This window comes from Streptomyces sp. NPDC002125 (genome assembly GCF_053593715.1).
Map to the genome: position 1 here is coordinate 337616 of NZ_JBSFDD010000003.1, position 56410 is coordinate 394025.

Here is a 56410-nt window from a genome sequence, read left to right on the forward strand (position 1 = left end):
AAGGACACCGGGGCCCGGCACACGCGATGTGTGCCGGGCCCCGTGGTGTGACTGCGGTGGACGTCCCAGGTCGGTTCGGGCCTGCAGCCTGCACATCAGTGCGGGTCGACTCTGGCCTGCAGACAGGTGAAGGTCAGCTCGGGCCTACAGATACGGGCCGGAACGCGCCGGTCCGTGCGGATCGACGACGCCTTCCTCGTCCTCATGGGCGACGCCCGGAGGGAGGGCGCGGCGCATCTGCTCCAGCTGCGCGCGAGCCGCCATCTGCTGGGCGAAGAGCGCCGTCTGAATACCGTGGAACAGTCCTTCGAGCCAGCCGACCAGCTGGGCCTGCGCGATGCGCAACTCGGCCTCGGAGGGGACGGACTCCTCGGTGAACGGGAGCGAGAGCCGCTCCAGCTCCTCCACGAGCTCCGGTGCCAGGCCGTCCTCCAGCTCCTTCACCGAGCTCGCGTGGATCTCCTTCAGCCTGACCCGGCTCGCCTCGTCGAGAGGAGCCGCCCTGACCTCCTCCAGAAGCTGCTTGATCATGCTGCCGATCCGCATGACCTTCGCGGGCTGCTCGACCATTTCCGTCACCGGGACCTCGCGCGACTCGTCGTCACCGCCACCGCCGCCGATGGCCATTCCGTCCTGCCCCACTACGAGGACTTGGGGGTGCTCCTGCGACCGTTCATTCCTCGGCATCTCCATGACGCCATTGTCTCGCACACCGGCCTCACACCATGGTGTGCCCCCGGAAAGGGTTGATCACCCGTTTCCGGGGGCACCGAGGCGCCGGACGGCTCCATGGACCGGTGGGTGGCGGGCATCCGTCACCCGGCGCGCCGCCTCAGGGCCGGGCGGGCATCCGTCACCCGGCGCGGCGCGTCAGCGCCGACCGCGACCCGGTGAACACGGCGGCCAGCAGCCCGGCCATGACCGGTACGACCAGCGCCAGCAGCCCGATCGTTCCCCACGGCAGCACGATCGGCGTGTACGCGGAGTCCATGGGCTGCTCCCGCATGGCGGCCATGGCCTCACGCAGGTCGACCAGGCGCAGCGCCACCGCGGGCACGATCCCGGTTGCCGTGCCGAGCAGCACGCCGGTGAGCGCGACGACCAGGCACTGGAATCCGGAGAGCGAGCGCCGTACCCCCGGCGGTGCACCCACCGCGCTGAGCGTGGTGAGGTCGGCCTCCGCGTCGGCCTTGGCGAGACCGGTGGTGATGGCCGCGGCGCCCAGGGTGACGACACCCGCGAACAGGGCGAGGACCAGCAGGATCACTTCCTCGTCGCGTCTCTCGTCCCGGCTCTCCGCCTGGAGGTAGACCCCGTTCCCCGCCTGGGTGAACGCGGCCGACACCGCCTGCTGCTCGGCGTCCGTCGGCGTGTGCGCGACGGTGTAGACCGTCCCGTACGGCGCGGTGTGGAGTTTGAGCCGGTCCGCCGTGCGCTGCGGCAGGATCATGCGGATCCCGGGGGTGGCGGCGTACTTCGCGGGCGCGACGTACACCTTCAGCCGGTCGGTGGTGGCCTCGGCCTTGCCCGGATGGAGCGCGCGGTTCTCCTTGTCGCGCTCGTTGTACGTGTGCACGGCCTTGAGCGTGACCTCGCCGCCCCGTGCGTACGCGGAGTTGAGCAGGACGGGAGTTCCGGCCGCCAGAGCCTCGGCCGCCGCCGGGTCGTCGAGCTTCACGTACGACCTGAGCAGTGCGGCGTCCCCCACGGCGATGTTGCTGTCGCCGGTGGTGAGTGCCTGTGCGGTCACGTACTCGTCGACGCAGGCGGGGGAGTGCATCAGCTTCTTGTGTGCCTCGGCGGAGAGGCTCTCGGCGAGCTTTCCGGCACCCGCCCCCTGGAGCGGGCAGCTGTGGCCCTTGCCGGTGGGCTTGACCAGTTCGAGGGTGCCGCAGCTGTTCTCCTCCTCGTAGTAGACCGTGCAGTCGGATCCCGCCCAGACCCGCCGGATGTCGGCCCGGCCGCCCGTGACCGCGAGATTCCGTTCTGCGGCGACCCTGGCGAGGGGAAGCTGGTCGGCGGCGGCCGGCTCGGAGGTCACCAGAGCCACCGTGCCCGGAGTGAGCGGCTGCAGATGGTCGTAGTCGTGCTCGGCCTGGACGCTGGCCGTGTACGTGGCGATGGCGATGGTGCCCGCCACGGCCGCCATGACGGCGGCGACCGCGGGCGCCGTACGCCCTCGGTTCCGTGCGGCGTCGCGCAGTGCCATGCGCGGGGAGAGCGGCAGCCGGGTGCCGAGCCGTCCGAGGAAACCGATGATCACGGGGATGCAGGCGAGCACCCCGAGTTCGGCGACGATCGAGCCACCGGCGATCAGCGTCGTATCGCCCCTGGTGCCGCCGAGAACGGCGACCGCCACGCCGCCCGTGAGCGCCACGCAGCCCACGACGGGCAGGACGCGGGAGCTCCGGCGGGTGCCGCGGCGGCCCGTGAGGGATTCGAGCACCGACTGCCGGCCGGCCACGATCGCCGGGGCCAGCGCGGCCAGTACACCGGTGACGAGGCCGATGACGGCGATCCCCAGCAGTTCCCGGGGGCGGATGTCGAGCGCGCCGAAGCGGCTGCCCGTCCACCCCTCGATCATCGGACGGAACAGGACTGTGAGGCCGAGGCCCGCGACGACGCCGGCAACGGCTCCGACAGCGCCGAGCACCAGGCCCCCGGACAGCACCACGGCCCGCACCTGGCCCCTGTCGCCGCCGCAGGTGCCGATGAGGCCGAGCTGCCTGCGTGAGCGGCGCGCGCCGACCGCGAACGCGGGGCCGGCCAGCAGCACGATCTCCAGGACGGCCATGGCGACTACGGTCACCACCGCCGCGCTCAGCTCCGCCGAGTCCTCACGCAGGGACATGTCCTGGTGCGCGAGCAGCGGGACCTCGGAGTCCGGCGGCGGATCGAGGGCGACTTGGCGGGACAGCACCAGGACACCCTTCTCGTTGGCCCGGAGCACGTCCGGCCAGGAGACGCCGGCACCGTCGGGGCTCCGGACGAGCCAGGTCATGTCGCCGGGGTAGGGAGGGACGACCTTCTCGTCACGGTCGGCCGCGGCCTTCCACGGGGCGAGTACCGCGCCCGGATCGGCGTACAGCGCACTCTTGTCCAGGTCCCCGGGCAGCTCGACGCTGCCGGTGATCGTGTACGTCTGCTCGGGGCCGCGCAGTGTCGTGCGGGAGCCCACACCGAGTCCGGCGGACTTCAGGAAGTGCTCGGTCGCGACGATCTCCCCCTCACCGTGCGGGTACACCCCGTCGACCAGTTCGATCCGGCCCCGGAGCGCCGAATCGGAGGTGCGCAGCTCGACGATCTCGGTGTTGGCGACCCCGTGCCGCGTGGTGACCAGCGCGGGAACGGACTGCTCGGTGAGGTGGCGCGAACCCTTCGGGAACGTGCCCCGTACGTCCACGGGGGTGCGCTCGTCCTCGGCCGGGAGCGCCGCCCCGCCGGGCACGTCCCAGGTGCTGGCGTCGGGCATCTGCTCCAGGGGGACGTTCCCGATGCCCGCCGAACTGAACACGGCGTCCGCCGAACCCATCCGGGCCGTCAGGTTCTCCGCGACGGTGGGTGTGGAACTGCGGTACGTCACATCGGCGGCCGTCACACCGAGGACCGGCAGAGCGATCATCGAGACGACGAGCGCGCTGCGGCCCTTGGCCCGCAGGGCGTCGCGCCGGGCGATCCGGAGCGCGGCGCGCCATCCGGTGAGCACGCTCACTCGGCACCTTCAGTGGCGAGCAGCGATTCGGCGGCGGTGGACATCGTCTGGTCCACGACCGCTCCGTCCCGGAGGAAGACCACCCGGTCCGCCCAGGCCGCGTACCGGGGCTCGTGCGTCACCATCACCCCGGCGGCGCCCTGGTCGCAGCGGGTGCGGAGCAGGGCGAGCACGAGCTCGCCGGTCTCCGAGTCGAGCGCTCCCGTCGGCTCGTCGGCGAGCACGAGGCGCCGGTCGCCCACCAGGGCGCGGGCGATGGCGACGCGCTGCTGCTGGCCGCCGGACATCTCGTCGGGGAAGCGGTCGGCGACGTCCGCGAGGTGTATCTCCTCCAGCGACTCCATGGCCTCCTTGCGCGCCTTGCGTACGGAGACGCCGTCGAGTTCGCGCGGCAGGGCGATGTTCTCCGCGGCGGTGAGGGCGGGGACCAGGTTGTAGTCCTGGAAGACATAGCCGACGCTGCGCCGCCGCAGGCGTGCCATGCCCTTGGGACCGAGCGTGGAGAGGTCCTGGCCCTCGATGACGACCTGGCCGCTGGTCGCGGTGTCGAGGCCGCCCGCCAGGGTCAGCAGCGTGGACTTGCCGGAGCCCGAGGGGCCCATCACGGCGACGAGCTCACCGGTGTTGACGGACAGGTCGATGCCGCGCAGGGCGTGCACCTCGGCGATGCCGGAGCCGTGCGTGCGGGTGAGGGCCCTCAGCCGCAGGACGGGAGCGTCCACGGAGAGACCGGTGGACGACGGTGCGGGGACGGACGGTGACATGGTGAGCTGTTCCCCCCTGAGAACGGTGTACGGGAAGAGGCCGCGGGCACGGAGCGGCCCGCGTCGCCGGTGGTCAGCGGCGGCCGGAAGGGCGCGAGGCGGTGGACCGCGTGGCACCACGGCCCGTGGCCGTGGCGGGCCGGGCGGCGGGTTCGGTCGCCGCGGCCTCCGCGAGGCGGACCAGTCGTGACTCGCAGTGGTCCAGCCAGCGGGCCTCCGCCTCGGCCTGGAAGATCAGCTGCTCCACCACGAGCAGCCAGGCGACCTCGTCACGGTCGGCGGGTACGGCGGCGAGGGCCCGGGCCTTCAGCCGGGTGTAGTCCTGCATCGCCTTGAGGGTGTGGCTCCGCTGGGACTGGATGACGGCGCGGATGTCCACCCCGGGCGCCCCCACCGCCATCGCGAGCTTGATCGCCAGCTCGTCCCGGGGCGGGCTGGCGCGGTCGACCGGGGTCTCGAACCAGCTCCGCAGCTCGGTGCGGCCGTCGTCGGTGATCGCGTAGAGCGCGTGGCCCGCGTCGTCCTCGCCGTCCTGGGTGACCATCCCGTCGCGTTCCAGGCGGCTGAGCGTCGTGTAGACCTGGCCGACGTTCAGCGGCCAGGTGGAACCGGTGCGGGACTCGAATTCGGTACGGAGCTGGGAGCCGTACCGAGGCCCCCGCTCCAGGAGGGCAAGCAGCCCGTGACGGATCGACATACTGAGTATGTATACCCAGTATGCTGCTCGATGCAAGCGCGCACGTGCCCCAGGAGGGGGTCAGGAGCGGCGGCGGGAGGCCCGGTCAGTGGGTGCGGCGCATGCGGAACGCCAGGAAGGCCAGGCCCAGCCCGACCAGGGTGATTCCGCTGCCCAGCGACACGTCCCGGACCTGTCGTACGACGGGCTCGTCCAGCGCCCGTCGCTGCCGCTCGGTCTCGCCCGGCTCGGGGAAGGCGCCCGGCGGGGGCGTGAACGCGGGCACCTCGTGGGGATCGGACTCGGGGGGTACTTCGTCGGCCGCGGCCTCGGACTGTGCGAGCTCCAGCGGTGACAGCGACCGCCCCGGCCGCGCCCGGCCCGCGCCCGCCTGCCGGCCGGCCAGAGGGGACTCGGAAGCGTCGGCGGATGCGCTCGCGCCGGGCGAGGGCGGTCCGGGGTGCGTCACGGACGCCATGTGCGCCGGGCGGGCGGAGGGGGCGGCGTCGCCCCCGTGGGCCCAGGTGGCGGGCCCGAGTGCCAGCCCGGCCGCCACCACCAGGCAGGCCACACACCGTGACGACCGCGAGGCGGGGAGTCCTGGAGGCATGAGATCAGGGTCACATGCCCCGATTTGTCCAGCATCCCGGACGCGGCCGACCGCCGGACGTCACCGACAGCCGGGCCTCACCAGCCGCCGGGTCTCACCAGCCCCCGGGCCTCAGCGGCCCCCGGGCCTCAGCGGCCCCCGCAGGCGGCGGAACCGGTCCCGCCGCCCGGTGCGGTGCCGGTCAGGCAGGGTCGCCGGTCGCGATCCGCAGTTCGAAGTGGGCGCCCTGCTCGGCCACGGCCGTCCCCGCGGTCGGGAACTGGTCGATCACCTGGTCCTCGGCGTAGGTGTTGCCCTCCACCTTGATTTCTTTGATCGTCCAGCCTGCGGCCATCGCGCACGCCTTCGCGGAGAGGATGTCCTTGTAGACGAAGTTCGGGGCCTGGACCTTCGCCGGGTCGTCCGTGTCCTCGGTGGCGTCGGTGCACTTCTCCGTGTCCATCGTGCGGTTCCGCTCCGGGGGCTTGTGCTCGCCGGCGACGGCGGACTCGCTGGTGCCCGGGTCGTTCTTGCCGTTCTCCGAGTCGTCGCCCATGTTCAGGAAGGCGACCAGGCCGCCGATCGCCACCAGGGCGACGACGATCGCACCCACCAGGACCGGCATGTTCCGCTTCGAGCCGCCGCCGCCCGGTCCGCCCGAGGTCTGCGGGGACATCGTGTACGGAGGCGGGGTCTGGTGGGCCAGGGGTGCCTGGGCCCCGTACGGCTGGGCCTGCGGGTAGCCGTAGCCCGGGGTGGGCGCCGGGGTCGGGACGCCGTAGGGGCCGGGCTGCTGGTGAGGGTGCGGCTGGTACGGCGTCTGCACGCTGTGCGGGGCGGGAGTGCCCTGGTCGACCGGCGGGAAGACCGCCGAGCCGACGCCCGAACCGCTGTTGGCCGGGGCGCCGCCGCCGACGATCACCGGGGCGCCCGCGGGACCGCTCGCGTGCAGCACGCGGGCGATCTCGTCCTGCATGGCCGCGGCGCTGGGAAAGCGCTCGTTCGGGTTCTTCTTGAGCGCGCGGGCGACGAGGGCGTCCATCGCGGGAGTGATCGAACGGTTGATGCTGGACGGGGCGACCGGCTCCTCCTGCACATGCGCGTACGCGATGGCGAGGGGCGAGTCCGCGTCGAACGGGATGCGTCCGGTGAGCAGCTGGAAGAGCATGATGCCGACCGAGTACAGGTCGGAGCGCGCGTCGACACCGCGGCCGAGCGCCTGCTCGGGGGAGAGGTACTGCGGGGTGCCGACGACCATGCCGGTCTGCGTCATCGAGGTGACGCCGGACTGCATGGCGCGGGCGATACCGAAGTCCATGACCTTGACGACGCCGCGCCTGGTCATCATCACGTTGCCGGGCTTGATGTCGCGGTGGACGAGGCCCATCTCGTGGCTGGTCTCCAGGGCGGCCAGCACATCGGCCGTCACCTTGAGCGCCTTGTCGGCCGGCATCGCGCCGTACTGCTGGATGTCCGACTGGAGCACGGAGCCCAGGGGCTGCCCCTCGACGTACTCCATGACGATGTACGGCATCAGCGCGCCGCCGAGCTCGTCCTCGCCCGTGTCGAACACCGAGACGATGTTGGTGTGCTGCAGCTTGGCGACGGCCTGCGCCTCGCGCCGGAAGCGCTCCCGGAAGGACTGCTCGCGCCCCAGCTCGGTGTGCAGCGTCTTGATGGCGACCTGCCGGTCCAGGGCCGTGTCGTACGCGAGGTAGACGGACGCCATCCCGCCCTCGCCGAGCAGGTCGCGCAGCTGGTAGCGGCCGCCGGCCACGGAACCGCCCGCGTAGCGCCCCTGTGCGCCGTCGTGGCTCATGACTTGCATCCCCCTCGGCGCCCGCCGGACGCGATCATCCCTGTTACGGGCCAAGTCTGCCCGAGGGGTACGACACGTCAAGCCGGGTGCCCGTTCCGTGACCCTACGCACAAGAAGCGTCTCGGAAGCGTTACAGGAAGCGCATGGAATTTGCGCGAGCGGCGCGCGAGCCGGTTGGATGGCCCGTCACTCTCAAATCCGGTGTGTCGCACTGAGGCTGTAGCGTGACGTGGCAATGCAGCAAGGCACCGTGAGAACCCGCGGACGCGCGGACAGATACGACGGCGAGGACTGATGGCACCCGATTCCGAAGCAAACGGCGGCGGAGTTTCGGATGGCACCGACTCCTGGGGCGTCGGGGGTGTGGTCGGAGACGGCCGGTACCGCATGACGCACCGGCTGGGCCGCGGCGGCATGGCCGAGGTCTACGCGGCGGAGGACGTCCGTCTGGGGCGCACGGTGGCGGTGAAGCTTCTCCGTTCCGACCTCGCGGAGGACCCGGTCTCCAAGGCCCGGTTCACGCGCGAGGCACAGTCGGTCGCGGGGCTCAACCACCATGCGATCGTCGCCGTGTACGACTCCGGTGAGGACGTCGTGGGCGGGGCGACCGTGCCCTACATCGTGATGGAGCTCGTCGAGGGCAACACCATCCGCGACCTGCTGCTCGAAGCGGAGGCACCGCCGCCCGAGCAGGCCCTGATCATCGTCTCGGGCGTCCTGGAAGCCCTGGCGTACTCCCACCAGCACGGCATCGTGCACCGTGACATCAAGCCGGCGAACGTGATCATCACGCACTCCGGTGCGGTCAAGGTCATGGACTTCGGCATCGCCCGTGCACTGCACGGCGCCCAGTCGACGATGACCCAGACCGGCATGGTCATGGGCACGCCCCAGTACCTCTCCCCCGAACAGGCGCTCGGCAAGGCGGTCGACCACCGGTCCGACCTGTACGCCACCGGCTGCCTGCTCTACGAACTCCTGGCCCTGCGGCCCCCGTTCACCGGTGAGACCCCGCTCTCCGTCGTGTACCAGCACGTCCAGGACATCCCCGTCCCGCCCTCCGAGGTGGCCGGGGACGTTCCGCCGGAGCTGGACGGCCTGGTCATGCGCTCCCTCGCGAAGGACCCGGACGACCGGTTCCAGAGCGCCGAGGAGATGCGCGGCCTCGTCCAGTACAGCCTGCAGATGCTTCAGGTCCAGGGCGGGCACACCGGCACGTGGAACACCGGCCCGGTCGACGCGCACGGCGCCGACCGCACCACGGCGATGAACATCGGCGGCGGTACGGCGGCCATGGGGCGCCCGATGCACGGGGACACCTCGCAGGGCCCGATCCTGCCGCCCATGAACCCCGACGACGGGGCGTACGCCGGCGGTCACCACAACGGCGGCGGGCGCGGCAAGATGTGGCTGTTCGTCCTGCTCGCGCTGATCGCGATCGGCGCGGGTGTGGCGTTCGCCGTGCAGGCGGCGAACGACGGCAACGGCGGCAAGAAGTCCCCGACCGCGCCCACCACATCGGTCTCCCCCTCGCCGACGCCTTCCTCGGCGGAGCCGACGGACGAGGAGACGGAGGAGACGGAGGAGCCGGACGATTCCTCGGGCGGTCAGACATGGCAGACCGAGCAGCCGACCCGCACCCCGACGGAAGACCCGACGCAGCCGACGACGGAGCCGTCGGAGGAGCCCTCGACGTCCGCTCCGGACACGGGCGGCACGTCCGACGGCGGTGCGAGCGAGGGGGACGACGGGTCCTCCACCGGGGAGCCGACCGACGAGCCGACCGATCCCGAGACGTCCGACGGCGGCACCGCGGGCGAAGCGGCAGGCGCGGCTGCGGGCGCCGCGGGCACCGCGGGCACCACCGCCGGGTGACCCGGGGCCTCACCTCGTGAAGGCGCGGGCCCCCACCCCGGGAAGTCCCGGGGCAGGGGCGCGGGCCCTCACCCGGTGAAGGCCTCGCCGACCGCCTCGTACTCGCGCGTCCACCACACCGCCAGGGCCGACACCGCAGGGAACTGCGGGTCGGCCCTGCGGTCGTGGAAGCGGTAGCGCCAGCGCAGTATCCAGAAGTCGTTGAGGCGCTCCCACCAGACCCGGTGCACGGCTGCCGCCATCTCGGCCGCGCCCGCGCCGGCCGAGCGCCGGTAGGCGCGGGCGTACGCCCGGACCTTCTCCAGTGCCAGTTCCCCGTCCGGCCGGACGAAGAAGATGGCCGCGGCGCGCACCGCCTCCTCCGCGCGCGGCTGCACGTCGAGCCGGTCCCAGTCCACGATCGCGACGGGGTCGGTGCCCCGGTAGAGCAGGTTCAGCGGATGGAAGTCGCCGTGCACCCATCCCCTCGCCGAACCGCCGGGGGTGGGCGGGCGGCGGTGCGCGTGCTGCTCCAGCAGGGCACGGCGCTCGACGAGCCGGTGCACCGCGAGCTCGTCGAAGGCGTCCCGGGGGCCCATCCCGCGCGCCGCGGCCAGCAGATCATCGATCAGCGCGAAGGTGTCGGCGGGGTCCGGGCTGGGGCTCTCCCCCCGTGCCGGAGGCGGCGGGTCCGCCTCCATGACCTGCTCCAGACCCATGTGTACGGCGCCGAGGAGCGATCCGAGCCGTCGTGACTGGGCGGTCGTCAGCTGGGTGCCGTCCCGGTGGAGGCCGTCCACCCACCGGTGCAGGGCATAACGCTGCCCGTCGATCACCGTGACCGTGTGACCGTGCGTGTCCGTGAGGGGAGGGGCGACGGGCACACCGAGGGAGTGCAGCTGCTGGGTGGCCCGGTGCTGCCTGACGATCGTGGCGTGGTCGCCGCTGGAGTCGTCGAGGTGGTGCTTGTCCAGGTGGTGCTTGAGGAAGTACGAACCACGGGTGGTGGACACGCGGTAACCATGGTTGAGCAGCCCTTTGGTGAGGGGCTCGCAGGCCAGCGGCTCGCCGGTGTCGGGGTAGCGGCGCAGGACCTCGCCGACCGGAGGAACAGGTGGGAGGGTCACAGATGAGCGCAGCACTCGCCACATGTTAGGTGACACTGAGTGGCCGGTTTTACGGACTTGCGTCGAAGTCCAGAGTGTGTATATGGGTGACGTGAGGGTCGAGCCGGAGATACACCGGATCGAAGCACTCCCCGTTCACGTCGGCGGGGCCGGTTCCGAAGCGTTCGCGCTGGTCATAGGCCAGATGGACAATCTCGGCGGGCCCGGTGAACTGCACCGACCAGAGGTCCTTCGCGCCGCCGGGCGCCGGGGAGTTGAAGTTGTCCGCCCCGTAGGCGATGACGCTTCCGTCGCAGGACTCGTGGAAGCCGAGCCCTCTGTGCATCCGCAGGACGACACGTTCCTCGATCACCAGGTGCCGGGCCACCGCCAGGAACGGCAGGGCGCGCATGCTCATGGCCAGCCGGCCGTAGCGGACGCTGCCGAGCAGCTCCATGGCGAGCAGCTTGTCCGAGCCGGAGCTGGCGGAGGCGCCGGAGACGGGTCCGGTGGCGGGGAGGCCGTCGGAGAGGTCGAGGGCGGTTCCGGTTCCGGTGCCGGAGGAGCGGGAGAAGAGCATGCCCTCCACTCTCCGGGACGTGTAGGAGCGGGGTAAGAGTCCGCCGCCCCCGACGGCCAGGGACCAAAGTCCCGGCCGGCAGCTCAGCGCTTCTCGGCCTGGAGCCTGGCCACGTACGCCGCCGCCTGCGAGCGCCGTTCCATGCCCAGCTTGGAGAGCAGGCTGGACACGTAGTTCTTGATGGTCTTCTCGGCGAGATGCAGCCGCTCGCCGATCACCCGGTTCGTCAGCCCCTCGCCGATCAGGTCGAGGATCTTTCGCTCCTGGTCGGTCAGATTGGCGAGCCGGTCGTCGCCCTTGCCGTCCTTGCCTTCGCGCAGCCGCTCCAGCACCCGGGCGGTGGCCGCGGGGTCCAGCAGGGACTTTCCGGCCGCCACGTCCCGTACGGCGCTGAGCAGCTCGTTGCCGCGGATGGCCTTCAGCACGTATCCCGAGGCCCCGGCCATGATCGCGTCGAAGAGCGCCTCGTCATCGGCGTACGAGGTGAGCATCAGGCACTTGATGTTCTCGTCCCTGGAGCGGACCTCGCGGCAGACCTCCACACCGCTGCCGTCAGGCAGGCGTACGTCGAGGACGGCCACGTCGGGCCGGGTCGCGGGGATGCGCGCGAGCGCGTCCGCCGCCGTGCCGGCCTCGCCCACGACCTCGATGTCCTCCTCCACGGAGAGCAGCTCATGAACGCCGCGCCGGACGACTTCGTGATCATCGAGCAGGAATACCGTGATTTTTCCTTCTTCGTGCACCTTCGCAGTCTCACACAATCCTTTGTCCTCCGCCCTTCCCTGGGGCTGTCGGCCGGGATAACGTGCCGTTGTTCCGGCCGCCTGCCAGGCTGTTTCCAGTGCTGTGACCAGCGGGACTTCGCGCATTTTGCGATTTACTTGGAAATCCAAGCAAAATCGCAGGTCACAAGGTGTTTCGCAGTTGTGCGATGCACTGGGTAACGTGCTTGTGGCAGGACGCTCGCCGGGGCACCTGTCACGCCTGTTCCCGGCCGAGTGGCACCCACCCCGTGCACGGGTCCGGACACAGGCGAGCCGCACTGGTTCCCGGCCATCCCGGGGGCCGGACCGACGGAGGAGCACGCACGTGACCGTGGAGAGCACTGCCTCGCGCAAACCGCGACGCAGCAGCAAGCGGACCAGCGCCGCGAAGACGCCCGCGAGGGCGGAGAATTCCGGCCCCGAGCTGGTGCAGCTGCTGACGCCGGAGGGTGACCGCGTCGAGCACCCGGACTACGAGATCGACCTGAGCACGGACGAGCTCCGCGGTCTCTACCGCGACATGGTCCTGACCCGCCGGTTCGACGCCGAGGCCACCGCGCTGCAACGCCAGGGCGAGCTCGGCCTCTGGGCCTCGCTGCTGGGCCAGGAGGCCGCGCAGATCGGCTCCGGCCGGGCGCTGCGCGACGACGACTACGTCTTCCCGACGTACCGTGAGCACGGCGTCGCCTGGTGCCGCGGAGTCGACCCGACCAATCTGCTCGGGATGTTCCGCGGTGTGAACCACGGCGGCTGGGACCCGAGCACCAACAACTTCCACCTCTACACGATCGTCATCGGCTCGCAGACCCTGCACGCCACCGGCTACGCCATGGGCGTCGCCAAGGACGGCGCGGACTCGGCCGTGATCGCGTACTTCGGTGACGGCGCCTCCAGCCAGGGAGACGTCGCGGAGTCCTTCACCTTCTCCGCCGTCTACAACGCCCCCGTGGTGTTCTTCTGCCAGAACAACCAGTGGGCGATCTCGGAGCCGACCGAGAAGCAGACCCGCGTGCCGCTCTACCAGCGCGCGCAGGGCTTCGGCTTCCCCGGTGTCCGGGTCGACGGCAACGACGTACTGGCGTGCCTCGCCGTCACCAGGTCCGCGCTGGAGCGTGCCCGCCGGGGCGAGGGGCCGACCCTCGTCGAGGCGTTCACCTACCGGATGGGCGCCCACACCACCTCCGACGACCCGACCAAGTACCGGGCGGACGAGGAGCGGGCGGCCTGGGAGGCCAAGGACCCGATCCTCAGGCTGCGTACGTATCTGGAGAAGCAGGACCTCGCCGACGAGGCCTTCTTCGCCGCGCTGGAGGAGGAGAGCGAGGCGCTGGGCAAGCGGGTCCGCGAAGCGGTGCGGGCCATGCCCGACCCGGACCGGCTGGCGATCTTCGAGCACGCCTACGCCGACGGCAACCCGCTCGTCGACGAGGAGCGCGCCCAGTTCGCCGCCTACCAGGCATCGTTCGCCGAGGAGGGCAACTAGCCATGGCCGCTGAGAAGATGTCCATCGCGAAGGCGCTCAACGAGTCGCTCCGCAAGGCTCTCGAGACCGACCCCAAGGTCCTCATCATGGGTGAGGACGTCGGCAAGCTCGGCGGGGTCTTCCGCATCACGGACGGGCTCCAGAAGGACTTCGGCGAGGACCGGGTCATCGACACCCCGCTCGCCGAGTCCGGCATCGTCGGTACGGCGATCGGCCTGGCCCTGCGCGGCTACCGCCCGATCGTCGAGATCCAGTTCGACGGCTTCGTCTTCCCCGCGTACGACCAGATCGTCACGCAGCTCGCGAAGATGCACGCCCGCGCGCTCGGCAAGATCAAGATGCCGGTCGTCATCCGCATCCCGTACGGCGGCGGCATCGGCGCGGTCGAGCACCACAGTGAGTCGCCCGAGGCCCTGTTCGCGCACGTGGCGGGCCTGAAGGTCGTCTCGCCGTCCAACGCGAGCGACGCCTACTGGATGATGCAGCAGGCCGTCCAGAGCGACGACCCGATCATCTTCTTCGAGCCCAAGCGGCGGTACTGGGACAAGGGCGAGCTCGACACCGAGTCCATCCCCCTCCCGCTCCACAAGGCGGTCGTGGCCCGCGAAGGCTCCGACCTCACGCTCGTCGCGTACGGCCCGATGGTGAAGGTCTGCCTGGAGGCGGCCGCCGCGGCGCAGGAGGAGGGCAAGTCGATCGAGGTCCTGGACCTGCGGTCGATGTCGCCGATCGACTTCGACGCCGTACAGACCTCGGTCGAGAAGACGGGCCGTCTCGTGGTGGTTCACGAGGCACCGGTGTTCTACGGCTCCGGGGCCGAGATCGCGGCCCGGATCACCGAGCGCTGCTTCTACCATCTCGAAGCGCCGGTGCTGAGGGTCGGCGGCTATCACGCCCCCTACCCGCCGGCCAGGCTCGAGGACGAGTACCTTCCGGGTCTCGACCGGGTGCTCGACGCCGTCGACCGCTCGCTGGCGTTCTGAGGAGAGGGTCGTGACGACGATGACCGAAACGTCTGCTCGTTTCCGCGAGTTCAAGATGCCCGACGTGGGCGAGGGACTGACCGAGGCGGAGATCCTCAAGTGGTTCGTCCAGCCCGGCGACACCGTCACCGACGGCCAGGTGGTCTGCGAGGTCGAGACCGCGAAGGCCGCGGTGGAGCTGCCGATCCCCTTCGACGGGGTGGTGCACGAGCTGCGCTTCCCCGAGGGCACGACCGTCGATGTCGGCCAGGTGATCATCGCGGTGGACGTGGCGCCCGGCAGCGGTGACGCCCCGGCCGCGGCTCCTGAGAGCGTCCAGGAGCCCGTGGCGGAGGCCGAGGAGGAGGCGCCCAAGGGCCGCCAGCCCGTGCTGGTCGGTTACGGCGTGGCCGAGACCTCCACCAAGCGCCGCGCCCGCAAGAGCGTCGAGATCCCCGGCCCGGCCGCCGCGGCGGCCCAGGCCGAGCTCAACGGCCACGGCGCGGCCGTTCCTGAGGCGGGCGGCGCGGCCGTCCCTGAGACGCACAGCGCGGCCGTCCCGGAGGCGCGCCCGCTGGCCAAGCCTCCGGTGCGCAAGCTGGCGAAGGACCTGGGCATCGACCTCGCGACGGTCACCCCGACCGGCGAGGGCGGGATCATCACCCGCGAGGACGTCCACGCGGCGGCGGCCCCGGCCCCCGCCGAGGTGCCCGCGCAGGCCGTGGCGGCGGCAGCCGCCGTCCCCGAGCCCGCCGTCGTGCCGGTGAGCGGCGCGGACGGCCGGGAGACGCGCATCCCGGTCAAGGGCGTGCGCAAGGCCATCGCGCAGGCCATGGTCGGCAGCGCCTTCACCGCGCCGCACGTCACGGAGTTCGTGACCGTCGACGTGACGCGCACGATGAAGCTCGTGGCCGAGCTCAAGGAGGACAAGGACATGGCGGGGGTGCGGGTCAACCCGCTCCTGATCATCGCCAAGGCCCTCCTGGTCGCGATCAGGCGCAACCCGGACATCAACTCCGCCTGGGACGAGGCCAACCAGGAGATCGTGCGGAAGCACTACGTCAACCTGGGCATCGCTGCCGCCACCCCGCGCGGTCTGATCGTGCCGAACATCAAGGACGCGCACGACAAGACCCTGCCCGAGCTGGGCGAGGCGCTGGGCGAGCTGGTCTCCACGGCGCGCGAGGGCAGGACGTCCCCGGCCGCCATGGCCGGCGGCACGGTGACCATCACCAATGTCGGCGTCTTCGGCGTCGACACGGGTACGCCGATCCTCAACCCGGGGGAGTCCGCGATTCTGGCGGTCGGGGCCATCAAGCTCCAGCCCTGGGTCCACAAGGGCAAGGTGAAGCCCCGCCAGGTGACCACGCTCGCGCTGTCGTTCGACCACCGTCTGGTCGACGGTGAGCTGGGCTCCAAGGTTCTGGCGGACGTCGCCGCGATCCTGGAGCAGCCGAAGCGCCTGATCACCTGGGCCTAGCCGGCCACACGGAAGGGGGCCCGCCGCGATTCGCGGCGGGCCCCCTTCTCCGTGCGCGGTACGGGTTACTTCTTGAATCCGTAGTCCAGGAGCTTCTTGGCGTCGGCGGTCCGGGTGGTCGCGGACGTCGAGGTCAGGACGGTCCCGATGATCGTCTTGCCGTTGCGGGTCGCCGCGAAGACCAGGCAGTACTTGGCCGTCGGGCCCGAGCCGGTCTTCACACCGATCATGCCGGTGTAGCTGCCCAGCATGGTGTTGGTGTTGGACCACGACATGTAGCGGTAGCCGCCGGACTTGGTCGTGACCTTCTGCTTCGTCGACTTGGTCTTCACGATCGCGCGGAACGTGGAGTTCTTCATCGCGCTGCTGGCGATCTTCGTCAGATCGCGCGGCGTCGAGTAGTTGGACCCGCTGCTGATGCCGTCGAAGGAGTCGAAGTGGGTGTTCTTCAGGCCCAGGCTCTTCGCGTCGGCGTTCATCTTGCCGATGAAGGACTTCACCCGGGCGGCACGCGTGGAGCCCGTGCCGAACTTGTCGGCCAGCGCGTACGCGGCGTCGCAGCCCGACGGCAGCATCAGACCGTAGAGCAGCTGGCGGACGGTGACCTTGTCGCCGACGATGAGCCGGGCCGACGAGGCGTTCTTCGAGACGATGTAGTCGCTGTACGCCTTCTGGACCGTGACCTTGGCGTCCAGGTTCAGGTTCTTCTGAGCCAGCACCACCTTGGCGGTCATTATCTTGGTCGTGGAACCGGTGGAGCGGCGGGTGTCCGCAGACTTGCTGTAGAGCGCCTTCGCCGTGCCGTTGTTCATCACGAAGCCGCCCTTGGCGGTGATCGTGGGAGTCGGCGGGGTCGCCGCCTGAGCCGTGGAGGCGAACGCGCTGCCCGCGAGGAGTGTGCCTGCCGTGAGAGTCACGGTGACGGCGACACGTGCACGGTTTATGCCCTTAAGACCGATCTTCAAGTCAAACGCTCCAAATACGCCTGAATTGCGGCCACATGAGGGTGCCGCTCGATGGTGAGACGCATGAGGCGGGCGGATGGATGTGCGCACGTGGGGGTGATTTCGGAACGGGTGGCCTGAACATGCGCCCGCGTGTCCCGCATCGTGGACCGTGCTGCCATGCGTGCATCTTGTATCTATGCTGTGTGCATGCCTGCAGCGCCTTCCGCCTCCCCTCCGGCCCGCAAGACCGACCCCAAGCCGCCACCGGCGGCCGAGCGCGTCTACACGCACATCAAGGAAGCGGTGCTGGACCGCCGCTACGAGGGCGGCACGCTCCTCACGGAAGGCGACCTGGCCGAGGCCGTCGGAGTGTCCCGGACCCCGGTGCGCGAGGCACTGCTCCGCCTGGAGGTCGAGGGGCTGATCAAGCTCTACCCGAAGAAGGGCGCCCTGGTGCTGGCCGTCTCCGCGCAGGAGATCTCGGACGTGGTGGAGACCCGGCTGCTCGTCGAGGAGTTCGCGGCCCGCAAGGCCGTGCCCGCCCCGCCCCGGCTGATCGCCCGGCTCGAACAGCTCCTGGAGGAGCAGCGGGAGCTCGCCGAGGCGGGGGATCTGGCCGCCGTGTCGGTCAAGGACCGCTGCTTCCACGCGGAGATCGTGAAGAACGCGGGCAACGACATCCTCTCCCGCCTCTACGACCAGCTCCGCGACCGGCAGCTACGGATGGGCGTCGCCGTGATGGAGGCGCATCCCGGCAGGATCGCCGCCAACATCACCGAGCACGGTGAACTGCTGGACGCCATCAGGGCGGGCGACGCCGAGGGCGCCGCCCAGGTCGTACGGCGCCATGTCAGCCGGGTCAGGGTGCTGGTCAGGGGTGACGACCGATGAGCTCAGCGGCCCCCACCCTCTCCCTGCCCGGCGATCCGCCCGGCGGCCGTCGCGCCGTCCGGATCTGGGGCATCGGCGTCGCCGTCTACTTCGTCGCGATCATCTTCCGGACCAGCCTGGGCGTCGCGGGACTCGACGCCGCCGACCGCTTCGACGTCAACGCCTCGGCCCTGTCGACGTTCTCCATCCTCCAGCTGCTGGTCTACGCGGGCATGCAGATACCCGTCGGCCTGATGGTCGACCGGCTCGGGACCAAGAGGGTCCTCAGCATCGGGGCGGTGCTGTTCACGCTCGGACAGCTCGGCTTCGCGCTCTCGCCCTCGTACGGCATGGCGCTCGCCTCCCGCGCGCTGCTCGGCTGCGGCGACGCGATGACCTTCATCAGCGTGCTGCGGCTCGGCACCCGGTGGTTCCCGGCCCGGCGGGGGCCGATGATCGGGCAGGTCGCCGCGCTCTTCGGGATGGCGGGCAACCTCGTCTCGACCCTCTTCATCGCCCGTGCGCTGCACGGGTTCGGCTGGACCACGACCTTCGTCGGCAGCTCGCTGGCGGGTGTGGTGGTGCTCGTCCTGACGCTGCTCTTCCTCAAGGACCACCCCGAGGGCCACGAACCGCCTCCCGCCGAACACGCCGGAGCGGCGTACGTCCGGAAGCAGATCGCCGCCTCCTGGCGGGAGCCGGGCACCCGGCTCGGCATGTGGGTGCACTTCACCACGCAGTTCCCCGGCATGGTCTTCCTGCTGCTCTGGGGCATGCCCTTCCTGGTGGAGGCACAGGGGCTCAGCAGGGGCACCGCGGGTGAGCTGCTCACCCTGGTGGTGCTCTCGAACATGGTGGTGGGACTCGTCTACGGGCAGATCATCGCCCGGCACCACGCGGCGCGCGCACCGCTCGCCCTCGGCACCGTCGCGATGACCGCGCTCGTCTGGGCGTCCGCGATCTTCTATCCGGGCGACCACGCACCGATGTGGCTGCTGGTCACCCTCTGCCTGGTCCTGGGCGCCTGCGGGCCGGCCTCGATGATCGGATTCGACTTCGGCCGGCCCGCCAATCCACCGGAGCGCCAGGGCACCGCCTCGGGCATCGTCAACATGGGCGGTTTCATCGCCTCGATGACCACGCTGTTCGCGGTGGGCGTCCTGCTGGACGCGACCGGGGACAACTACCGCGTCGCGTTCGCCTCGATCTTCGTCCTGGAAGCGATCGGCGTCGTGCAGATCCTGCGGCTGTACGCCCGGGCCACGCACAGGGAACGCGACCACCACGTCGTCAGCCGGGTGGAAGCCGTCCACGTGCCCGTGTGAGACCACCCGGCGGTGCGCCCGCCCCGGTCCGCCGGAGGACGGGCGCGCCGCCGGTCACGGTGCGGGTGCTACGGGGTGACGGCGAAGTGCCGCAGGATCTCGGCCGCCAGCTCCTGGTCGCCCTCGATCTTGATCCTGTCCTCCACGGCCCCCGCCCGGACCCGGCCGCACGCCAGCCGGTAGTACGTCTCCCAGTCCATCGCCAGCGTCACCGCGGGGCCCAGCGACGGCGCGCCGTCGACCGAGCCGCGGCCGTCGGCGTCGACCCTGGCGGTGCGCAGGAACTCCAGCGGGCCGTGCACATCGAAGACCACGGCCGAATTGGGCGGTGCGCCCGCGTCCTTGGCGACCACCTTCGGCAGGGCGAGCAGCAGCGTGTCCCGGACGATCAGGGCGCCGGGCGAGTCCAGGTTGCCGGGCCGGCCGAGCGTGGTGCGCAGGTCCTGCTCGTGCACCCAGACGTCGAAGGCCCGCATCCGCAGCGCCAGTTCCAGCGTCTGCTCGGCACCGAGGGGGGCCCGCACCATGGTCTCGGGGGCGCGCGACTCGTTGCGCAGCTGACGCATGCGCCGGATGAGCGTGTACTCCAGCTCGGAGGTCATCTCCGGCGCCGTGTGGTGGCGCCGTACGTCGACCTGCATCTCCATGTAGCGCTGGTGGTCGTTCTGCACGTGGTAGAGGTCGCGCGGAAGCGTGTGGATCGGGCGGGGATCGCCGAGCATCTCGCACTCCATGCCGATGACGTGCGAGACGATGTCGCGTACCGACCAGCCCGGGCAGGGCGTCCGGCCGTTCCACTCCCCCTCGGCGAGTGGCGCGACCAACTCGGCTATCGACTCGATGGAGTGGGTCCAGGCATCGGCATAGGTCTGGAGGCTGGGATGGACGGTCACGGGACCCCTCGTGCGGTTCTGCGGTGCATGGGCTGGAGAGCAGGGAGTACCGGCGGGCGGCCGGCACCGACGGTGCTGTCTGCGGGCTGCGTGGGAGGTTCGCTCGCTAAGTTACGCTGCGAGCAGGCACCCCGGCAGTGCTTTCGTGTGACGATCGTAGGCCCGTGTTGACGGCTCTCATGCCAGGACGGTGGTAGTGTGCACGCCTCCCTCATCCAGATCGCAGTAAACCCGGATGAATCGGTCAATTCCCGTAGAGAGCGCGCGGCTTCACTGGTCGTGGCCCAGCGGGGAGCGGACCTGGTCGTCCTTCCCGAGCTCTGGCCCGTCGGAGCCTTCGCCTACACCGTGTTCGCCGAAGAGGCGGAGCCGCTGCACGGACCCACGCACGACGTCATGGCGAAGGCGGCCGCCGATGCAGGTGTCTGGCTGCACGCCGGCTCCTTCGTCGAGCGCGCCGAGGACGGCACCCTCTACAACACCACGCTGGTGTTCTCGCCCCAGGGCGAGCGGGTCGCCGCGTACCGCAAGATCCACCGCTTCGGCTTCGACAAGGGCGAGGCCGTGATGATGGGGGCGGGCGAGGAGCTCGTCACGGTCGCCCTGCCGGAGACCACCCTCGGTCTCGCCACCTGCTACGACCTCCGCTTCCCCGAGCAGTTCCGGGGGCTCGTCGACGCGGGGGCCGAGACCCTCGTCATCTCGGCCGGCTGGCCGGAGCGCCGCCGCTCGCACTGGACGCTGCTCGCCCAGGCCCGCGCCGTGGAGAACCAGGCGTTCGTCCTGGCGGCCGGGTCCGCCGGTACCCACGCCGGGGTCGAGCAGGCGGGCCACAGCATCGTCGTCGATCCCTGGGGCGAGGTGCTCGCCGAGGCGGGAGCGGGCGAGGAGGTGCTCACCGTGGAGTTCGACCCGGCGAGGACCGCCACCACGCGCGCACAGTTCCCCGCGCTGAAGGACCGCCGGCTGGGCCTCGCCGCCCCGCGCTGAGCCCGGCGTCACTCGCGTACGTGCCCGGATGGCCCTGTTTCACGTGAAACCGTGAAACAGGGCCATCCGGCTCTCAGTCCTCGCCACGTTCCTTGTCGTGCTCCTTGTCGGCGAGGACGATCACGCACACGGCCACCGCGAGCAGCAGCGGCGCGTCGGCGTCCTCGCGCACGATGTCGACTCCGTAGGTGTCGCGGACGGTCAGCCAGCGCCGGGAGATCTGGGCGAGCAGCTCGCCGTCGTAGTCGATGGCGAATTCGCGGTCCAGGATCTTGCCGCTGACGTCGAGCTCGGTGCCGTCCACCAGCGACACCCGGTAGTGGTTGCGCAGCAGCGAGAGCCGCTTCCGCTTGACCTTGGCGAGCTCCTCGCCGTCGCGCTCGATGAGCATGGTGTCGCGCAGGCTGATCAGCTTCTGGCGGATCTCTACCAGCACCCGGCCGCTCGTGTCCTTGAGCTCGAAGGTGTCGCGGAGCCGCATGGCCTTGCCGTCGACGAGGAAGAGCTTGTGCCCGTCCGCGTCCTCGATCCAGTAGTCGTCGCCGACGCCGAGCAGTCGCTCACGTACGAGAAGTCTCATGGATCACAGGTTCCCCGACGCCTGACCGGAATGCGTGCAGGCCGGGGTGCTGTTGACTTATGTCATGACAGCACGTGCACGCGTCCGCGCCCCCGAACTGATCGGCAAGGGCGGTTGGCTGAACACAGGTGACCGGCAGTACACCCTCGCTGATCTGCGAGGGCGCATCGTGATCCTGGATTTCTGGACCTTCTGCTGTGTGAACTGCCTGCATGTGCTCGACGAGCTGCGTGAGCTGGAGGAGAAGCACCGAGACACCGTGGTGATCATCGGTGTCCACTCGCCGAAGTTCGTGCACGAGGCGGAGCACCAGGCCGTGGTCGACGCCGTCGAGCGGTACGAGGTGCATCACCCGGTCCTCGACGACCCCGAGCTCGCCACCTGGAAGCAGTACGCCGTGCGTGCCTGGCCGACGCTCGTCGTGGTGGACCCCGAGGGCTATGTCGTCGCCCAGCACGCCGGCGAGGGGCACGCGCACGCCATCGGGAAGCTGGTCGAGGAGCTGGAGGCCGAGCACGCCGCCAAGGGCACCCTGCGCCGCGGGGACGGCCCGTATGTGGCCCCCGAGCCGGTCGCCACGCATCTGCGCTTCCCCGGCAAGGCGCTCGCCCTCCCGGACGGCGGTTTTCTCGTCTCCGACACCACCCGCCACCGCCTGGTCGAGCTGGAGGCGGACGGCGAGACCGTGCGCCGCCACATCGGCACCGGTGAGCGCGGATTCGCGGACGGGGATTCCGGCCGGGCCCGTTTCAGCGAACCGCAGGGTCTGGCCTTCCTGCCCGACGGCCGGATCGCCGTCGCCGACACCGTGAACCACGCGATCAGGGACCTCGACCTCGCCACCGGCGTGACGACCACGCTCGCCGGGACCGGCCGCCAGTGGTGGCAGGGCTCGGCCACCAGCGGCCCGGCCACCGAGGTGGATCTGTCGTCGCCGTGGGACATCGCCTGGTTCGGCGATCGGCTGTGGATCGCCATGGCCGGGGTGCACCAGCTGTGGACGTACGACCCCGAGCGGGGCGCGGTGGCCGTCGCCGCGGGGACGACCAACGAGGGCCTGGTCGACGGGCCGGGGGCCGAGGCGTGGTTCGCGCAGCCCTCGGGTCTCTCCGCGGCCGGGGACCGGTTGTGGGTCGCCGACTCGGAGACCTCGGCGCTGCGCTGGGTCGGCCTGGACGGCGCCGTCCATACCGCCGTCGGGACCGGTCTCTTCGACTTCGGCCACCGTGACGGCCCCGCCGGCCAGGCACTCCTCCAGCATCCGCTGGGTGTCACCGCGCTCCCGGACGGCTCGGTCGCCGTCAGCGACACCTACAACCACGCCCTGCGGAGGTACGACCCCGAAAGCGGTGAGGTGACCACGCTGGCCACCGATCTGCGGGAGCCGAGCGACGCGGTGCTGGTGGAGGGCGATCTGGTCGTCGTCGAGTCCGCGCGGCACCGGCTGACCCGGCTGCGGCTCCCCGAGGAGGCGGTGCGCGTCGCCGACCAGGCGCACCGCACCCAGCGCGCGGCCACGGAGATCGCGCCCGGCACGCTGCGGCTGGACGTGGTCTTCCAGGCCCCCGCCGGGCAGAAGCTGGACACCCGCTACGGCCCCTCGACCCGTCTGCTGGTCTCGTCGACCCCGCCGGAACTGCTGGCCGGGGGATCGGGGCAGGGTACGGAACTGAGCCGCGACCTGGTCCTCGCGGACGGTGTCACCGAGGGCGTCCTGCATGTGTCCGCGATGGCCGCGTCCTGCGACGACGACCCGGCGAACGAGTACCCGGCGTGCCATGTGCACCAGCAGGACTGGGGCGTGCCCGTCGTCGTCGGTGCCGGGGGCACGTCCAGGCTGCCGTTGGTGCTGGCCGGGATGGACGAGCAGGCCTGATCCCGCGTGGCCGGGTCCGGGGCGGCGGTGCCGCCCCGGCGCCGGTCAGTGGTAGCGGCGCTCGTCCTCCGACACGACCGTGGTGGTGGGCGGGACGACCATGCGGCGGCGCCGCGCGATGCTCACATAGACGAAGACCCCGATGAGGCCGACGAGCATCATGATCCAGCCGACCAGGTCGACGTTCACGGTGTCCATCTCCCAGTCGGTGGCGAACGCCAGGATCGCTCCCGCGCCGATCAGGAGAATGCATCCTCCGAGTCCCATGATTTCCGCCTCCTCGACGGCCCGGTGACTCCGGGCCGGTGTACCGGTCGGGTACCCGGCGCGGGGGCAAGCATGTCCCCGGAGGCGGCGGAAGCCTGCCGGTTCAGCCCGCCAGGAACGCGGTGAGCGCGTTGGCCAGGAGATACGGGTCGTCGGCGCCGCAGAGCTCACGCGCGCTGTGCATCGACAGGATCGCCACGCCGACGTCGACGGTCAGGATGCCGTGCCGGGCCGCGGTGATCGGGCCGATCGTGGTTCCGCACGGCATCGAGTTGTTGGAGACGAACGTCTGCCAGGGCACGCCGGCCTTCTCGCAGGCCGCCGCGAACAGGGCCCGGCCGCTGCCGTCGGTCGCGTACCGCATGTTGACGTTGACCTTGAGGATCGGCCCGCCGTTGGCCACCGGGTGGTGCGTCGGGTCGTGCTTCTCGGCGTAGTTGGGGTGCACCGCGTGGCCGGTGTCCGAGGAGAGGCAGACGGTCCCCGCGAAGGCGCGGGCGCGGTCCTCGTAGGAGCCGCCGCGGGCGAACACGGAGCGTTCCAGAACGGTGCCGAGCAGCGGGCCGTCCGCGCCCGTGTCGGACTGGGAGCCGTTCTCCTCGTGGTCGAAGGCGGCGAGCACCGGGATGTACGGGATCTCCTCGTCCGGCTGCCCGGCCGCGGCGGCCAGTGCGGCCGTGGCGGCGTGCACGGAGAGGAGGTTGTCCATGCGGGGCCCGGCGAGCAGTTCACGGTCGCGGCCGAGGTAGGCCGGCGGCTCCACGGCGTGCGGCATGAGGTCCCAGCCGGTCACCTCGGCGGGGTCGACGCCCGCCTCCTCGGCGACGAAGCGGATGAGGTCGCCCTCCTCGACCTCACCGAGTCCCCAGATCGGCTGCATGTGCCGCTGACGGTCGAGCTTGAGGCCCTCGGGGTTGGCGGACCGGTCCAGGTGCACGGCCAGCTGGGGCACCCGCAGCAGGGGCCGGTCGATGTTGACCAGCCGGTGCGTGCCGTCGCGCAGCGAGATCCGGCCGGCCAGGCCCAGGTCCCGGTCGAGCCAGGTGTTGAGGAGCGTCCCGCCGTAGATCTCGACGGCGACCTGGCGCCAGCCGTACGCCCCCGTGTCGGGCAGCGGCTTGACCCGCAGGTTGGGGGAGTCGGTGTGTGCTCCGACGATCCGGAACGGCGTGTGGGCCGTGGCGCCCTCGGGCACGTACCAGGCGACGATCGCCCCGCCGCGCAGCACGTACTTCCCGCCCGTGGAGCCGTCCCACGCGTCCGTCTCCTCGACCCGGCGGAAACCGGCCTTCTCCAGCCGCGCGGCGGCGGTGGCCACGGCGTGGTACGGGGAGGGGCTGGCCATCAGGAAAGCCATCAGATCGTCGGTGTGCCCGCGGTCGAAGCGGAGGGGAGAGCTCATGTTCTTCACTTTAACGACGGTCGACGGGGACGCCTCATGGTGTACGGCGGCCACCCGCGGCCCGTGTCCGGAAAGCGTCGCCGGTGCCCCTCCCTCCGCACGGCCCTCAGAGCTTCGCGGACGGGTCCTCGCCGTTCTGCGCCTGCTGAGCGCGGTCGGAGAAGAGGGCCGCGAGGTCCTTGACCAGATCCTTGTCGAGAGCCTTCTCGCTCCGGGCGTCCGAGGCGACCCAGAGCAGTGCCGTGCCCACCCGGATCTGGCCGGTGACGCCGTACGCTCCGTCGTAGCCCACGGGGCCGGCCACGGCGTCGCTCTCCGCGCCCACGGAGCCCAGGTCGGCCTCGTCCCTGCCGGCCGTGCGCGCCGTGTTCTTCCACAGCACGTCGTACGCGGCCTCGGCGGCCTTCTCGTCCTTGTAGGCGACCATCCAGAAGCGGGCGCTCGCGTTCTCGTCGTCCCGCCGGAAGGAGACGGAGCCGAAGAACGAGGAGTCCTCGCAGCCCTCGCCCTCCGTGGACGGGCAGAAGTTCTTCCGGGCGGCCTCGCTCATGGGGGCGGCCGACGGATCCTCGGAGAACTTCCAGTCGGGGAGCGCTCCTTCGTCCGGCAGCACCGAGGCGACCTGCGCCTCGTCCAGGGCCGTCGCCTTGTCGTCGCCACCGCCACCGCCGCAGCCCGTCAGCAGCAGCACCGCGGCTCCGGCCGCCGCCCACCGTATGCCCGCGGCCTTCACCGACGTCGTACCCATGACCTCATCCCCCTCGGTAGTCACCGGAATCATAGGTCCGGCCCGCCCCCCGGGAGGGGACGGGCCGGACCTATGACTGTGCGGAACGCGTACGGAAGGACTAGGGCCCCTCGTTTGGATCATGCCGGGCTCGCGTGCCCTGGCACCGCACCTCGCGGCGTTGTCGTCACTCGACAACGCTCCGCGTTGCCTCAATCCTCCGCCTTGCGATGCACGGCACCAGGCCCCGCTCCCTGACCCGGCCTGATCCAAACGGGAGACCCTAGAACGCGGCCTCGTCCAGCTCCATCAGCGAGTTGTCGACGGTCTCGGCGAGCGCGCGCTCGGCGGAGACGCCCGGCAGGATGTTCGCCGCGAAGAACTTCGCGGCGGCGATCTTGCCCTGGTAGAACGCCGCGTCCTTCGCGGAGGCGTTGCGCAGCTTCTCGGAGGCCACGGCCGCGCCCTTGAGGAGCAGGTAGCCCACGACGACGTCGCCGGAGGCCATCAGCAGGCGGGTGGTGTTGAGGCCGACCTTGTAGATGTTCTTGACGTCCTCGCCGGTCGCGGTGAGGTCGGTGATCATCGTGCCGACGATCGCCTCCAGGTCCACGGCGGCCTTGGCGAGGTTGTCCAGCGCGCCGGAAAGCTCCTCGTTGCCCTGGGCGCCCGCGAGGAACTTCTTGATCTCCTCGGAGAGGGCGTTGAGCGAGGCGCCCTGGTCGCGGACGATCTTCCGGAAGAAGAAGTCCTGGCCCTGGATCGCCGTCGTGCCCTCGTACAGGGTGTCGATCTTGGCGTCACGGATGTACTGCTCGACCGGGTACTCCTGGAGGTATCCGGAGCCGCCGAAGGTCTGGAGCGACTGCGCGAGCTGCTCGTAGGACTTCTCGGAGCCGTAGCCCTTCACGATCGGGAGCAGCAGGTCGTTGAGGCCGTTGAGCGCCTTGGCGTCCTCGCCCGCGGCCTCCTTGACCTGAATCGCGTCCTGGACGGAGGCGGTGTACAGCACGAGGGAGCGCATGCCCTCGGCGTACGCCTTCTGCGTCATGAGGGAACGGCGCACGTCCGGGTGATGCGTGATGGTGACCTTGGGGGCCGTCTTGTCCATGAACTGCGACAGGTCGGTGCCCTGGACGCGCTCCTTGGCGTACTCCAGCGCGTTGAGGTAGCCGGTGGAGAGGGTCGCGATGGCCTTCGTGCCGACCATCATGCGGGCGAACTCGATGATGCGGAACATCTGGCGGATGCCATCGTGCTTGTCGCCGATCAGCCAGCCCTTGGCGGGGTGCTGGTCGCCGAAGGTCATCTCGCAGGTGTTGGACGCCTTGAGGCCCATCTTGTGCTCGACGTTCGTCGCGTACACGCCGTTGCGCGCACCGAGCTCGCCGGTGGTCCAGTCGAAGTGGAACTTCGGGACCATGAAGAGGGAGAGGCCCTTGGTGCCGGGGCCCGCGCCCTCGGGGCGCGCCAGCACGTAGTGGATGATGTTCTCGGACATGTCGTGCTCGCCCGAGGTGATGAAGCGCTTCACACCCTCGATGTGCCAGGAGCCGTCCTCCTGCTCGACAGCCTTGGTGCGGCCGGCGCCGACGTCCGAGCCGGCGTCCGGCTCGGTCAGCACCATCGTCGAGCCCCACTGCTTCTCGACGGCGATCTCGGCGATCTTCTTCTGTGCCTCGTTGCCCTCGTCGAAGAGGATGCCGGCGAACGCGGGACCCGAGGAGTACATCCAGACGGCCGGGTTGGCGCCGAGCAGCAGCTCCGCGTAACCCCAGATCAGGGAGCGCGGGGAGGTCGTGCCGCCGATCTCCTCGGGCAGGCCCAGGCGCCAGTACTCGGAGTCCATGAACGCCTGGTAGGACTTCTTGAAGGAGTCCGGGACCGGCGCGGTGTTCGTCTCGGGGTCGAAGACCGGCGGGTTGCGGTCGGCGTCGGCGTACGAGTCGGCGAGCTCGTTCTCCGCGAGGCGGGTGACCTCGTCGAGGATGCTCTTCGCGGTGTCGACGTCCATCTCCGCGAACGGACCCGTGCCGTACAGCTTGTCGCGCCCGAGGACCTCGAAGAGGTTGAACTCGATGTCGCGGAGATTCGACTTGTAGTGCCCCATGGGAAGGCTCCGTAATCAATAGCAGTGGCGCGCAGCGCCCCGTGGAGGAGTGAGGATCGGGCGACGGACGGCCTGGCGTGGGTATATCACCTGACCCCTACGATGATGCTACCCGCCAGTAATAAGACGCAACCCCTCAAGGGGCAGATGTGGCCGATTACTCTTTGCGGCATGTATGGCTACGACCAGAACCCAGGTGCACAGCAGCAGATGGGCGGCGGCTACGGCGAGCAGCCGTTGTACCCCGAGCCCTCGCCGCCGTCCCTGGCCGACGCGGTCCGTGCCTTCACGACCGGGTCGCTGTCCGCGGAGGACTTCCAGCAGATCTTCGCCACGGCGAAGGTCTACTGCCCGCGCGGCGACAACCCCGGATTCCTGGCCCTCCACAACACCCAGCAGCCGGTGATCCCCATGTTCACCACGCTCAAGGAACTGCGGAGCTACGCGGGCAAGGAGTCCAAGTACTTCGTGATCACCGGGGCCGAGGTGATCGACCTGCTGCCGACCGGCTACGGCTTCGTCCTGGACATGGAGGGCGATCACCGGATGGTCTTCGACGCCAAGGCCGTGGAGCAGATGGTCGACTTCGCGATGCGCCGCATGTATGGCTAGACGCCATTGCCGCGCAGACGGCTGAGCGGCGCCCGCCGCGCACCGCGCACTCCCCGAGGGCCCGCACCGAACCGGTGCGGGCCCTCGGTGCTGTCCGGAGGGGGCGGGAACGAAAGGGGGCGGGAATGAACGCCGCCTTGCAAGATGTTCACTGTTCAACTAAATTGGACGCAGAAGACTCCCGGAGGTGGCTCCCATGCCCGCAGTGACCGTCGAAAACCCGCTGACCCTTCCCAAGGTCGTGGCACCGGCCGAGGCCCAGGCGCGTCCCGTGCTGACCGTCACCACCGCGCCCAGCGGTTTCGAGGGCGAGGGGTTCCCGGTGCGCCGCGCCTTCGCCGGGATCAACTACCGGCACCTCGACCCGTTCATCATGATGGACCAGATGGGTGAGGTGGAGTACGCCGCCGGCGAGCCGAAGGGGACCCCCTGGCACCCGCACCGCGGCTTCGAGACCGTCACCTACATCATCGACGGCAGCTTCATCCACCAGGACAGCCACGGCGGTGGCGGCGCCATCGAGAACGGCGACACCCAGTGGATGACGGCGGGCTCCGGCCTCCTCCACATCGAGACGCCGCCCGAGGCCCTCGTCATGTCCGGCGGCCTCTTCCACGGCCTCCAGCTCTGGGTGAACCTCCCGGCGGCCGACAAGATGATGGCCCCGCGCTACCAGGACATCCGTGGCGGCCAGGTCCAGCTCCTTGCCTCCCCGGACGGCGGCGCGCTGCTCCGTGTCATCGCCGGTGACCTCGACGGTCACGAGGGTCCGGGCATCACGCACACCCCGATCACGATGGTCCACGCGACCGTCCGGCCGGGTGCCGAGGTGACGCTGCCCTGGCGCGAGGACTTCAACGGCCTCGCGTACGTCCTCGCCGGGCGCGGCAGCGTCGGCCAGGAGCGCCGCCCCGTCCACACCGGCCAGACCGCGGTCTTCGGCAAGGGGTCCTCGCTGACCGTCCGCGCCGACGAGACACAGGACGGGAACACCCCGGACCTGGAGGTCGTGCTGCTCGGCGGACGTCCGATCCGTGAGCCGATGGCGCACTACGGGCCGTTCGTCATGAACACCCAGGACGAGCTGAAGCAGGCCTTCGAGGACTTCCAGAAGGGTCTGCTGGGTACCGTCCCGGCCGTCCACGGAATGTAGCGGGGCCTGTCCCGCACGGGCGCGGGGGTTGACGGTCCGTCACCCGTACGCCCGTGCGGGAGGGACACCGCTCCCGCCCCGTGATCGGGTGGGAGGGTGCCTACCCGGAAGCCCCTCCTGCCCGACGTCGCGCGGCGGACGGCCGCCTGGTGCGGCGTCATGCTTCTCGTCGCCGGTGTCGCGGCGGTCGCCGTCTGGCTGTGCGTCACGCTGAAGACCGCGGTCACCCCGGTCCTGCTGGCGCTGCTGGGGACGGCCCTGCTCGGGCCCGTCCACCGCTGGCTGACCGCGCACAAGGTGAACAGGTCGCTGTCCGCCGGGCTCACCTGTGTCGCGCTCGTCGCGGTGGGCGGGGGCGCCGGCTACATCGTCGTCACCGCGCTCATCGACACCGGCGACCAGATCGTGGAGTCCCTGAAGGACGCCGCGCAGTGGGTCATCGACCACTTCGAGATCGAAGGGGTCGCCGATGTGGACGATCTGGCGGACAACGCCAAGGGCCTCGTGGAGAGGTTCGGAGCGAGCGCGGCGGGCGGACTGCTCACCGGGATCAGCCTCATCGGTTCGCTGCTGACCACCGCCGTCCTCGCGCTGCTGCTGACCTTCTTCTTCCTGCGCGACTCCGACCGCACCGTCGCCCTGGCCCACAGGCTCGCCCCGCGCGGCACGGGCGACCTCGTGGAGGCCATGGGGCGCAGGGCCTTCGAGGCCGTCGAGGGCTTCATGCGCGGCACCACCTTCATCGCCCTGATCGACGCGCTCTGCATCACCGTGGGGCTGCTGATCCTGCGGGTGCCGGGGGCGGTGGGGCTGGGGGCGCTGGTCTTCGTCGGTGCCTACATCCCCTATCTCGGCGCCTTCATCTCCGGGGCGGTCGCCGTGCTGGTCGCGCTCGCCGACCGGGGGTTCGTGATCGCGCTCTGGGCCCTGGGCGTGGTCGTCGCCGTCCAGGTGCTGGAGGGCCATGTGCTGCAGCCGGCGATCCAGAGCCGCACGGTCCAGATGCACCCCGCCATGATCATGATCGCGCTGACCGCGGGGGCAAGTGTCGCGGGGCTGCTGGGGATGCTGCTCGCGGTGCCGCTCTGCGCCGCGGTGTTCGGGGTGATCGGCGAGCTGCGCAAGGGGTACGAGGCGAACGGCGGCGGGAGCGTTCCCGAGGGCTCATGACCCCTCGGCGGCTCCGGTGCCCTCGGGCTTCTCCGCCTCGTACAGCTCGAACCAGATCGACTTGCCCTCTCCTCGCGGGTCCACCCCCCACGCGTCGGCGAGCATCTCCATCAGCACCAGCCCGCGGCCGCTGGACGCCATCTCCCCCGGCCGCCGCTTGTGCGGCAGCTCGTCACTGGCGTCGGCCACCTCCAGGCGCAGCCGCCGCTCGCCGCGCTCCCCGGTCACCTCCGCCACGAGGAGCGCGTCCCCGTCCGTGTGGACCAGCACGTTCGTGGCCATCTCGGAGACCATCAGCTCGGCCGAGTCGATCTGCTCGGGGTCCGCCCAGTCGTGCAGCAGCTCCCGCAGCTGCTGCCGGGCCGTCGCGACGCGCTCGGGTTCCGCCTGGGCGATGGTCATGGCCGAGCGCCTGCTGGGGGTCCTGCGGGTCCGCACGCCCTCGCGCCGCAGCACGAGGACGGCGATGTCGTCCTCGCGTCGGTCCACGAGCGGACCTGTCGTGTGGTGCGAGCCGGGGCCGTGCACGGCCTGGACCAGGTCGTCCGCGAGCTTCTCCAGGTCCTCGGACGGCTGCTCCAGGACGGGCCGCAGCCGTGTCCAGCCGGTGGCCATGTCGTGCCCGCCGGTCTCGATGAGCCCGTCGGTGCACAGCATGATCGTTTCTCCCGGCCCCAGGACGACACGGGTCGTCGGGTAGTCGGCGTCCTTCTCGATTCCGAGGGGAAGCCCGCCCGCGGTCTGCCGGATCACCGCGGTGCCGTCGACGCTGATCACCACCGGGTCGGGGTGGCCGGCCCGGGCCACGTCGAGGGTGCCCGTCTCGGGGTCCGCCTCCGCGTACAGGCAGGTGGCGAAGCGCATCGCGTCGGCCTCGTCCTCGCCCTCGACACGGTCATAGGCGTCGGTCAGCCCGGACAGGAACCGTGAGGCGCGGGAGAGCACGGCGTCCGGGCGGTGCCCCTCGGCGGCGTACGCGCGCAGGGCGATCCGCAGCTGGCCCATCAGCCCCGCCGCGCGCACGTCGTGCCCCTGTACGTCGCCGATGACCAGGGCGATCCTGCCGTTGGGCAGCGGGATCACGTCGTACCAGTCGCCGCCGACCTGGAGCCCGCCGCCCGTCGGGATGTAGCGCGCCGCCACCGTGAGGCCGGGTACACCCGGGCCGAGCGACGGCATCATGGCCTTCTGGAGGCCCAGCGACAGCTCCCGCTCGGTCTCGGCGGCCCCCGCGCGGGCCAGGGCCTGCGCCAGCATCCGGGCCACCGTCGTCAGCACCGAGCGCTCGTCCGGCGAGAAGGCCACGCTGTGCCGGAACCCGGCCATCCATGCGCCCATCGTGTGCCCCCCCGCGATCAGCGGCAGAAAGGCCCAGGACTGGCGTCCGAAGTCCCTGGCGAGCGGCCAGGTGGTCGGGAAGCGCTTCCGGTACTGCGCCGGGGACGAGAGATAGATGGCCTGGCCGGTCCTCACGACCTCGGCGGCCGGATAGTCGGTCTCCAGCGGCATGAAGGTGAACGGCTTCTCGTCGCCGACGTTGTGCCCGTGGTGCCCGATGACCGTCAGCCGGTCGCCCGAGACCCCGAAGAGGGCGAGCCCGTCGGGGGAGAAACCCGGCATGGAGAGAGACCCCGCGACCCGCAGCACCTCCTCGGTGGACCCGGCCTCGGCCAGCGCCCTCCCCGCGTCCAGCAGGAACGCCTCGCGCGAGCGGCGCCAGTCGCCGGTCAGCGGGGTGTGGGCCGCGGAGGCATCCGGGGGCTCCGCGACCTCCTGGAGTGTGCCCATCAGTACGTAGACATGGCGGCCCGGCGAATCGACCGCGACCGGTTTGGAGCGGCTGCGGACGGTCCGCACGACCTTCCCGTCCTCGTCCAGGATCCGCAGCCTCGCCTCGGCCACCGTGCCCTCGGCGATCGCGTAGTTCACCACTCCGTCGACCTCGTTCCAGTCGGCCGGGTGGAAGCGGGGGCGCACCTCCGCACCGGGACGGGTCACGGGCTCGGCGGGCAGTCCGAGCAGCCGGGCCGCCTCGGCGTCGAGCGTGACCAGGCCCGCCGAGCTGTCCCAGCTCCACGTTCCGGTCCCGATCGCGACCAGGATCTCCTCGGTGCGCATTGCCCCACTTTAGGAAGAAGTTCTCCCCGGACGCCACCGAGGGGCGACCGCACGGCGGCCGCCGCCGGGGCCCGTACACGCGTCCCGGACGGGTCCCCGGGATCAATGGCAATGAAGTCGTGCCCCTACGGGCGGTAGCCTGGGGTGTCAATCCACCCCGACCGCGAAGACTGGATGAACGACGATGCATCGGTACAGGTCCCACACCTGCGGCGAGCTCCGCGCCTCTGACGTCGGCACCGACGTCCGGCTGAGCGGCTGGCTGCACAATCGCCGAGACCTGGGCGGCATCCTCTTCATCGATCTGCGCGACCACTACGGGCTGGTGCAGCTCGTCGCCCGTCCGGGCACGCCCGGCAACGACGCGCTGTCGAAGCTGACGAAGGAGACCGTCGTCCGGATCGACGGCAAGGTCTCCGCGCGCGGAGCCGACAACGTCAACCCGGAGCTCCCGACCGGTGAGATCGAGATCGAGGTCACCGAGGTCGAGGTGCTGGGCGAAGCCGCCCCGCTGCCCTTCACGATCAACGCCGAGGACGGGGTCAACGAGGAGCGGCGCCTGGAGTACCGCTTCCTCGACCTACGCCGCGAGCGCATGCACCGCAACATCATGCTGCGCTCGTCCGTGATCGCCGCCATCCGCTCCAAGATGGTGGCCCTCGGCTTCAACGAGATGGCGACCCCGATCCTCACCGCGACCTCCCCCGAGGGCGCCCGTGACTTCGTGGTCCCGTCCCGGCTGAACCCGGGCAAGTTCTACGCCCTCCCCCAGGCGCCGCAGCAGTTCAAGCAGCTGCTGATGATCTCCGGCTTCGACCGCTACTTCCAGATCGCGCCGTGCTTCCGCGACGAGGACGCCCGCGCCGACCGCTCGCCCGGCGAGTTCTACCAGCTCGACGTCGAGATGTCGTTCGTGGAGCAGGAGGACGTCTTCCAGCCGATCGAGAAACTGATGACCGAGCTCTTCACCGAGTTCGGCAACGGCCGCGAGGTCACCTCGCCGTTCCCGCGCATCCCGTTCCGCGAGTCGATGCTGAAGTACGGCAACGACAAGCCGGACCTGCGGGCCAAGCTGGAGCTCGTCGACATCTCCGACATCTTCGCGGACTCGGAGTTCAAGGCGTTCGCCGGCAAGCACGTCCGCGCCCTGCCGGTGCCGGACACCGCCGGTCAGTCCCGGAAGTTCTTCGACGGCCTCGGCGCGTACGCCGTCGAGCACGGCGCCAAGGGTCTCGCCTGGGTCCGCGTCGGCGAGGACGGCACGCTGGCGGGTCCGATCGCCAAGTTCCTCACCGAGGCCGACGTCAAGAGCCTCACCGAGCGCCTCTCCCTCGTCCCCGGCCACGCGGTCTTCTTCGGCGCGGGCGAGTTCGACGAGGTCTCCAAGATCATGTCCGTCGTCCGCGTCGAGGCGGCCAAGCGCGCCGGCCACTTCGAGGAGGGCGTCTTCCGCTTCTGCTGGATCGTCGACTTCCCGATGTACGAGAAGGACGAGGAGACCGGCAAGATCGACTTCTCGCACAACCCCTTCTCGATGCCCCAGGGCGGCCTGGAGGACCTGGAGACGAAGGACCCGCTGGACATCCTCGCCTGGCAGTACGACATCGTCTGCAACGGCATCGAGCTGTCCTCCGGCGCCATCCGTAACCACGAGCCCGAGCTGATGCTCAAGGCCTTCGAGATCGCCGGTTACGACCGCGAGACCGTCGAGCACGAGTTCGCGGGCATGCTCCGCGCCTTCCGCCTCGGCGCCCCGCCGCACGGTGGCATCGCCCCGGGCGTCGACCGCATCGTGATGCTGCTCGCCGACGAGCCCAACATCCGCGAGACGATCGCCTTCCCGCTCAACGGCAACGCCCAGGACCTGATGATGGGTGCCCCGACCGTGCTGGACGAGACCCGGCTGCGTGAGCTGAACATCCAGCTCCGCAAGCCCGTCGCGGCGGCGAAGGAGAAGGCCGAGGCCAAGGACTCGGTCGCGCGGGACACCGGCGCGAAGTAAGCGGTTCCGCTTCGGTTCCACGTGAAACAGTCCCCCGGCCGCCCGGCCGGGGGACTGTTCTCGTACGTGCCGCCCTGGTCGCGGCACGCGCACAGGAACGCACAGCCGGCACCCATGTTCCTGCCAGCAGGGCTGCCTAGCCTCCCGGTTCATGACAAACAATCAGGGACCCGCACACAAGAAGGACCTGACCCGCCGCAGGGTGATCATGGCCGGTGGAGCGGTCGTCGCCGCCGCCGGAGTCGGGGCGGGCGTCGTCGCCACCGCCTCGGCGGACGAGGAGAAGAGCACGGCGTCCGGTGGGACCGCCGGACAGGGCGAGACCTGCTACCGGCTGACCTCGGAGACCACCGAGGGCCCGTACTACATCGACGCCGACAAGATCCGGAAGGACATCACCGAGGGCAAGGAGGGCATCCCGCTGACCCTCCGCCTCAAGGTGATCGACTCCGACACCTGTAAGCCGCTGAAGAAGGCGGCCGTCGACATCTGGCACTGCGACGCGCTGGGGATCTACTCCGGCTACGAGAGCATGAGCCAGGGCGGCCCCGGCGGCGGCACCCCGCCCAGCGGCGCCCCGACGGACGCGCCCACCGGCGTACCCACGGACGCGCCGACCGGGACCCCCACCGGGACGCCTCCGTCCGGCGGCCCCGGCGGCGGGGGGCACAGCGAGCCCACCGACGACGAGCGCTACCTGCGGGGCACCCAGCTCACCGACCAGCGAGGCTACGTGGAGTTCACGACGGTCTTCCCGGGCTGGTACCAGGGCCGTGCCGTGCACATCCACACCAAGGTGCACGTCGGCGGGAAGATGACCGACGCCGGCTACGAGGGCGGGCACACCTGCCACACCGGGCAGTTCTTCTTCGCCGAGTCCGCGGTCCTCGACTCCGCGAAGGAGGAGCCGTACTCGACGAGCACCACCACCCGCACGACTCTCACCGAGGACACCATCTACGACCAGAGCGGGGTGACGGGCGGGCTGCTGAAACTCTCCTACCGCAAGGGCAGGATGGCGCGCGGGGTGACCGGCTCGATCACGATGGGCGTCGACCCCGACGAGACCCACGACGGCACGGACCTCTGAGGACGCCCCAGGCACCCGGCGTGTGCGCGACCCCCCGGTGAAGGGCCCGGAACCACCACGGTTCCGGGCTCCTTGCCTGCGTACGGGTGGACCGCGCGGAACTTCCGGTATCCGGGGTACACGGACCGGGTACATCCGGATGGCCCCGGGTTCAGGTTGGGCGCCGCCGGGCCCGGCAAAGACTGGCACCTGAAGCGCCCGTCAGCCCCGCCACCGAGGAGTTGCGCACCGTGTCCGTCCTGCGTCGCCCGTACGTCCTTCTCGTCATCCTGTTCGTCCTGGTCATCGGCTGCTCCGCGGGTGCCGTGCAGACCGCCTCCACGCCCCGCGGTGCGGGCGGACCCGAGTCGTCGGCCACCCGTATCGTCGAGCCCTTCGTCCCTCCGGCGGAGATTCCGGCACTCGGCCCCGAGACCAGGGCGCAGATCCCGGCCACCGCACGGCAGGCCGTCGTGGTGACGGGCGAAGGCCCCGACTCCAACCGCTCCACGGTTGTCCTCTACAGCCGCGACGACCCCGCGCGGGGCTGGAGACCCGGGGCGGGCCCCTGGCCCGCGCACAACGGCATGGAGGGCTGGACGGACCACCATCTCGCCGGCGACCTCCGCTCGCCCGTGGGGGTGTACGGCCTCACCGACGCGGGCGGCCGGCTGCCCGACCCCGGCGCGCTGCTCCCCTACGACGAACAGTCCCGCTTCGCGGTGAGCGGCGAGGGCTTCCTGGGGGAACCCCTCGAAGGCTCCTTCGACTACGTGGTCGCGATCAACTACAACCGCGCCCCTGGCACGAGCCCGCTGGACCGCACCCGGCCGCTCGGCGGGGAGCGGGGTGGCGGGATCTGGATCCACGTGGACCACGGCGGCCCCACCCAGGGCTGCGTCTCGCTGACCGAGGACCGCATGCGCGAGCTGCTGCTCACGCTCGATCCCGCGAAGCAGCCGGTGATCGTGATGGGGGACGCCGGGTCGCTGGCCCGGTGAAACGCGGAACACGCGTGGTCGCCTGGCCGTAGGCTGGCTCCGTCGCCCAGTTCCCGAGGAGGCTGCCATGACCGTTGTTGAGGACTCCGTGCTGACCCAGGACGTGTTCGAGGATCTGGCCCGCCACGCCATACGCGCGGAGGAAGCGCTGCGGCTGGAATTCGTGAACGGGAAACTGGGGGTCAAGGCTGTGCCGGACGGGGATCACGGGCGGATCATCGAGTGGTTGACGCGCCTGTGTATTCAGGCTGATCCATCCCGCTGGCTGTACGCGGAGCAGGGGCTGCGGATCGAGACGTACCGGAAGGGCAACGCCCGGCCGGACGGTGTTCTCGCCCGCAGTGGCGCTTTCGTCGGCCATGGCGAATGGGCCGACCCCGACGGCGTTCTCATGGTGGTCGAGGTGACGTCGTACGACGAGGACACGGACCGCCGTGACCGCGTCGAGAAGCCGCGCGCGTACGCCGAGACCGGCATCCCCGTGTACCTGCTGATCGACCGGGACACCTGCGAGGTGAAGGTCCACTCGCAGCCGGACGGTGTGCGGTACGAGCAGGTCGTCACCGTGCCGTACGGCAAGACCGTGACGCTCCCCGACCCCGTGGGGATCGAGCTGGACACCGAGCCGCTCAAGAACTGGACGCGCTGACAGGCCACGCGCAGGAGCCCGGGTCCCGAACACATCGGGACCCGGGCTCCTGCCGTGCGTGCACCGGTTACGCGGGCTTCTCCTCCAGACGCGGGAACAGCACCGCGCCCTTCGTCACCGTCGCGCCGACGGGCAGCCGGCCCCAGTCGCCCGCGTCCTGCACCCGCTGGTCGGCCAGGGCACCGAGGGACGCCTCTGCGCCCAGGGACTCCCACAGCTTCTGCGAGGTGTCCGGCATCACGGCGTTCAGCAGGACCGCGACACCGCGGAGCGACTCGGCAGCCGTGTACAGGATGGTCGCGAGCCTGGCCTGGCCCTCCGGCGACGTGTCCTTGGCGACCTTCCAGGGCTCCTGCTCCGTGATGTAGCCGTTGACCTGCTTCACGAAGTCGAAGATGGCCAGGATTCCGGCCTGGAAGTCCAGGTCCTCGCCGATCTTCGCGTCGGCCGTGGCCACGGCCTTCGCCAGGCCCTCCTGGACCGCCCGCTCCGCGTCACCGGCGGCCGTGGCCTCCGGCAGGGCGCCGCCGAAGTACTTGCCGACCATGGCCGCGACGCGCGAGGCGAGGTTGCCGTAGTCGTTGGCGAGCTCGGAGGTGTAGCGGGCGCTGAAGTCCTCCCAGGAGAACGAGCCGTCGCTGCCGTACGCGATGGCCCGCAGGAAGTACCAGCGGTAGGCGTCCACGCCGAAGTGCGAGGTCAGGTCCTGCGGCTTGATGCCCGTCAGGTTCGACTTGGACATCTTCTCGCCGCCGACCATCAGCCAGCCGTTGGCGACGACCTTGCCGGGCAGCGGCAGACCCTGCGCCATCAGCATGGCCGGCCAGATGACCGAGTGGAAGCGCAGGATGTCCTTGCCGATCAGGTGGACGTCCGCCGGGAAGGTGGCGTCGAACTTCTCCTGGTTGGCGCCGTAGCCGACCGCCGTCGCGTAGTTGAGCAGCGCGTCGATCCACACGTAGATGACGTGCTTCGGGTCCCAGGGGACCGGGACGCCCCAGTCGAAGGTGGAGCGGGAGATCGACAGGTCCTGGAGGCCCTGCTTGACGAAGTTCACGATCTCGTTGCGGGCGGACTCGGGCTGGATGAAGTCCGGGTTGGCCGCGTAGAACTCCATGAGCTTCGGGCCGTACTCGCTCAGCTTGAAGAAGTAGTTCTCCTCCTTGAGGAGCTCCACCGGCTTCTTGTGGATCGGGCACAGCTTGGTGCCGTCCTCGGCCTCGATCAGGTCGCCGGGGAGCTTGTACTCCTCGCAGCCCACGCAGTACGGGCCTTCGTACCCGCCCTTGTAGATCTGATCCTTGTCGAACAGGTCCTGCACGAACTCCTGCACACGGTCGGTGTGCCGCTTCTCCGTCGTACGGATGAAGTCGTCGTTCGCGATGTTCAGATGCTCCCAGAGGGGCTTCCACGCCTCTTCGACGAGCTTGTCGCACCAGGCCTGAGGTGTGACGTTGTTCGCCTCGGCCGTGCGCATGATCTTCTGACCGTGCTCGTCCGTGCCGGTGAGGTACCACACCTTCTCGCCGCGCTGGCGGTGCCAGCGGGAGAGCACGTCGCCTGCGACGGTCGTGTAGGCGTGGCCCAGGTGAGGAGCGTCGTTGACGTAGTAAATGGGGGTCGAGACGTAAAACGCCTTCGCCCCCTGCTTCTCGGATCCAGTGGCCGCCATGGTCGAAATCCTAACGGCCCGTGGGAGATCCACTCACATCGATAACGGCGGCCCGGGCGACGGAGAGCTTTGCGAAACATCCTTTCCCGTACCAAAGACGCATCCTGGGAGGAGTGGGCACGCGTGCACGAGGCAGGGGACAACACGATGCGGGTACTGGTCGCCGAGGACGAGGAGATTCTGGCGGAGCTGGTGGCGACCGGGCTGCGGCGGGCCGGATTCGCCGTCGACACCGTGTACAGCGGGGACGCGGCGCTCGCCTATCTGGGACTCCACGACTACGACGTCGTCGTCCTGGACCGTGATCTCCCCAGGGTGCACGGCGACGACGTGGCCCGCAGGCTGGTGTCCGCCGGGTCCCGCACCAGGATTCTGATGCTCACCGCCTCGGGGACCATGGAGGACCGGGTGGAGGGGCTCGACCTCGGTGCCGACGACTACGTGAGCAAGCCCTTCGAGTTCCCCGAGCTGGTGTCCCGCGTGCGTGCGCTGCGCAGACGCAGCGCCAGGCCCGTGCCGCCGCAGCTGGAGAGGCACGGCATCCGGCTCGACAGTGTGCGGCGGGCCGCCACCCGGGACGGGCGGGACCTGGACCTGTCGCCGAAGGAGTTCACCGTGCTCCAGCTGCTGCTGGAGGCCGACGGGGCCACGGTCAGCGCGGAGGAGCTGCTGGAGCGTGCCTGGGACGCCAACGCCGACCCCTTCACCGGCGCCGTCCGCGTCTGCATGAGCAAGCTGCGGGCCAAGCTGGGTGAGCCGGCGCTGATCCGCACGGTGCAGGGCGTCGGGTACGCCCTGTGAAGCGCCTGCTGAGGCTGGTGCGGGCGACGGGCGTGCCCCCGGTGCGGCATTCGACGATCCGGATGCGGATCGCGCTGGTGTACGGCGGGGTCTTCCTGGTCCTCGGTACGGCGCTGCTCACCACGGTGAACCTGGCCTCCAGGGCCGGCACGGACTCCCAGGCGCGGGCCATCGCCACCTCGGCCGCCGTCTCCCAGCCGGGCTTCGCGGTCAACGGTCCGCTCCACGCGCGGGGCCGCCTCGGCCCGCCCACGGTCTACGACGTCACCGACGACGTCAGCGACGCCGCGAGCCGGGAGCTCCTGTACTGGTCGGTGGCGGCGCTGCTCGTCATGACGGGGTGCGCGGTCGGCGTGGGCTGGTGGACCGCCGGGCGGGTGCTGCGGCCCGTCCACGCGATGACGGCGAAGGCGCGGCGGCTCTCCGAGCACACCCTGCACGAGCGGATAGCGTCCAGCGGCCCCGACGACGAGCTGAAGGAGCTGGGCGAGACGCTGGACGCGCTGCTTGCCCGGCTGGAGAAGGCGTTCGACAGCCAGCGGCGGTTCATCGCCAACGCCTCGCACGAGCTGAGGACGCCGCTGGCCACCCAGCGGGCCGCGATCCAGGTGGGGCTGGACGACCCCTCGCCGGAGGACCTCGTGAGGACCCGGCAGACGCTGCTGGACAGCAACCGGCGCAGCGAGCGGCTCATCGAGGGCCTGCTGGTGCTGGCGCGCAGCGAGCGGGGGCTGGCGAAGAGCGAGCGCGAGGAGGTCGATCTCGCGCAGGTGGTGGCGGAGGAGTCGGCGAGGCCCACGGCGGTGACGGAGCGGACGGCGGCCCGTCCCGCGATCACGGTCGAGGCCGAGCCCTGTGGCGTACGGGGGAACCGGCAGCTGCTCGCGCAGCTCGTGGCGAACCTGCTGTCCAACGCGGTGCGCTACAACGTGCCTGGGGGCTCGGTGCGGGTGTCGCTCTCCGCCGACGGGGCCCTGGTGGTCTCCAACACAGGACCGGTCGTGGACGAGGCGGACATCGCGGGGTTCTTCCAGCCGTTCCGGCGCGGTGAGGGCCGGGACCGGATGGGGCAGGGCTCGGGGCTCGGGCTGTCGATCGTGCGCTCCATCGCCCTGGCCCATGGCGGTACGGCCACGGCGGTACCCGCCCCGGGGGGCGGGCTCGCCGTGACCGTACGGCTGCCGGTGGATCAGCCCTCGGTGAGGACGCCTCGGGCGGCGGCCCAGGCGGGCAGCCCGGCGAGGATCTCCCGGTAGAACGCGGCGTCGGGCACCTCGCGCGGGGCGGGGCCCGCGTGGAAGAAGCCGGCGTTCTCGACGTCGAGCCTGCGCAGGAAGTCGAAGCCCTTCGCGTCCTCGTCGCCGAACGCGACGAACTGGAAGTACAGCGGCAGCCGTGCCGCGTCCGCCAGCGCCTGCTTGGCCGCGACCTTGGCGTCCGGTGCGCCGTCCGTCTGGAAGACCACCAGCGCGGGGCCGGACGCCCCGGACTTCTCGTAGTGGGTGACGACCTCCTCGACGGCCCGGTGGTAGTTGGTGCGGCCCAGACGTCCGAGGCCGGCGTGCAGCTCGTCGATCCTGCCCTCGTGGGCGGTGAGGTCGACCGCCCCGGTGCCGTCGATGTCGGTCGAGAAGAACACGACGGGCACGGTGGCGTCGGCGTCCAGGTGGGCGGCGAGCGCGAGGGTGCGGTCGCCCAGGTGCTGGGCGCTGCCGTCCTTGTAGAACGGCCGCATGGACCCGGACCGGTCGAGCACCAGATAGACGGTGGCCCGCAGCCCGGTCAGCCCGTGCGCCTTGAGCGCGGCCTGCGCGGCCTTGTACGGCGCGACGAGCTCGGGCGCGGCGGCCTTCACCCGGGCGAGCGTGACGGCGGGCTTGCCGGCGGGGGCGGCGGCGCTGACCGCGACCGCCTCGGCGGGGGCCTCCGGCTCGGGGGTGGCTACGACCTCGGGCTCGGCGGCGGCGACCGGCTCGGGGGTGGGTACGGCCTCGGGCTCGGCGGCGGTGACCGGCTCGGGCGTGGCTACGACCTCCGGGGCGGGCTCGGCGACCGGCTCTGCGGCGGCCTCGGGCTCGGGCTCGGCGGCCAGCTCGGGGACGATCTTGATCACCGGCTCCTCGACGGGCTCGGCGACCGGAGCCTCGGCGGCGACGGGCTCGGCGACCGGAGCCTCGGCGGCGACGGGCTCGGCGACCGGAGTCTCTGCGGCGACGGGCTCGGGTGCCGCTTCGGCCTTCGGCTCCTCGACGGGCTCGGCCGCAGGCGCCTCGGCCTCCGGCTCCTCGACCGGCGCGACGACGGCTTCGGCCTTCGGCTCCTCGACGGGCTCGTCCGCCTCGGGCGCCTCCACGACCGGAGCCTCAACCGCAGGTGCCTCCACGGCAGTTGCCTCCGCGCCCGCCTCGGCCTCGGCCGCCGCCTCGGCCTCGGCCGCCGCCTCGGCCTCGGCCGCCGCCTCGGCCTCGGCCGCCGCCTCGGCCTCGACCGCCGCTTCGGGCTCGGCCTCCGGCGCGGTCTCCGCCTCCGGCTTCGCCTCGGGTGCGGTCACCGCGGCCTCCGGCTCGGGCGTCACCGCGACGGCCTCCGGCTCCGGGTCGACGTCGATCGTGATCGGCGCCGCGACGGCGGGCTCCTCGACGGAGACCGCCGGCTTCGCCTCCAGGCGCGCCTCCGGGTCCGACCCCTGGGCCGGGACCTTGGGCGCCGTCGTCGGCGCGGTCGTGGCGGACGCCTTGTCGAAGGCAGCCGCCACCAGGTCCGACGCCTGTCCGCTGTTGTGCCCGGCGTCGGCCGACCGGTCCGAGGCGGGGGAGGCCGGTGCCGGTACCGAGGCCTTCGCGGGCTCGGCCGCCGAAGTCGCGGTCCCCGGCTCCGCCTCCGTGGGCTGGGTGCGCTCGGCCTGGGGCGGGACGGTGGCCGTGGTCGGCTCGTCCTGCTCCGTCCGGCCGAACACCTTGCGCAGCAAGCTCCGAATGCCCATGGGCGAGGCCTTTCGCATGAGTTGGGTGCGATAAATGTCCGTACTGCGGGAATTGATCCCTGGCCAGGGCGGATACGTAAGGTTAGCGGCCGGATCCGGCCGTTCGGTGGCGCGGCCCGCCCCTGTGTCAACCGAGCTCCAACCGAGTCGCAATCGAGCCCGGACGGCGGGGCGTACGGCTCGGGCGGACAGCGGTGTCCTGGACTTCACCCTCTGTTCATCGGCAGTCCCACGTGTGTCGTGAATGCGCTCCTAGCGTCACGTCCGACACACAGACGGAGGGACGAAAACGTGCGCAACCTGCTGCCGCTCATTGGCTCGCACCCGGGCGGGCGTTCTGCGCTGACCTGCCGCTACCGCTGCGGTGACGCCTGCTTCCAGGACATTCCGAACACCAGCGACAACGAGTACGCCGGCGACATCATCGCCGGTGCCCTGTCACGCCGGTCGATGATGCGCGCCGCCGCCGTGGTGACCGTCGCCGCCGCGGCCGGGACCGCGGCTCTTGCCGGGCCCGCCGCGCAGAGTGCCGAGGCCGCGCCGCTCGCGGGCCGCCACGGCGGCAGGCCGAAGCCGGGTGCGTCCGGCGCCCGGGGCCTGCGCTTCGAGGCCGTCGCGCCCAACAAGGCCGACGCGGTCACGATCCCCGAGGGCTACGGCCAGAACGTGGTGATCCGCTGGGGCGAACCGATTCTGCGCGGCGCCCCCGCCTTCGACCCGGACAAGCAGTCCGCGAAGGCGCAGGCGGGCCAGTTCGGTTACAACAACGACTTCCTCTCCCTGCTCCCGCTCCCCGGTGAGCGCGGCCGTCAGGTCCTCGTCGCCAACCACGAGTACACGGACGAGATCCTGATGTTCCGGGGTTACGATCCGGCCAACCCGACCCGTGAGCAGGTCGAGATCGCCTGGGCGGCGCACGGACTCTCCGTGGTCGTCGTCCAGGAGGAGAACCGCACCGGGAAGCTCGCCCCGGTCAGCCGCCACCCGCTGAACCGCCGCCTCACCGCGACCAGTGAGTTCCGGCTCACGGGACCGGCCGCGGGCAGCCCCCTGCTGCGTACGTCCGCCGACCGCACCGGCCGCAAGGTGCTCGGTACGCTCAACAACTGCGCGGGCGGCACCACTCCGTGGGGCACCACGCTGCACGGCGAGGAGAACTTCAACCAGTACTTCGCCAACGGCTCCAGCGACACCGACAAGCGCTACGGAATCGGCACGGCCGCCACGGAGCGCAAGTGGGAGCGGTTCGACAAGCGCTTCGACCTGGCGCAGGAGCCCAACGAGGCGCACCGCCATGGCTGGGTCGTCGAACTCGACCCGTACGACCCCGACTCGACGCCCCGGAAGCGGACCGCGCTCGGCCGGTTCAAGCACGAGGCGGCGCAGCCCCGGCTGACCGCCGACGGGCGCCCCGTGGTCTACATGGGCGACGACGAACGGTTCGACTACTTCTACAAGTTCGTCTCCAGCAAGCGGATGAAGAAGGGCAACTCTCGCGCCGCCCGCGAGCACAACCTCACGCTGCTGGACGAGGGCACCCTGTACGTCGCCAAGCTGACGGGCGACTCCCCCGCCGCGGAGTTCGACGGCACGGGCACGCTCCCCGCCGACGGCGAGTTCGACGGCAGCGGCGTCTGGATCCCGCTCGCGACGGGCGACACCTCGCACGTCCCCGGCATGACGGCCGACGAGGTGTACGTCTTCACGCGCCTGGCCGGTGACAAGGTCGGCGCCACGAAGATGGACCGCCCCGAGGACGTCGAGCCCTCGCCGCGCACCGGGCGGGTCTACATCGCCCTCACCAACAACACCGACCGCGGCAAGGCGGGCAAGGCGGGCGCCGACGAGGCCAACCCGCGCAACGCCAACAAGCACGGTCAGATCCTGGAGCTCATGGAGCGCAGGGACGACCCGGCGGGCGACCGCTTCGCGTGGCGGCTCTTCCTCGTGGCGGGCGACCCGGAGGACCCGTCGACGTACTTCTCAGGGTTCCCCAAGGAGAAGGTCAGCCCCATCTCCTGCCCCGACAACGTGGCCTTCGACGACCACGGCAACCTGTGGATCTCCACGGACGGCAACCAGCTCGGCTCGCACGACGGGCTGTTCGGGGTCGCCACGCAGGGCGAACGCCGGGGTGAGCTGAAGCAGTTCCTGACGGTCCCGACCGGTGCCGAGACCTGCGGCCCGGTGATCCAGGACCGCCGGGTCCTGGTCGCCGTGCAGCACCCGGGCGAGGTCGACGGGGCGTCCGTCGAGAAGCCGGCGAGCACTTGGCCGGACGGTCCCGGCAGGATCGTGCGCCCGTCGGTGGTGGCCGTCTGGCGCAAGGACGGCAGCGACATCGGGGTCTGAAGCGGAGCGCCTCGTCCGGCATGTGCCCACCCGGTGCGTACCTGATGGGTGTCGTTCAAATGTTCCTACAGGGAACGGTGTTGCGTTGCTAGCGTGACCGGCCGGTGCGCCTGATGTCTGATCAGGCGCACCGTGCCGATGTCCAGGCGCACTCACCGAAGGGCCCCCACATGGGACAACCATCCCGCAGAACACGCCTCGTGACCTGTGCCGTGGCAGCAGGACTGCTGCTGTCCGCACTCGTCCCCGCGGCGGGTGCCACCGCCGCTCCGGCCGCCCCACGTCAGGTGGCCGCCGACGACCCCGTCCCCGGCCACGAAGGCATGCCGGACGACGGCTTCGAGGACGCTCCCGAGGGGGAGCAGGACGACCTGACGGGCCCCGACGGGTCCGCCTCCCGCCTGGCCCCCACCGCCGTGCTCCCCGCCCCGATCCCCGGCCGTGCCGGCGACTTCAAGCTGGAGGCGGGGTCCTCCCTCACCGGCCTGGTGGCCGATCTGGATGCCGCGCTGCCCAAGCAGGGCCTCACCGAGCTCATGGAGCAGGCCAACCGCCCCGCGGCGTGGGAGGGCGACTGCGGCACCAAGAGCATCTACGGCCCCGACCTCGCCGTGAACCACCGCATCTGCTGGAAGGACGACGACGCCACGTCCACCGAGTGGATCCCGCAGGCGATCACCGGAGTCTCGGACGCGCAGGAGGACGAGGACTGGGGCTCGTCGAACGCCGAGCCGATCGCCGTGGCCGCTTACGACAACGCCAACCCGGGCCGCAGCGACTTCACCTCGGGCCGGGACAACTGTGTCCAGGAGGCCGTGTCCGACGCCTGCAACGAGAAGGGCATACGGGTCAGCTTCTTCAACCAGGCCACCCAGATGTACCGCCACGTCCTGCTGGTCTGGCCCTACGTCAACTCCAAGGACCACATCTCCTTCGACGCGCTCCATGCGCGCGAGGGCAAGTGCACCTCCACCGTGACAGCGTCCTGCGCGGCGCAGGAGGGCATCCACGCCGGCGGCATGGTCTGGTACGGCAACTACCTGTACGTGGCCGACACCGCCAACGGCATGCGCGTCTTCGACCTGCGCAAGATCATGGACCTCAACCCGGACAACGACGCCGACGTCAACGACCCGACCCCGGACGGCCTGGTCAGCGATGTCCTGGACAAGAAGCGGGTCGGCCGGCAGAGCAACGTCTGGTACTCCTACGGCTACCGGTACGTGATGCCCCAGGTCGCCACGCTGAAGTTCACGACGGCGAAGAACGGCGGGACCACCAAGGGGAACCAGTGCTACTCCACCGGTCGCCCGAAGGCCTCGTACATCTCGCTGGACCGGACGGACACGGACCACCTGATCCTCGGTGAGTACTGCAACCACAACAACGGCGGCGACAGCACGGGCCGGGTCGGCACCTACCCGATGACGGCCCTGACCGCCGCCGTCGAGGGCGCGGCGGGGACGGCCGCCGGTGCCGACCTCGCCTACGGGCTGCCGGCCGGTGCCTCCTTCAACGGCGAGGACCTCTGGCACAAGATGCAGGGCGTGACGCGCTACGAGGGCAAGTGGTACTTCCACCGCAGCAACGCGTCCTCCAACGGGCGGCTGCTCCAGGCCACCCCGCAGACGGTGGGCGGCACGCCGCAGCTCGTCGGGAACACGAAGGTCCTCCAGTCCTCGATCGGCCCGGAGGACTTCTACGTCGCGCACGGCCGCGGCGACGGCTTCGCCCCGCAGCTCTACTCCCTCGGCGAGCACGCCCCGACCACCGCGTGTCCCGGGTGCAAGCGTGAGATGTACAGCTACAACATGTCCGAGGTCATCGGCGACTTCGGTTCCTGACCCGAGCCCGGTGCCTCACCGGACACCGTCTCCCCCCGGGGGGAGACGGTTAGAGTCGGAGACATGGTTTCCGGTGAGGCACCGCAGGCGGAGGGAAGCGTCCGGGTCGATGCCTGGATCTGGGCGGTCCGGCTGACGAAGACGCGGTCGCAGGCGGCTGCCGCCTGCCGCGCGGGGCATGTGCGGGTCAACGGCGAGCGGGCCAAGCCCGCCCAGGCCCTGCGTACGGGCGACGAGGTGCGGCTGCGGCACGCGGGCCGGGACCGGATCGTGGTCGTCTCCAAGATCGTGAGGAAGCGGGTGGGGCCGCCGGTGGCGGCGGAGTGCTTCGTCGACAACAGCCCGCCCCCGCCGCCCCGCGAGACGGCGATCCAGGTCCCGGTCCGGGACCGGGGCGCGGGCCGCCCGACCAAGCGGGACCGCCGAGAGATGGAACGCCTCCAGGGGCGCGGCCCCGGCCCCGGACCCGCCTAACTCTGGTACCCCTCCACCTCGTCGGCGGGCCGCACCCTCGCCGCCGAGGGGTCCTCGCCGTATTCGCCGAGCGCCCGCCGCTGCCGCAGCAGGTCCCAGCACTGGTCGAGCCGCACCTCCACCTCGCGCAGCCGTGACCGCTCGTCGGCGGAGAGTCCCAGCGCGGCGGTGGAGCGGGCGCGCAGGGCGCGCTCCTCGGAGACCAGCTCGCCGATCTGCTCGAAGATGTCCTGGTCGGCCATGGGGATTCTCCCGTTCCGGTGTTCTGCGTGCCTGTTCAGAGGGCGAATACGGTCTTTCCCCGCGCCCCGCCCGCGCGGTTCTGGGCGAGCGCCTGTGGGGCCTTCTCCAGGGGGAGCTCCATGTCGACGGGGACCTCCAGCTCCCCGCTCGCCACCGCCGAGGTCAGTTCGTCGAGCAGCCCCGGCGCCGGAGCGAGGCGGAAATCGGCCCAGGCGACGCCCGCGGGCGCGGCGACGCCCCTCGTGGTGACGGCGACCCCGCCGTCCGCCAGCAGTCCGGCGTACGAGGCGAACGAGGCGGCGTCCGTGGAGACGAGGTCGACGAGCGCGTCCACCCCGCCCGGATACAGCTCCCGCACCGCCGCCTCCAGCGCTCCCGGCTCCGTGGTGTCGACGGTCGCCGTGGCGCCCAGCGCCCCCATCCGCCGCCTCTCGTCGCCCCGCACGGCGGCGACGACGCCGATGCCCCTGGCCGCCGCGAGCTGGGTCAGGAAGCTGCCGACGCCACCCGTCGCCCCGACGACCAGCAGGCTCCGTCCGCTGCGTACGGCCGTGCTCGACAGGATCTGTGCCGCGGTCGTGCCCGCCGTCGGGAGCGCCGCCGCGGTCCGGAGCGGCAGATCGCGCGGGACCAGCGCGATCGGCGAGTCCTGGGGGACGCACACGTATGCGCCGTACGCCCCGCAGCGTCCGACGGGCGGTGCCGTCACCCGGCCGAGGACCGGGTCGCCGACCCTGAAGCGGTTGTCGCCGTTGCCGATCATGTCCACCCGGCCCGCGAAGTCGGTGCCCAGGACCAGCGGGAACACATGGGGGAGGACGCCGTCGAGCGCGCCGTCCGCGATCTGCCAGTCACGCGGGTTGAGCGCCGCGTACTCGATCTTCACCCGCACCTCGCCCGCTCCGGGGTCGGGCTTCGGCATCTCGACGAGACAGGGCTCCGCACGGAACGCGCTGACAGCGATGGCTCGCATACGGCAGACCTCTCAGTCGCCCCCCTGCTCTCACGGATCCCACTCTCGCCCGCCCCACGCACCCGCGCATGTCGGGCAAGGGGCCGGCAGCCACGGCAGGAAGCCCTCTACCCCCGGCGCGCCGCCACGACCCGTCCCACCACCCCTCCTGCCACCAGTACCGCCCCGACCGCGAGCACGGTCCACACCGTCGTCAGCAGGGAGGAGGTCAGCGCGTCGTACACCGCCGCGGCGCCCGCCCGGTCGGTGTCCGGGACCCGGTCGAGCACCCGGTCGCGGCCCACGGCGACGGCGATCCGCAGCAGCACCGCGCCGAGCACCAGCCCGGTGCCCGCCACGGCCGCGGCCGTCAGGAAGGCCCGCAGGCCGCCGCGTACGAGGGAGAGGCCCAGCACCAGGACGAGCAGCACGGCCGTCCCGACGGCCGGCCAGACGCTGCACAGCCGCAGCCATCCGAACGAGGACCGCAGGTCGTCCGCGCGGTCGGCGGAGAGCACGGTGATCGAGGTCTCCTGGACGGGGATGAGGTCGGCGAACGGCACGCCCCGGCCGGTCAGCTCCTCCTTGACGTCCTTGATCACGGGCGCGAGGTCGATGGTGACGGCCTGACCCTCCTCCCCGTGCAGCGAGGCCGTCACGTCCTCGTGCGCCGCGCGGTTCGCGCTGTCCCAGGCCCGCTGGAAGGTCTCGGTGGCCGTGAAGGAGAGGGCCGCGTCGTGCAGGAACTCCTCGACGGTCTCCTGGAGCGGCCCCACGTCGATGTTCTTCATCGCCTCGTCGGTCACCAGGGTCGCCACGGTCTCCTGGACGTCCTCGTCGGAGGCGAGCGGGGAGACGGCGGCGAGATAGCGGTCGGTGTCGTCGAGCTCCAGATCGACCCACGCGGAGAGCGCGCTCACCGGGACCAGCAGGGTGAGCAGGACGATCAGTACCGCCGGGAGAGCCGCTGAGAGGAAGGTCCGCACAGGCTCAAGACAAGCCCCTGCACCGGCCGCCCGCCCCCGGGCCGTAGGCCGTTCGAGTTGCCGGGGGACCCGGCCGGGTGTGCTCTGGAGGAACACGGGGACGGGGGTGACGGAAGGAGCTGTGCGCCATGGCCACACACGCAACGATGCCGACGCGCCGCCGAGCGCATGCCCGCACCCCTGCCCGGCGTGGGCCGAGCCCGCTCTCCTGGGCGGTGCCCGTGGCGCTGGGTGTGATCCTCGGCTTCTGGGCCTTCTTCATCAACCGGGACGGCGGGGAGACCACCGCGGGGCAGATCTGGCTGGGCGTCGTCTCCGGAGTGGTCTTCGCCGCGCTCTGCTACGCGCTCGTCCGGGTCAGGTGGGCCCTGCCGCGTGAGATGCGCGCCGCCGCGTTCGGCGTGCTGACCGGGGGCGCGGTCGGCTTCCTCTCCAGCCTGAACGGCAACAGCGTGCTGATGTCGAGCGTGATCGGGCTGGTGGTCGGCGCGGGGGCGTTCTGCACGATGTTCTACACCTACTACACCCGCGAGAACTGACCGGTCCCGGCGTTCTACCGAATCAGACGGGTACGGCCGCCGGATCAGCTCCGGCGGCCTTACCCGTCTGATTCGCCCGATACGCCCCCGCGCCCCGTCCGGCCGTGCCATCGTGGCCCCGTGTCCGCCCTCGACACCGTCGGCAAGGAGGAACATGAGCTCGGAACTGGCCATCGAGACCACGGGGCTGGTGAAGGTCTTCGGTGAGAACCGCGCCGTGGACGGCATCGATCTCGCCGTACCCAGGGGCACCGTCTACGGAGTCCTGGGGCCCAACGGGGCCGGGAAGACCACCGCCGTGAGGATGCTCGCGACCCTCCTGCGCCCGGACGCCGGCCAGGCCCGGGTCTTCGGCCACGACGTGGTGCGGGACGCCGACGCGGTCCGCAGCAGGGTCAGCCTCACCGGGCAGTACGCCTCGGTCGACGAGGACCTGACCGGTACGGAGAACCTCGTGCTGCTGGCCCGGCTCCTCGGCCACGGCAAGCCCGCGGCCAGGGCCAGGGCGGCGCAGCTGCTGGAGGCGTTCGGGCTGAGCGAGGCGGCGGGCAGGCAGGTGAAGAACTACTCGGGCGGCATGCGGCGCAGGATCGACATCGCCGCCTCCATCCTGAACACGCCGGACCTGCTCTTCCTCGACGAGCCGACCACCGGGCTCGACCCGCGCAGCCGCAACCAGGTGTGGGACATCGTGCGGGCCGTCGTCGCCCAGGGCACGACGGTCATGCTGACCACGCAGTATCTCGACGAGGCCGACCAGCTGGCCTCCCGTATCGCCGTGATCGACCACGGCAGGGTGATCGCCGAGGGCACCAAGGGCGAGCTCAAGGCCTCCGTCGGCGCGGGCTCCGTCCATCTGAGGCTGCGGGACCCCGCGCAGCGCCCCGAGGCCGAGCGGGTCCTCGCGCTCGTGCTGGACGCCGCGGTGCAGCTGGACCACGACCCGGTGGCGCTCACCGCCACGGTCAGCGGGCACGGCACCGAGAAGGGCGCGGCCGAGCAGGCCGCCCGTGCCCTGGCCGAGCTGGCGCGGTGCGGCATCCATGTGGACAACTTCGCGCTGGGCCAGCCCAGCCTCGACGAGGTCTTCCTCGCCCTCACGGACAGGAAGGGAGCAGCGGCATGAGCACCGCGCCCACGGCAACCGGAAGCGACGACGCCGAAGTCACCGCGCCGGACGCCGAGACGCTCGCCTCCCTGCTGGTCGGCCAGGAGCGCCCGGGCCGGCCCAGCGCGCTGTCGGCCTCGCTGACCTTCGGGTGGCGGGCCATGCTGAAGATCAAGCACGTGCCCGAGCAGCTCTTCGACGTGACGGTCTTCCCGATCATGATGGTGCTGATGTTCACGTACCTCTTCGGCGGGGCGCTGGCGGGGTCGACCGAGGGGTACATCCAGTTCCTGCTGCCCGGCATCCTCGTGATGAGCGTCGTGATGATCACGATGTACACGGGTGTCGCGGTCAACACCGACATCGCGAAGGGCGTGTTCGACCGCTTCCGCACGCTGCCGGTCTGGCGTCCGGCCCCGATGGTCGGCTATCTGCTCGGCGACGTCGTGCGCTATCTCCTGGCCTCGGTCGTGATGCTCACGGTCGGCATCGTCATCGGCTACCGGCCGGACGGCGGGGTGCTGGGAGTGCTGGCGGGGGTCGCGCTGCTGCTGGTGTTCTCGTTCGCCTTCTCCTGGATCTGGACGATGTTCGGGCTGATGCTGCGCTCCGAGAAGTCGGTGATGGGCGTCAGCATGATGGTGATCTTCCCGCTGACGTTCCTGAGCAACGTCTTCGTGGACCCCAGGACGATGCCGGGCTGGCTCCAGGCGTTCGTGAACAACAGCCCGGTCACCCATCTCGCGGCGGCGGTGCGGGACCTGATGGCCGGGAACTGGCCGGCGGCGGACATCGCCTGGTCGCTGGGCTGGTCCGGGCTGTTCGTGGTGGTCTTCGGCTCGGTGACGATGCGGCTCTACAACCGGAAGTGACGGTGCGGTTCCGCAGCCCGGGGTGACGGTTCGGGCGGTTCGGGCCGACGCACCACGCCGCCCCGCACCCCCGTGTACGAGGGTGCGGGGCGGCGTCCGGTCAGTCGCGTACGACCGTGACCGGGCAGGTCGCGTGCTGGGTGACGTGGAGGCTGACCGAGCCGAGCAGCGTCGCCCTGAAACCGCTGTAGCCACGGGCGCCGACGACCAGCAGGTTCGCGCCCTTGGAGCGGTCCAGCAGGGACTGGGCGGGGTTGCCGATCACCACGATCTTCTCCACGGCCGCGGCGCCCTCGGCGCCGAGAGCCTCCTCCAGCGCCTCGGTGAGGGCCACGGTCGCCACCGCCTGAGGGTCGAAGTCCTCGGGCATGCCCGGCATCATGGAGGCCCAGCTGGTCGAGGGGTACTCCCAGCTGTTGACCGCCTCGACGGTGTCACCGGTCAGCTCGGCCTGGCGTACGGCCCAGCGCAGTGCCTTGACCGACGAGTCCGATCCGTCAACGCCCACGACGATCCTGCCCATGTCTGCCTCCAGCTCGTTAGGACTTATCCGGCATTTACCGACAACTCTAGTCAAGACAGTCATCCGGGGTCCGGTGGGTCCCGTGCGTCAGGCGGCGGCGATGGCCTGTTCGACGAGGGCCACGGTGGCGCGCGGGTCGGCGGTGCCGATCACGAGGCGGCTGTACGGGGCGCCCTCGGTGAGTTCGATGACGACGGCGTCGGCCGGCTTCCGTACCGCCCAGAAGGCGAGCTCCCCGTCCCGGCGGAACCGCCCGGCCGTGATGACGCCGGGCATATGGGTGCCTCCGAGCTTGGTCCCCTTGCGCTCGTGGACCATGCCCGGGTCGTGGGTGGCGCCCCGCACCTGGGTGAGCGGCACCTCCACCCGGCTCTTGAGCGCCCACAGCCTGTCGAGGCCGGTCAGCTGGACGGTCAGCGTGCCGCGTGCACGGTCGACGGCGATCAGGGCCATGTCAGTTCTCCTGTGAGGTGGTCGGGCGGGCGCGCAGGCGCAGGCGGGTGCCGATGACGGTGGAGGCGGCCTGGGCGGCGTCATCGGGGTGGGTGGGACGCAGGGCGTCCTCCAGGGCCGCGAAGCCCTCCGCGACCAGCCCGGCGACCTCCGGGTCCTGCGGCGCGCGCTCGACGGCGGCGAGCAGGAGGAATCCGGCCGCCGGGCCGTCGTCGAACGCGGCGGTGGCCGACGCCCGCGCCTGCCCGGCGTCGGTGAGCGAGCGGACGGCGGTGGCACCCGGAAGGATCTCGTGGTCCAGATGGGCGCGGAGGGCGGCCAGATACAGGCCCCGCTTGGAGCCGAAGACGTTGTAGAGGCTGCCCCGGTGCATGCCCGTGGCGGTGGTCAGGTCGTCGATCGAGGTGCCCTCGTAGCCACAGGTGGCGAAGAGGGCGGCCGAGGCGCTGACGGCCTGTTCCTTGTCGAATGCGCGGGGTCTTCCCATGTCACGACCGTACACAGTTTGAGAACGATCGGTCAAGAACGACCGTTCTCAAACTGTCGGGGCGCCCGTGGTCAGCCGATCCGCAGATCCGCCAGCTGCTGCGCGAACGGCACGACCGCGTCCTCGCCGTCGTCGAGCGTGAGGGCCCGGGAGGCCCCGGAGGCGGTCCGGCCCGTGACGGCCGAGGCGAGCTCGCCGCCCGCCCGCCGGATGCGGGACGGCAGGCCCTCGGTGTACTCGTCGCCCTGCGAGCCCCAGTCCTCCGACGCCGCGTACACGGAGGTCGGCAAAACGACGGCCCGCAGATAGGCGAAGAGCGGGCGCATGGCGTGCTCCAGGACCAGCGAGTGCCGGGGCGTTCCGCCCGTCGCCGCGATGACGACGGGCTTGCCGGTCAGCGCGGTGTTGTCGATCAGATCGAAGAAGGACTTGAACAGCCCGCTGTACGAGGCGGTGAACACGGGCGTCACGGCGATCAGCCCGTCCGCCCCGGTCACCGCGTCGATCGCCTTCTTCAGGGCGGCCGGCGGGAAGCCGGTGACCAGGTGGTTGGCGATGTCGACGGCCAGATCGCGCAGCTCGACGACCTCGACCTCGACCCGGCGGTCCTGGTCGGCGGCAAGCCGCTCGCGGGCCGCCCCGGCGAGCCGGTCGGCCAGCAGCCGGGTGGAGGAGGGGCTGCTGAGCCCGGCCGCGACGGCGACGATCCTCAGGGGGGCGGTGGTCTGCACGGTGCTCAGAGCTCCTTCGGGTCGGCGGTGGCGGCGGCACGGGCGGCGGCGACCGCGGGGTGGACGGGGGCGTCCGGCACTCCGGCCGGGCGCAGCCGGGCGAACTCCTTGCGCAGGACGGGCACGACCTCCTCGCCCAGGATGTCGAGCTGCTCCAGGACCGTCTTCAGCGGCAGGCCCGCGTGGTCCATCAGGAACAGCTGGCGCTGGTAGTCGCCGACGTCCTCGCGGAAGGAGAGGGTCCGCTCGATGACCTCCTGCGGGGAGCCCACGGTCAGCGGGGTCTGCTGGGTGAAGTCCTCCAGCGAGGGCCCGTGCCCGTAGACCGGCGCGTTGTCGAAGTACGGACGGAACTCCCGCACCGCGTCCTGCGAGTTCTTCCGCATGAAGACCTGGCCGCCGAGCCCGACGATGGCCTGTTCGGCGGTGCCGTGGCCGTAGTGGGCGTAGCGGCGCCGGTAGAGGTCGACCATCTTCTTGGTGTGCTCCATGGGCCAGAAGATGTTGTTGTGGAAGAAGCCGTCGCCGTAGTAAGCGGCCTGCTCGGCGATCTCCGGGGAGCGGATGGAGCCGTGCCAGACGAACGGCGGGACGCCGTCCAGCGGGCGGGGGGTCGCGGTGAAGGACTGGAGCGGGGTGCGGAACTTCCCCTCCCAGTCGACGACGTCCTCGCGCCACAGCTTGTGCAGCAGCGCGTAGTTCTCGATCGCGAGCGGGATGCCCTGACGGATGTCCTTGCCGAACCACGGGTAGACCGGCCCGGTGTTGCCGCGGCCCATCATCAGGTCGACGCGGCCGTCGGCGAGGTGCTGGAGCGTGGCGTAGTCCTCGGCGATCTTCACCGGGTCGTTGGTGGTGATCAGCGTGGTGGAGGTCGAGAGGATCAGCTTCTCGGTGCGGGCGGCGATGTAGCCCAGCGTGGTCGTCGGCGAGGACGGGACGAACGGCGGGTTGTGGTGCTCGCCGGTCGCGAAGACGTCCAGGCCCACTTCCTCGGCCTTGAGCGCGATGGCGAGGGTCGCCTTGATGCGCTCGTTCTCGCTGGGGGTCGTGCCGGTCGTGGGGTCGGTGGTGACATCCCCGACGGTGAAGATCCCGAACTGCATGGCGCCCGCCTCCAAATAAGTACTGCCGAGGTTGGTTGAACGTTGAACTATGTGAACACACCCTACAACGGAGAGCCCTCCCCACCTATTCCGCCTGCTTCGGCGGGCCCGCGCGACCGTGGCCGCACCCCTGTTCTACGAGGACGGGGACGCGGTCCGATAGCGATTGCGTGCCCGCTCGTTGCCTGTGCGTGCACGGCTCGGACCGCGCCGGACGCAGGGCGTCGGGGCGGCTGCGCGTTACACTCGCCGCATGACCTCCGTCCCGTGCCGAAACTGGTGGCGCTCCTCCTAGGAGCGGCCACCTTCATCTGCGCGGAACCAGGGCCGTTCGATCTTCGGACGGCCCTTTCTGCTGCCCCGGTGCCCACGACGGGCCGTCCTCCACGCGTACACCACCGCCGAGGAGAACCCCCGTGACCATGACCACCGACCTGCCCGTCGGCCCCGCCCAGCGCCGCAGCGACGAACTGGAGCTGCGGCTCGCCGCCGATCCCGGCCGCTTCCGCGTCCTCACGGGCGACCGGCCCACCGGGGCCCTGCACCTCGGGCACTATTTCGGCACCCTCCACAACCGGGTGCGCCTCCAGGACCTCGGCGTGGACGTCTTCGTGCTCATCGCCGACTACCAGGTCCTCACCGACCGGGATGTCGCCGAGCGCCTCACCGAGCACGTGGAGGGGCTGCTCCTGGACTATCTCGCCATCGGGATCGACCCCGCCCGCGCCACCGTC

At 70.9% G+C, this 56410-nt stretch carries 51 protein-coding genes (1 of these 51 only partly in view); 24 read left to right on the plus strand and 27 right to left on the minus strand.

Features of this window, described 5'->3' with window-relative positions; all coding sequences use genetic code 11:
• Positions 1-144: 144 nt before the first annotated feature.
• From ACWCQM_RS07470 to ACWCQM_RS07495, 6 genes are all read right to left on the minus strand, one after another.
• Positions 145-693, minus strand: a complete 549-nt coding sequence (locus ACWCQM_RS07470) for a bacterial proteasome activator family protein (protein WP_450914348.1) — start codon at positions 691-693, stop codon at positions 145-147.
• 160 nt (positions 694-853) lie between these two features.
• Entirely contained in the window at positions 854-3712 is a 2859-nt protein-coding gene (locus ACWCQM_RS07475) for an FtsX-like permease family protein (RefSeq protein ID WP_450914349.1), read from the minus strand.
• Positions 3709-4476 carry an ABC transporter ATP-binding protein gene (locus tag ACWCQM_RS07480; protein ID WP_450914350.1) on the minus strand — a complete coding sequence of 256 codons (768 nt, stop codon included), beginning with the start codon at positions 4474-4476 and terminating at the stop codon, positions 3709-3711. The genes ACWCQM_RS07475 and ACWCQM_RS07480 overlap by 4 nt, the downstream gene beginning before the upstream one ends.
• 73 nt (positions 4477-4549) lie before the next feature.
• Positions 4550-5173 (minus strand): PadR family transcriptional regulator, encoded by a 624-nt coding sequence (locus tag ACWCQM_RS07485; protein ID WP_450914351.1) that lies wholly within the window; start codon positions 5171-5173, stop codon positions 4550-4552.
• Positions 5174-5258: 85 nt separating this feature from the next.
• Positions 5259-5762, minus strand: a complete 504-nt coding sequence (locus ACWCQM_RS07490; protein ID WP_450914352.1) for a hypothetical protein — start codon at positions 5760-5762, stop codon at positions 5259-5261.
• Positions 5763-5943: 181 nt separating this feature from the next.
• Positions 5944-7560, minus strand: a complete 1617-nt coding sequence (locus ACWCQM_RS07495; RefSeq protein WP_450914353.1) for a protein kinase domain-containing protein — start codon at positions 7558-7560, stop codon at positions 5944-5946.
• A gap of 294 nt (positions 7561-7854) precedes the next feature.
• Between ACWCQM_RS07495 and ACWCQM_RS07500 the strand changes: the two genes are divergently transcribed.
• Positions 7855-9435: a protein kinase domain-containing protein gene (locus ACWCQM_RS07500; RefSeq protein WP_450914354.1), complete on the plus strand. Its 1581-nt coding sequence runs from the start codon at positions 7855-7857 to the stop codon at positions 9433-9435.
• 68 nt (positions 9436-9503) lie between these two features.
• On the opposite strand, the gene ACWCQM_RS07505 is transcribed toward ACWCQM_RS07500, so the two are convergent.
• The 3 genes from ACWCQM_RS07505 to ACWCQM_RS07515 all read right to left on the minus strand — a co-directional run bounded on the left by ACWCQM_RS07505 (position 9504) and on the right by ACWCQM_RS07515 (position 11843).
• Positions 9504-10565 carry a phosphotransferase gene (locus tag ACWCQM_RS07505; RefSeq protein ID WP_450914355.1) on the minus strand — a complete coding sequence of 354 codons (1062 nt, stop codon included), beginning with the start codon at positions 10563-10565 and terminating at the stop codon, positions 9504-9506.
• A gap of 25 nt (positions 10566-10590) precedes the next feature.
• Positions 10591-11100 carry a pyridoxamine 5'-phosphate oxidase family protein gene (locus tag ACWCQM_RS07510; protein WP_450914356.1) on the minus strand — a complete coding sequence of 170 codons (510 nt, stop codon included), beginning with the start codon at positions 11098-11100 and terminating at the stop codon, positions 10591-10593.
• Between the two features lie 83 nt (positions 11101-11183).
• The gene (locus ACWCQM_RS07515; RefSeq protein ID WP_450914357.1) at positions 11184-11843 is read right to left on the minus strand and encodes a response regulator; all 660 of its coding nucleotides are present in this window, start codon (positions 11841-11843) and stop codon (positions 11184-11186) included.
• Positions 11844-12189: 346 nt separating this feature from the next.
• On the opposite strand from ACWCQM_RS07515, the gene pdhA reads away from it, so the two are divergent.
• Genes pdhA through ACWCQM_RS07530 form a run of 3 tightly spaced genes read left to right on the plus strand, consistent with a single transcriptional unit; the run spans position 12190 to position 15789 of the window.
• On the plus strand, positions 12190-13347 hold the full coding sequence (gene pdhA / locus ACWCQM_RS07520) for a pyruvate dehydrogenase (acetyl-transferring) E1 component subunit alpha (protein WP_450914358.1): 1158 nt from the start codon (positions 12190-12192) through the stop codon (positions 13345-13347).
• A 2-nt stretch (positions 13348-13349) separates the two neighbouring features.
• A complete protein-coding gene (locus tag ACWCQM_RS07525; protein WP_267074772.1) occupies positions 13350-14330 on the plus strand; it encodes an alpha-ketoacid dehydrogenase subunit beta in 981 nt (326 codons plus the stop codon).
• A 10-nt stretch (positions 14331-14340) separates the two neighbouring features.
• Entirely contained in the window at positions 14341-15789 is a 1449-nt protein-coding gene (locus ACWCQM_RS07530) for a dihydrolipoamide acetyltransferase family protein (RefSeq protein WP_450914359.1), read from the plus strand.
• A 65-nt stretch (positions 15790-15854) separates the two neighbouring features.
• On the opposite strand, the gene ACWCQM_RS07535 is transcribed toward ACWCQM_RS07530, so the two are convergent.
• A complete protein-coding gene (locus ACWCQM_RS07535) occupies positions 15855-16754 on the minus strand; it encodes a D-alanyl-D-alanine carboxypeptidase family protein (protein ID WP_450914360.1) in 900 nt (299 codons plus the stop codon).
• A gap of 189 nt (positions 16755-16943) precedes the next feature.
• On the opposite strand from ACWCQM_RS07535, the gene ACWCQM_RS07540 reads away from it, so the two are divergent.
• On the plus strand, positions 16944-17627 hold the full coding sequence (locus tag ACWCQM_RS07540; protein WP_450914361.1) for a GntR family transcriptional regulator: 684 nt from the start codon (positions 16944-16946) through the stop codon (positions 17625-17627).
• Positions 17624-18931, plus strand: a complete 1308-nt coding sequence (locus ACWCQM_RS07545) for an MFS transporter (protein ID WP_450914362.1) — start codon at positions 17624-17626, stop codon at positions 18929-18931. The genes ACWCQM_RS07540 and ACWCQM_RS07545 overlap by 4 nt, the downstream gene beginning before the upstream one ends.
• A 68-nt stretch (positions 18932-18999) precedes the next feature.
• On the opposite strand, the gene ACWCQM_RS07550 is transcribed toward ACWCQM_RS07545, so the two are convergent.
• Positions 19000-19824: a maleylpyruvate isomerase family mycothiol-dependent enzyme gene (locus ACWCQM_RS07550; protein ID WP_450914363.1), complete on the minus strand. Its 825-nt coding sequence runs from the start codon at positions 19822-19824 to the stop codon at positions 19000-19002.
• Positions 19825-20022: 198 nt separating this feature from the next.
• On the opposite strand from ACWCQM_RS07550, the gene ACWCQM_RS07555 reads away from it, so the two are divergent.
• Positions 20023-20814, plus strand: coding sequence for a carbon-nitrogen family hydrolase (locus ACWCQM_RS07555; RefSeq protein WP_450914364.1), 792 nt, complete (start codon positions 20023-20025; stop codon positions 20812-20814).
• Positions 20815-20887: 73 nt separating this feature from the next.
• Here ACWCQM_RS07555 and ACWCQM_RS07560 read toward each other — a convergent pair whose 3' ends face one another.
• Positions 20888-21394 (minus strand): LURP-one-related/scramblase family protein, encoded by a 507-nt coding sequence (locus ACWCQM_RS07560; protein WP_450914365.1) that lies wholly within the window; start codon positions 21392-21394, stop codon positions 20888-20890.
• A 64-nt stretch (positions 21395-21458) separates the two neighbouring features.
• Between ACWCQM_RS07560 and ACWCQM_RS07565 the strand changes: the two genes are divergently transcribed.
• Positions 21459-23270 (plus strand): NHL domain-containing thioredoxin family protein, encoded by a 1812-nt coding sequence (locus ACWCQM_RS07565; RefSeq protein ID WP_450914366.1) that lies wholly within the window; start codon positions 21459-21461, stop codon positions 23268-23270.
• 45 nt (positions 23271-23315) lie between these two features.
• Here ACWCQM_RS07565 and ACWCQM_RS07570 read toward each other — a convergent pair whose 3' ends face one another.
• From ACWCQM_RS07570 to ACWCQM_RS07585, 4 genes are all read right to left on the minus strand, one after another.
• Positions 23316-23537 carry a DUF6458 family protein gene (locus tag ACWCQM_RS07570; protein ID WP_450914367.1) on the minus strand — a complete coding sequence of 74 codons (222 nt, stop codon included), beginning with the start codon at positions 23535-23537 and terminating at the stop codon, positions 23316-23318.
• A 103-nt stretch (positions 23538-23640) separates the two neighbouring features.
• Positions 23641-24939: a M18 family aminopeptidase gene (locus tag ACWCQM_RS07575; RefSeq protein ID WP_450914368.1), complete on the minus strand. Its 1299-nt coding sequence runs from the start codon at positions 24937-24939 to the stop codon at positions 23641-23643.
• A gap of 106 nt (positions 24940-25045) precedes the next feature.
• Entirely contained in the window at positions 25046-25687 is a 642-nt protein-coding gene (locus ACWCQM_RS07580) for a hypothetical protein (RefSeq protein WP_450914369.1), read from the minus strand.
• Between the two features lie 262 nt (positions 25688-25949).
• Positions 25950-27776: an acyl-CoA dehydrogenase gene (locus ACWCQM_RS07585; RefSeq protein WP_450914370.1), complete on the minus strand. Its 1827-nt coding sequence runs from the start codon at positions 27774-27776 to the stop codon at positions 25950-25952.
• Positions 27777-27947: 171 nt separating this feature from the next.
• On the opposite strand from ACWCQM_RS07585, the gene ACWCQM_RS07590 reads away from it, so the two are divergent.
• From ACWCQM_RS07590 to ACWCQM_RS07600, 3 genes are all read left to right on the plus strand, one after another.
• Positions 27948-28388, plus strand: a complete 441-nt coding sequence (locus ACWCQM_RS07590; protein ID WP_073750539.1) for an SseB family protein — start codon at positions 27948-27950, stop codon at positions 28386-28388.
• A gap of 196 nt (positions 28389-28584) precedes the next feature.
• Positions 28585-29541, plus strand: coding sequence for a pirin family protein (locus ACWCQM_RS07595; RefSeq protein ID WP_073750537.1), 957 nt, complete (start codon positions 28585-28587; stop codon positions 29539-29541).
• A gap of 96 nt (positions 29542-29637) precedes the next feature.
• Complete coding sequence (locus ACWCQM_RS07600) at positions 29638-30711, plus strand: AI-2E family transporter (protein WP_450914371.1); 1074 nt, start codon at positions 29638-29640, stop codon at positions 30709-30711.
• Here the strand turns inward: ACWCQM_RS07600 and ACWCQM_RS07605 are convergent.
• Positions 30706-32829, minus strand: a complete 2124-nt coding sequence (locus ACWCQM_RS07605) for a SpoIIE family protein phosphatase (protein ID WP_450914372.1) — start codon at positions 32827-32829, stop codon at positions 30706-30708. The genes ACWCQM_RS07600 and ACWCQM_RS07605 overlap by 6 nt on opposite strands.
• A 184-nt stretch (positions 32830-33013) precedes the next feature.
• Between ACWCQM_RS07605 and aspS the strand changes: the two genes are divergently transcribed.
• The 4 genes from aspS (at position 33014) to ACWCQM_RS07625 (ending at position 37550) form a co-directional block, all read left to right on the plus strand.
• A complete protein-coding gene (gene aspS, locus ACWCQM_RS07610) occupies positions 33014-34831 on the plus strand; it encodes an aspartate--tRNA ligase (RefSeq protein WP_450914373.1) in 1818 nt (605 codons plus the stop codon).
• 151 nt (positions 34832-34982) lie between these two features.
• On the plus strand, positions 34983-35921 hold the full coding sequence (locus tag ACWCQM_RS07615; RefSeq protein WP_450914374.1) for an intradiol ring-cleavage dioxygenase: 939 nt from the start codon (positions 34983-34985) through the stop codon (positions 35919-35921).
• A gap of 230 nt (positions 35922-36151) precedes the next feature.
• The gene (locus tag ACWCQM_RS07620) at positions 36152-36901 is read left to right on the plus strand and encodes a L,D-transpeptidase family protein (RefSeq protein WP_450914375.1); all 750 of its coding nucleotides are present in this window, start codon (positions 36152-36154) and stop codon (positions 36899-36901) included.
• A 67-nt stretch (positions 36902-36968) separates the two neighbouring features.
• Positions 36969-37550, plus strand: coding sequence for a Uma2 family endonuclease (locus tag ACWCQM_RS07625; RefSeq protein ID WP_450914376.1), 582 nt, complete (start codon positions 36969-36971; stop codon positions 37548-37550).
• A gap of 67 nt (positions 37551-37617) precedes the next feature.
• Here ACWCQM_RS07625 and metG read toward each other — a convergent pair whose 3' ends face one another.
• Positions 37618-39222, minus strand: a complete 1605-nt coding sequence (metG, locus tag ACWCQM_RS07630) for a methionine--tRNA ligase (protein WP_450914377.1) — start codon at positions 39220-39222, stop codon at positions 37618-37620.
• Between the two features lie 147 nt (positions 39223-39369).
• Here metG and ACWCQM_RS07635 point away from each other — a divergent pair, with 147 nt between their 5' ends.
• A complete protein-coding gene (locus tag ACWCQM_RS07635; protein ID WP_277335906.1) occupies positions 39370-40023 on the plus strand; it encodes a response regulator transcription factor in 654 nt (217 codons plus the stop codon).
• Positions 40020-41279 (plus strand): sensor histidine kinase, encoded by a 1260-nt coding sequence (locus ACWCQM_RS07640; RefSeq protein WP_450914378.1) that lies wholly within the window; start codon positions 40020-40022, stop codon positions 41277-41279. The genes ACWCQM_RS07635 and ACWCQM_RS07640 overlap by 4 nt, the downstream gene beginning before the upstream one ends.
• On the opposite strand, the gene ACWCQM_RS07645 is transcribed toward ACWCQM_RS07640, so the two are convergent.
• A complete protein-coding gene (locus ACWCQM_RS07645) occupies positions 41213-43006 on the minus strand; it encodes a VWA domain-containing protein (protein WP_450914379.1) in 1794 nt (597 codons plus the stop codon). The two genes, ACWCQM_RS07640 and ACWCQM_RS07645, sit on opposite strands and share 67 nt — an antisense overlap.
• A 291-nt stretch (positions 43007-43297) precedes the next feature.
• Between ACWCQM_RS07645 and ACWCQM_RS07650 the strand changes: the two genes are divergently transcribed.
• The 3 genes from ACWCQM_RS07650 to ACWCQM_RS07660 all read left to right on the plus strand — a co-directional run bounded on the left by ACWCQM_RS07650 (position 43298) and on the right by ACWCQM_RS07660 (position 47676).
• Complete coding sequence (locus ACWCQM_RS07650; protein ID WP_450914380.1) at positions 43298-45358, plus strand: PhoX family protein; 2061 nt, start codon at positions 43298-43300, stop codon at positions 45356-45358.
• A gap of 200 nt (positions 45359-45558) precedes the next feature.
• The gene (locus tag ACWCQM_RS07655; protein WP_450914381.1) at positions 45559-47202 is read left to right on the plus strand and encodes a hypothetical protein; all 1644 of its coding nucleotides are present in this window, start codon (positions 45559-45561) and stop codon (positions 47200-47202) included.
• A gap of 63 nt (positions 47203-47265) precedes the next feature.
• Entirely contained in the window at positions 47266-47676 is a 411-nt protein-coding gene (locus ACWCQM_RS07660; RefSeq protein WP_450914382.1) for an RNA-binding S4 domain-containing protein, read from the plus strand.
• On the opposite strand, the gene ACWCQM_RS07665 is transcribed toward ACWCQM_RS07660, so the two are convergent.
• From ACWCQM_RS07665 to ACWCQM_RS07675, 3 genes are all read right to left on the minus strand, one after another.
• Positions 47673-47918 carry a DUF2630 family protein gene (locus ACWCQM_RS07665; RefSeq protein ID WP_450914383.1) on the minus strand — a complete coding sequence of 82 codons (246 nt, stop codon included), beginning with the start codon at positions 47916-47918 and terminating at the stop codon, positions 47673-47675. The genes ACWCQM_RS07660 and ACWCQM_RS07665 overlap by 4 nt on opposite strands.
• 35 nt (positions 47919-47953) lie before the next feature.
• Complete coding sequence (locus tag ACWCQM_RS07670) at positions 47954-48892, minus strand: NADP-dependent oxidoreductase (RefSeq protein WP_450914384.1); 939 nt, start codon at positions 48890-48892, stop codon at positions 47954-47956.
• Positions 48893-48999: 107 nt separating this feature from the next.
• A complete protein-coding gene (locus tag ACWCQM_RS07675) occupies positions 49000-49857 on the minus strand; it encodes a hypothetical protein (RefSeq protein WP_450914385.1) in 858 nt (285 codons plus the stop codon).
• A 128-nt stretch (positions 49858-49985) separates the two neighbouring features.
• On the opposite strand from ACWCQM_RS07675, the gene ACWCQM_RS07680 reads away from it, so the two are divergent.
• From ACWCQM_RS07680 to ACWCQM_RS07690, 3 genes are all read left to right on the plus strand, one after another.
• The gene (locus tag ACWCQM_RS07680; protein ID WP_450914386.1) at positions 49986-50396 is read left to right on the plus strand and encodes a hypothetical protein; all 411 of its coding nucleotides are present in this window, start codon (positions 49986-49988) and stop codon (positions 50394-50396) included.
• 154 nt (positions 50397-50550) lie between these two features.
• A complete protein-coding gene (locus ACWCQM_RS07685; protein WP_450914387.1) occupies positions 50551-51522 on the plus strand; it encodes an ATP-binding cassette domain-containing protein in 972 nt (323 codons plus the stop codon).
• On the plus strand, positions 51519-52376 hold the full coding sequence (locus tag ACWCQM_RS07690) for an ABC transporter permease (protein ID WP_450914388.1): 858 nt from the start codon (positions 51519-51521) through the stop codon (positions 52374-52376). The genes ACWCQM_RS07685 and ACWCQM_RS07690 overlap by 4 nt, the downstream gene beginning before the upstream one ends.
• Before the next feature lie 100 nt (positions 52377-52476).
• On the opposite strand, the gene ACWCQM_RS07695 is transcribed toward ACWCQM_RS07690, so the two are convergent.
• The 5 genes from ACWCQM_RS07695 to ACWCQM_RS07715 all read right to left on the minus strand — a co-directional run bounded on the left by ACWCQM_RS07695 (position 52477) and on the right by ACWCQM_RS07715 (position 55676).
• The gene (locus tag ACWCQM_RS07695; RefSeq protein WP_267074800.1) at positions 52477-52899 is read right to left on the minus strand and encodes a universal stress protein; all 423 of its coding nucleotides are present in this window, start codon (positions 52897-52899) and stop codon (positions 52477-52479) included.
• Between the two features lie 87 nt (positions 52900-52986).
• The gene (locus tag ACWCQM_RS07700; protein ID WP_450914389.1) at positions 52987-53352 is read right to left on the minus strand and encodes a hypothetical protein; all 366 of its coding nucleotides are present in this window, start codon (positions 53350-53352) and stop codon (positions 52987-52989) included.
• 1 nt (position 53353) lies between these two features.
• Positions 53354-53839 carry a TetR/AcrR family transcriptional regulator gene (locus ACWCQM_RS07705; protein WP_450914390.1) on the minus strand — a complete coding sequence of 162 codons (486 nt, stop codon included), beginning with the start codon at positions 53837-53839 and terminating at the stop codon, positions 53354-53356.
• Between the two features lie 71 nt (positions 53840-53910).
• Positions 53911-54570: an FMN reductase gene (locus ACWCQM_RS07710; RefSeq protein WP_450914391.1), complete on the minus strand. Its 660-nt coding sequence runs from the start codon at positions 54568-54570 to the stop codon at positions 53911-53913.
• 5 nt (positions 54571-54575) lie between these two features.
• Positions 54576-55676, minus strand: coding sequence for an LLM class flavin-dependent oxidoreductase (locus tag ACWCQM_RS07715; RefSeq protein ID WP_073750481.1), 1101 nt, complete (start codon positions 55674-55676; stop codon positions 54576-54578).
• A gap of 416 nt (positions 55677-56092) precedes the next feature.
• Here ACWCQM_RS07715 and trpS point away from each other — a divergent pair, with 416 nt between their 5' ends.
• Positions 56093-56410 carry the start of a tryptophan--tRNA ligase gene (trpS, locus tag ACWCQM_RS07720; protein ID WP_450914392.1) on the plus strand. It continues 741 nt past the right edge of the window, so 318 of the gene's 1059 nt are visible here — the first part of the coding sequence; the start codon lies at positions 56093-56095; its stop codon lies off the right edge, out of view.

Excerpts from the sequence above, each read along its gene's own strand:
- ACWCQM_RS07470 (WP_450914348.1), bottom strand. The coding sequence starts at position 693 with ATGGAGATGCCGAGGAATGAACGGTCGCAGGAGCACCCCCAAGTCCTC.
- ACWCQM_RS07480 (WP_450914350.1), bottom strand. The coding sequence starts at position 4,476 with ATGTCACCGTCCGTCCCCGCACCGTCGTCCACCGGTCTCTCCGTGGAC.
- ACWCQM_RS07485 (WP_450914351.1), bottom strand. The coding sequence starts at position 5,173 with ATGTCGATCCGTCACGGGCTGCTTGCCCTCCTGGAGCGGGGGCCTCGG.
- ACWCQM_RS07490 (WP_450914352.1), bottom strand. The coding sequence starts at position 5,762 with ATGCCTCCAGGACTCCCCGCCTCGCGGTCGTCACGGTGTGTGGCCTGC.
- ACWCQM_RS07495 (WP_450914353.1), bottom strand. The coding sequence starts at position 7,560 with ATGAGCCACGACGGCGCACAGGGGCGCTACGCGGGCGGTTCCGTGGCC.
- ACWCQM_RS07500 (WP_450914354.1), top strand. The coding sequence starts at position 7,855 with ATGGCACCCGATTCCGAAGCAAACGGCGGCGGAGTTTCGGATGGCACC.
- ACWCQM_RS07505 (WP_450914355.1), bottom strand. The coding sequence starts at position 10,565 with ATGTGGCGAGTGCTGCGCTCATCTGTGACCCTCCCACCTGTTCCTCCG.
- ACWCQM_RS07510 (WP_450914356.1), bottom strand. The coding sequence starts at position 11,100 with ATGCTCTTCTCCCGCTCCTCCGGCACCGGAACCGGAACCGCCCTCGAC.
- ACWCQM_RS07525 (WP_267074772.1), top strand. The coding sequence starts at position 13,350 with ATGGCCGCTGAGAAGATGTCCATCGCGAAGGCGCTCAACGAGTCGCTC.
- ACWCQM_RS07540 (WP_450914361.1), top strand. The coding sequence starts at position 16,944 with ATGCCTGCAGCGCCTTCCGCCTCCCCTCCGGCCCGCAAGACCGACCCC.
- ACWCQM_RS07545 (WP_450914362.1), top strand. The coding sequence starts at position 17,624 with ATGAGCTCAGCGGCCCCCACCCTCTCCCTGCCCGGCGATCCGCCCGGC.
- ACWCQM_RS07560 (WP_450914365.1), bottom strand. The coding sequence starts at position 21,394 with ATGAGACTTCTCGTACGTGAGCGACTGCTCGGCGTCGGCGACGACTAC.
- ACWCQM_RS07565 (WP_450914366.1), top strand. The coding sequence starts at position 21,459 with ATGACAGCACGTGCACGCGTCCGCGCCCCCGAACTGATCGGCAAGGGC.
- ACWCQM_RS07570 (WP_450914367.1), bottom strand. The coding sequence starts at position 23,537 with ATGGGACTCGGAGGATGCATTCTCCTGATCGGCGCGGGAGCGATCCTG.
- ACWCQM_RS07575 (WP_450914368.1), bottom strand. The coding sequence starts at position 24,939 with ATGAGCTCTCCCCTCCGCTTCGACCGCGGGCACACCGACGATCTGATG.
- ACWCQM_RS07580 (WP_450914369.1), bottom strand. The coding sequence starts at position 25,687 with ATGGGTACGACGTCGGTGAAGGCCGCGGGCATACGGTGGGCGGCGGCC.
- ACWCQM_RS07585 (WP_450914370.1), bottom strand. The coding sequence starts at position 27,776 with ATGGGGCACTACAAGTCGAATCTCCGCGACATCGAGTTCAACCTCTTC.
- ACWCQM_RS07590 (WP_073750539.1), top strand. The coding sequence starts at position 27,948 with ATGTATGGCTACGACCAGAACCCAGGTGCACAGCAGCAGATGGGCGGC.
- ACWCQM_RS07595 (WP_073750537.1), top strand. The coding sequence starts at position 28,585 with ATGCCCGCAGTGACCGTCGAAAACCCGCTGACCCTTCCCAAGGTCGTG.
- ACWCQM_RS07605 (WP_450914372.1), bottom strand. The coding sequence starts at position 32,829 with ATGCGCACCGAGGAGATCCTGGTCGCGATCGGGACCGGAACGTGGAGC.
- aspS (WP_450914373.1), top strand. The coding sequence starts at position 33,014 with ATGCATCGGTACAGGTCCCACACCTGCGGCGAGCTCCGCGCCTCTGAC.
- ACWCQM_RS07615 (WP_450914374.1), top strand. The coding sequence starts at position 34,983 with ATGACAAACAATCAGGGACCCGCACACAAGAAGGACCTGACCCGCCGC.
- ACWCQM_RS07625 (WP_450914376.1), top strand. The coding sequence starts at position 36,969 with ATGACCGTTGTTGAGGACTCCGTGCTGACCCAGGACGTGTTCGAGGAT.
- metG (WP_450914377.1), bottom strand. The coding sequence starts at position 39,222 with ATGGCGGCCACTGGATCCGAGAAGCAGGGGGCGAAGGCGTTTTACGTC.
- ACWCQM_RS07635 (WP_277335906.1), top strand. The coding sequence starts at position 39,370 with ATGCGGGTACTGGTCGCCGAGGACGAGGAGATTCTGGCGGAGCTGGTG.
- ACWCQM_RS07645 (WP_450914379.1), bottom strand. The coding sequence starts at position 43,006 with ATGGGCATTCGGAGCTTGCTGCGCAAGGTGTTCGGCCGGACGGAGCAG.
- ACWCQM_RS07660 (WP_450914382.1), top strand. The coding sequence starts at position 47,266 with ATGGTTTCCGGTGAGGCACCGCAGGCGGAGGGAAGCGTCCGGGTCGAT.
- ACWCQM_RS07665 (WP_450914383.1), bottom strand. The coding sequence starts at position 47,918 with ATGGCCGACCAGGACATCTTCGAGCAGATCGGCGAGCTGGTCTCCGAG.
- ACWCQM_RS07670 (WP_450914384.1), bottom strand. The coding sequence starts at position 48,892 with ATGCGAGCCATCGCTGTCAGCGCGTTCCGTGCGGAGCCCTGTCTCGTC.
- ACWCQM_RS07680 (WP_450914386.1), top strand. The coding sequence starts at position 49,986 with ATGGCCACACACGCAACGATGCCGACGCGCCGCCGAGCGCATGCCCGC.
- ACWCQM_RS07685 (WP_450914387.1), top strand. The coding sequence starts at position 50,551 with ATGAGCTCGGAACTGGCCATCGAGACCACGGGGCTGGTGAAGGTCTTC.
- ACWCQM_RS07690 (WP_450914388.1), top strand. The coding sequence starts at position 51,519 with ATGAGCACCGCGCCCACGGCAACCGGAAGCGACGACGCCGAAGTCACC.
- ACWCQM_RS07695 (WP_267074800.1), bottom strand. The coding sequence starts at position 52,899 with ATGGGCAGGATCGTCGTGGGCGTTGACGGATCGGACTCGTCGGTCAAG.
- ACWCQM_RS07700 (WP_450914389.1), bottom strand. The coding sequence starts at position 53,352 with ATGGCCCTGATCGCCGTCGACCGTGCACGCGGCACGCTGACCGTCCAG.
- ACWCQM_RS07705 (WP_450914390.1), bottom strand. The coding sequence starts at position 53,839 with ATGGGAAGACCCCGCGCATTCGACAAGGAACAGGCCGTCAGCGCCTCG.
- ACWCQM_RS07715 (WP_073750481.1), bottom strand. The coding sequence starts at position 55,676 with ATGCAGTTCGGGATCTTCACCGTCGGGGATGTCACCACCGACCCCACG.